The 57342-nt window shown below is 55.5% G+C and carries 54 protein-coding genes (1 of these 54 only partly in view); 15 read left to right on the forward strand and 39 right to left on the reverse strand.

Features of this window, described 5'->3' with window-relative positions:
• A partial coding sequence (locus ACOTZP_RS19960) for a hypothetical protein (RefSeq protein ID WP_421633771.1) occupies positions 1 to 184 on the forward strand: 184 nt, incomplete at its 5' end.
• Here the strand turns inward: ACOTZP_RS19960 and ACOTZP_RS19965 are convergent.
• The 4 genes from ACOTZP_RS19965 to soxR form a co-directional block, all read right to left on the reverse strand.
• Entirely contained in the window at positions 178 to 1824 is a 1647-nt protein-coding gene (locus ACOTZP_RS19965) for a Na+/H+ antiporter (RefSeq protein WP_022646758.1), read from the reverse strand. The two genes, ACOTZP_RS19960 and ACOTZP_RS19965, sit on opposite strands and share 7 nt — an antisense overlap.
• Before the next feature lie 153 nt (positions 1825 to 1977).
• Positions 1978 to 3327, reverse strand: a complete 1350-nt coding sequence (ghxP, locus tag ACOTZP_RS19970) for a guanine/hypoxanthine transporter GhxP (protein ID WP_022646757.1) — start codon at positions 3325 to 3327, stop codon at positions 1978 to 1980.
• Between the two features lie 297 nt (positions 3328 to 3624).
• Positions 3625 to 4296, reverse strand: a complete 672-nt coding sequence (locus ACOTZP_RS19975; RefSeq protein WP_022646756.1) for a glutathione S-transferase family protein — start codon at positions 4294 to 4296, stop codon at positions 3625 to 3627.
• A gap of 310 nt (positions 4297 to 4606) precedes the next feature.
• Positions 4607 to 5065 carry a redox-sensitive transcriptional activator SoxR gene (gene soxR, locus ACOTZP_RS19980; protein ID WP_003860275.1) on the reverse strand — a complete coding sequence of 153 codons (459 nt, stop codon included), beginning with the start codon at positions 5063 to 5065 and terminating at the stop codon, positions 4607 to 4609.
• 98 nt (positions 5066 to 5163) lie between these two features.
• On the opposite strand from soxR, the gene soxS reads away from it, so the two are divergent.
• Positions 5164 to 5490, forward strand: a complete 327-nt coding sequence (gene soxS, locus ACOTZP_RS19985) for a superoxide response transcriptional regulator SoxS (RefSeq protein ID WP_003860277.1) — start codon at positions 5164 to 5166, stop codon at positions 5488 to 5490.
• A 6-nt stretch (positions 5491 to 5496) separates the two neighbouring features.
• On the opposite strand, the gene ACOTZP_RS19990 is transcribed toward soxS, so the two are convergent.
• Together ACOTZP_RS19990 and ACOTZP_RS19995 are read right to left on the reverse strand one after the other, a co-directional pair.
• Complete coding sequence (locus ACOTZP_RS19990) at positions 5497 to 7062, reverse strand: EAL domain-containing protein (protein WP_023299098.1); 1566 nt, start codon at positions 7060 to 7062, stop codon at positions 5497 to 5499.
• Positions 7063 to 7327: 265 nt separating this feature from the next.
• Entirely contained in the window at positions 7328 to 8728 is a 1401-nt protein-coding gene (locus ACOTZP_RS19995) for a sensor domain-containing diguanylate cyclase (RefSeq protein ID WP_271075339.1), read from the reverse strand.
• Positions 8729 to 9168: 440 nt separating this feature from the next.
• Here ACOTZP_RS19995 and ACOTZP_RS20000 point away from each other — a divergent pair, with 440 nt between their 5' ends.
• Positions 9169 to 9450, forward strand: a complete 282-nt coding sequence (locus ACOTZP_RS20000; protein WP_022646751.1) for a YjcB family protein — start codon at positions 9169 to 9171, stop codon at positions 9448 to 9450.
• Positions 9451 to 9510: 60 nt separating this feature from the next.
• On the opposite strand, the gene ssb1 is transcribed toward ACOTZP_RS20000, so the two are convergent.
• Positions 9511 to 10035 carry a single-stranded DNA-binding protein SSB1 gene (ssb1, locus tag ACOTZP_RS20005; RefSeq protein WP_003860284.1) on the reverse strand — a complete coding sequence of 175 codons (525 nt, stop codon included), beginning with the start codon at positions 10033 to 10035 and terminating at the stop codon, positions 9511 to 9513.
• Positions 10036 to 10286: 251 nt separating this feature from the next.
• Here ssb1 and uvrA point away from each other — a divergent pair, with 251 nt between their 5' ends.
• Positions 10287 to 13109 carry an excinuclease ABC subunit UvrA gene (uvrA, locus tag ACOTZP_RS20010; protein ID WP_271075338.1) on the forward strand — a complete coding sequence of 941 codons (2823 nt, stop codon included), beginning with the start codon at positions 10287 to 10289 and terminating at the stop codon, positions 13107 to 13109.
• Between the two features lie 3 nt (positions 13110 to 13112).
• On the opposite strand, the gene ACOTZP_RS20015 is transcribed toward uvrA, so the two are convergent.
• From ACOTZP_RS20015 to dnaB, 8 genes are all read right to left on the reverse strand, one after another.
• Entirely contained in the window at positions 13113 to 13466 is a 354-nt protein-coding gene (locus tag ACOTZP_RS20015; RefSeq protein ID WP_006810472.1) for an MmcQ/YjbR family DNA-binding protein, read from the reverse strand.
• A gap of 2 nt (positions 13467 to 13468) precedes the next feature.
• A complete protein-coding gene (locus ACOTZP_RS20020; RefSeq protein WP_023299095.1) occupies positions 13469 to 13885 on the reverse strand; it encodes a secondary thiamine-phosphate synthase enzyme YjbQ in 417 nt (138 codons plus the stop codon).
• A gap of 112 nt (positions 13886 to 13997) precedes the next feature.
• Complete coding sequence (gene aphA, locus ACOTZP_RS20025; RefSeq protein ID WP_063147065.1) at positions 13998 to 14711, reverse strand: acid phosphatase AphA; 714 nt, start codon at positions 14709 to 14711, stop codon at positions 13998 to 14000.
• A 268-nt stretch (positions 14712 to 14979) separates the two neighbouring features.
• A complete protein-coding gene (tyrB, locus tag ACOTZP_RS20030) occupies positions 14980 to 16173 on the reverse strand; it encodes an aromatic amino acid transaminase (protein ID WP_421633772.1) in 1194 nt (397 codons plus the stop codon).
• 71 nt (positions 16174 to 16244) lie between these two features.
• Positions 16245 to 17258 carry an AAA family ATPase gene (locus ACOTZP_RS20035; RefSeq protein WP_332976597.1) on the reverse strand — a complete coding sequence of 338 codons (1014 nt, stop codon included), beginning with the start codon at positions 17256 to 17258 and terminating at the stop codon, positions 16245 to 16247.
• Complete coding sequence (gene pnuC / locus ACOTZP_RS20040; RefSeq protein ID WP_032627030.1) at positions 17255 to 17812, reverse strand: nicotinamide riboside transporter PnuC; 558 nt, start codon at positions 17810 to 17812, stop codon at positions 17255 to 17257. Before pnuC ends, ACOTZP_RS20035 begins: the two co-directional genes overlap by 4 nt.
• Before the next feature lie 21 nt (positions 17813 to 17833).
• Positions 17834 to 18913, reverse strand: a complete 1080-nt coding sequence (gene alr / locus ACOTZP_RS20045; RefSeq protein ID WP_032627027.1) for an alanine racemase — start codon at positions 18911 to 18913, stop codon at positions 17834 to 17836.
• A gap of 16 nt (positions 18914 to 18929) precedes the next feature.
• Positions 18930 to 20342 (reverse strand): replicative DNA helicase, encoded by a 1413-nt coding sequence (gene dnaB / locus ACOTZP_RS20050; RefSeq protein WP_003860298.1) that lies wholly within the window; start codon positions 20340 to 20342, stop codon positions 18930 to 18932.
• Positions 20343 to 20408: 66 nt separating this feature from the next.
• On the opposite strand from dnaB, the gene ACOTZP_RS20055 reads away from it, so the two are divergent.
• Positions 20409 to 21392 (forward strand): quinone oxidoreductase, encoded by a 984-nt coding sequence (locus tag ACOTZP_RS20055; protein WP_022646744.1) that lies wholly within the window; start codon positions 20409 to 20411, stop codon positions 21390 to 21392.
• A 185-nt stretch (positions 21393 to 21577) separates the two neighbouring features.
• Here the strand turns inward: ACOTZP_RS20055 and pspG are convergent, their stop codons facing one another.
• Both pspG and dusA read right to left on the reverse strand, forming a co-directional pair.
• Positions 21578 to 21820, reverse strand: coding sequence for an envelope stress response protein PspG (gene pspG, locus ACOTZP_RS20060; RefSeq protein WP_017382623.1), 243 nt, complete (start codon positions 21818 to 21820; stop codon positions 21578 to 21580).
• Between the two features lie 136 nt (positions 21821 to 21956).
• Positions 21957 to 22952, reverse strand: a complete 996-nt coding sequence (dusA, locus tag ACOTZP_RS20065; protein ID WP_003860304.1) for a tRNA dihydrouridine(20/20a) synthase DusA — start codon at positions 22950 to 22952, stop codon at positions 21957 to 21959.
• Positions 22953 to 23099: 147 nt separating this feature from the next.
• Here dusA and ACOTZP_RS20070 point away from each other — a divergent pair, with 147 nt between their 5' ends.
• Both ACOTZP_RS20070 and ACOTZP_RS20075 read left to right on the forward strand, forming a co-directional pair.
• Positions 23100 to 23363: a type II toxin-antitoxin system HicA family toxin gene (locus tag ACOTZP_RS20070; protein ID WP_071993645.1), complete on the forward strand. Its 264-nt coding sequence runs from the start codon at positions 23100 to 23102 to the stop codon at positions 23361 to 23363.
• Positions 23360 to 23695 (forward strand): type II toxin-antitoxin system HicB family antitoxin, encoded by a 336-nt coding sequence (locus ACOTZP_RS20075; protein WP_197092504.1) that lies wholly within the window; start codon positions 23360 to 23362, stop codon positions 23693 to 23695. Before ACOTZP_RS20070 ends, ACOTZP_RS20075 begins: the two co-directional genes overlap by 4 nt.
• Positions 23696 to 23727: 32 nt before the next feature.
• Here ACOTZP_RS20075 and traF read toward each other — a convergent pair whose 3' ends face one another.
• Complete coding sequence (traF, locus tag ACOTZP_RS20080) at positions 23728 to 25014, reverse strand: conjugal transfer protein TraF (RefSeq protein WP_227414713.1); 1287 nt, start codon at positions 25012 to 25014, stop codon at positions 23728 to 23730.
• Positions 25015 to 25206: 192 nt separating this feature from the next.
• Positions 25207 to 25695 carry a cupin domain-containing protein gene (locus ACOTZP_RS20085; protein ID WP_271075340.1) on the reverse strand — a complete coding sequence of 163 codons (489 nt, stop codon included), beginning with the start codon at positions 25693 to 25695 and terminating at the stop codon, positions 25207 to 25209.
• Positions 25696 to 25812: 117 nt separating this feature from the next.
• Between ACOTZP_RS20085 and zur the strand changes: the two genes are divergently transcribed.
• On the forward strand, positions 25813 to 26325 hold the full coding sequence (zur, locus tag ACOTZP_RS20090) for a zinc uptake transcriptional repressor Zur (RefSeq protein ID WP_271075336.1): 513 nt from the start codon (positions 25813 to 25815) through the stop codon (positions 26323 to 26325).
• 47 nt (positions 26326 to 26372) lie between these two features.
• On the opposite strand, the gene ACOTZP_RS20095 is transcribed toward zur, so the two are convergent.
• The 4 genes from ACOTZP_RS20095 to ACOTZP_RS20110 form a co-directional block, all read right to left on the reverse strand.
• Entirely contained in the window at positions 26373 to 26582 is a 210-nt protein-coding gene (locus ACOTZP_RS20095) for a CsbD family protein (RefSeq protein WP_003860314.1), read from the reverse strand.
• A gap of 119 nt (positions 26583 to 26701) precedes the next feature.
• Positions 26702 to 28039, reverse strand: coding sequence for an MATE family efflux transporter DinF (gene dinF, locus ACOTZP_RS20100; RefSeq protein WP_022646740.1), 1338 nt, complete (start codon positions 28037 to 28039; stop codon positions 26702 to 26704).
• A 63-nt stretch (positions 28040 to 28102) separates the two neighbouring features.
• A complete protein-coding gene (gene lexA, locus ACOTZP_RS20105; RefSeq protein WP_003860318.1) occupies positions 28103 to 28711 on the reverse strand; it encodes a transcriptional repressor LexA in 609 nt (202 codons plus the stop codon).
• A 108-nt stretch (positions 28712 to 28819) separates the two neighbouring features.
• A complete protein-coding gene (locus ACOTZP_RS20110) occupies positions 28820 to 29188 on the reverse strand; it encodes a diacylglycerol kinase (RefSeq protein WP_271075335.1) in 369 nt (122 codons plus the stop codon).
• A gap of 154 nt (positions 29189 to 29342) precedes the next feature.
• Here ACOTZP_RS20110 and plsB point away from each other — a divergent pair, with 154 nt between their 5' ends.
• On the forward strand, positions 29343 to 31763 hold the full coding sequence (plsB, locus tag ACOTZP_RS20115; protein WP_271075334.1) for a glycerol-3-phosphate 1-O-acyltransferase PlsB: 2421 nt from the start codon (positions 29343 to 29345) through the stop codon (positions 31761 to 31763).
• An 89-nt stretch (positions 31764 to 31852) separates the two neighbouring features.
• Here plsB and ubiA read toward each other — a convergent pair whose 3' ends face one another.
• The 5 genes from ubiA to malK all read right to left on the reverse strand — a co-directional run bounded on the left by ubiA (position 31853) and on the right by malK (position 36962).
• Entirely contained in the window at positions 31853 to 32722 is an 870-nt protein-coding gene (gene ubiA / locus ACOTZP_RS20120) for a 4-hydroxybenzoate octaprenyltransferase (protein WP_421633773.1), read from the reverse strand.
• Between the two features lie 12 nt (positions 32723 to 32734).
• Entirely contained in the window at positions 32735 to 33232 is a 498-nt protein-coding gene (ubiC, locus tag ACOTZP_RS20125; RefSeq protein WP_022646736.1) for a chorismate lyase, read from the reverse strand.
• Between the two features lie 172 nt (positions 33233 to 33404).
• Positions 33405 to 34331 carry a maltose operon protein MalM gene (gene malM / locus ACOTZP_RS20130; protein ID WP_271075333.1) on the reverse strand — a complete coding sequence of 309 codons (927 nt, stop codon included), beginning with the start codon at positions 34329 to 34331 and terminating at the stop codon, positions 33405 to 33407.
• A gap of 111 nt (positions 34332 to 34442) precedes the next feature.
• A complete protein-coding gene (locus ACOTZP_RS20135) occupies positions 34443 to 35810 on the reverse strand; it encodes a maltoporin (RefSeq protein WP_032621777.1) in 1368 nt (455 codons plus the stop codon).
• A gap of 42 nt (positions 35811 to 35852) precedes the next feature.
• A complete protein-coding gene (gene malK, locus ACOTZP_RS20140; RefSeq protein WP_003860329.1) occupies positions 35853 to 36962 on the reverse strand; it encodes a maltose/maltodextrin ABC transporter ATP-binding protein MalK in 1110 nt (369 codons plus the stop codon).
• Positions 36963 to 37333: 371 nt separating this feature from the next.
• On the opposite strand from malK, the gene malE reads away from it, so the two are divergent.
• From malE to malG, 3 genes are all read left to right on the forward strand, one after another.
• A complete protein-coding gene (malE, locus tag ACOTZP_RS20145; protein ID WP_271075332.1) occupies positions 37334 to 38524 on the forward strand; it encodes a maltose/maltodextrin ABC transporter substrate-binding protein MalE in 1191 nt (396 codons plus the stop codon).
• 121 nt (positions 38525 to 38645) lie between these two features.
• Positions 38646 to 40190: a maltose ABC transporter permease MalF gene (gene malF, locus ACOTZP_RS20150; RefSeq protein ID WP_271075331.1), complete on the forward strand. Its 1545-nt coding sequence runs from the start codon at positions 38646 to 38648 to the stop codon at positions 40188 to 40190.
• Positions 40191 to 40204: 14 nt separating this feature from the next.
• Positions 40205 to 41095, forward strand: coding sequence for a maltose ABC transporter permease MalG (malG, locus tag ACOTZP_RS20155; RefSeq protein WP_003860332.1), 891 nt, complete (start codon positions 40205 to 40207; stop codon positions 41093 to 41095).
• 96 nt (positions 41096 to 41191) lie between these two features.
• Here malG and psiE read toward each other — a convergent pair whose 3' ends face one another.
• The 6 genes from psiE to pgi all read right to left on the reverse strand — a co-directional run bounded on the left by psiE (position 41192) and on the right by pgi (position 47571).
• Positions 41192 to 41602, reverse strand: a complete 411-nt coding sequence (gene psiE, locus ACOTZP_RS20160; protein WP_000202963.1) for a phosphate-starvation-inducible protein PsiE — start codon at positions 41600 to 41602, stop codon at positions 41192 to 41194.
• A 178-nt stretch (positions 41603 to 41780) separates the two neighbouring features.
• Positions 41781 to 43877 carry a YjbH domain-containing protein gene (locus ACOTZP_RS20165; protein ID WP_023299084.1) on the reverse strand — a complete coding sequence of 699 codons (2097 nt, stop codon included), beginning with the start codon at positions 43875 to 43877 and terminating at the stop codon, positions 41781 to 41783.
• Complete coding sequence (locus ACOTZP_RS20170; RefSeq protein ID WP_271075330.1) at positions 43877 to 44614, reverse strand: capsule biosynthesis GfcC D2 domain-containing protein; 738 nt, start codon at positions 44612 to 44614, stop codon at positions 43877 to 43879. The genes ACOTZP_RS20165 and ACOTZP_RS20170 overlap by 1 nt, the downstream gene beginning before the upstream one ends.
• Positions 44611 to 45249 carry a YjbF family lipoprotein gene (locus ACOTZP_RS20175; protein ID WP_271075329.1) on the reverse strand — a complete coding sequence of 213 codons (639 nt, stop codon included), beginning with the start codon at positions 45247 to 45249 and terminating at the stop codon, positions 44611 to 44613. Before ACOTZP_RS20175 ends, ACOTZP_RS20170 begins: the two co-directional genes overlap by 4 nt.
• 63 nt (positions 45250 to 45312) lie before the next feature.
• A complete protein-coding gene (gene yjbE, locus ACOTZP_RS20180) occupies positions 45313 to 45555 on the reverse strand; it encodes an exopolysaccharide production protein YjbE (RefSeq protein ID WP_003860341.1) in 243 nt (80 codons plus the stop codon).
• 366 nt (positions 45556 to 45921) lie between these two features.
• Positions 45922 to 47571, reverse strand: coding sequence for a glucose-6-phosphate isomerase (pgi, locus tag ACOTZP_RS20185; RefSeq protein ID WP_271075328.1), 1650 nt, complete (start codon positions 47569 to 47571; stop codon positions 45922 to 45924).
• Between the two features lie 374 nt (positions 47572 to 47945).
• Between pgi and lysC the strand changes: the two genes are divergently transcribed.
• The 3 genes from lysC to ACOTZP_RS20200 all read left to right on the forward strand — a co-directional run bounded on the left by lysC (position 47946) and on the right by ACOTZP_RS20200 (position 50656).
• Complete coding sequence (gene lysC, locus ACOTZP_RS20190; RefSeq protein WP_165716249.1) at positions 47946 to 49295, forward strand: lysine-sensitive aspartokinase 3; 1350 nt, start codon at positions 47946 to 47948, stop codon at positions 49293 to 49295.
• 93 nt (positions 49296 to 49388) lie between these two features.
• Positions 49389 to 50333 (forward strand): ketopantoate/pantoate/pantothenate transporter PanS, encoded by a 945-nt coding sequence (panS, locus tag ACOTZP_RS20195; protein ID WP_023295757.1) that lies wholly within the window; start codon positions 49389 to 49391, stop codon positions 50331 to 50333.
• A 50-nt stretch (positions 50334 to 50383) separates the two neighbouring features.
• Positions 50384 to 50656 carry a DUF3811 domain-containing protein gene (locus ACOTZP_RS20200; protein ID WP_271075327.1) on the forward strand — a complete coding sequence of 91 codons (273 nt, stop codon included), beginning with the start codon at positions 50384 to 50386 and terminating at the stop codon, positions 50654 to 50656.
• Here ACOTZP_RS20200 and rluF read toward each other — a convergent pair whose 3' ends face one another.
• From rluF to metH, 5 genes are all read right to left on the reverse strand, one after another.
• Positions 50657 to 51529: a 23S rRNA pseudouridine(2604) synthase RluF gene (gene rluF, locus ACOTZP_RS20205; protein ID WP_022646725.1), complete on the reverse strand. Its 873-nt coding sequence runs from the start codon at positions 51527 to 51529 to the stop codon at positions 50657 to 50659.
• Positions 51530 to 51583: 54 nt separating this feature from the next.
• Positions 51584 to 51757: a CcdB family protein gene (locus ACOTZP_RS20210; protein ID WP_022646724.1), complete on the reverse strand. Its 174-nt coding sequence runs from the start codon at positions 51755 to 51757 to the stop codon at positions 51584 to 51586.
• A complete protein-coding gene (locus tag ACOTZP_RS20215; RefSeq protein WP_045309060.1) occupies positions 51757 to 52050 on the reverse strand; it encodes a type II toxin-antitoxin system CcdA family antitoxin in 294 nt (97 codons plus the stop codon). Before ACOTZP_RS20215 ends, ACOTZP_RS20210 begins: the two co-directional genes overlap by 1 nt.
• 95 nt (positions 52051 to 52145) lie before the next feature.
• Complete coding sequence (locus ACOTZP_RS20220) at positions 52146 to 53777, reverse strand: Na/Pi cotransporter family protein (protein WP_022646722.1); 1632 nt, start codon at positions 53775 to 53777, stop codon at positions 52146 to 52148.
• 217 nt (positions 53778 to 53994) lie between these two features.
• Positions 53995 to 57342, reverse strand: partial view of a methionine synthase gene (gene metH / locus ACOTZP_RS20225; protein ID WP_155019650.1) — the 3' portion only. It continues 336 nt past the right edge of the window; only the last 3348 of its 3684 coding nucleotides appear in the window; the start codon falls outside the window, past its right edge; its stop codon occupies positions 53995 to 53997.

Genomic DNA, 57342 nt, shown 5'->3' on the forward strand with positions numbered 1-57342 from the left:
CAAACGCCTCAGCGATTTACAGCCGGACCAGGGCATCGCTGACAGCCCTCAGTCATTTAGAAAGCAACTTTATTGCTTCTGCATAAAAAAATTACTGGGGATCCCTCTCCCTGTGGGAGAGGGAACCGATCGAGCACGTAGGCCCGGTAAGCGCAGCGCCACCGGGCAATTACAGCGCTACTGATTCTCTATCAACAACGCTTCCAGCAGATCCAGATCGTGCAGCAGCTTTTGCAGCGTCTCGTTGCTGATCTGCCGCGTCGCGCGCAGGTGATACAGCTCGGCACGCTCGGAGCGCAGCGCCGCCAGGCGGAAACGGCGCTCGAGGTTCTCTTCCTGCAACGAACTTTCCACGTCGTTACGTCCGTCAGCACGGCGACGCAAATTACCGATCACGCGTGAACTGACTTCCTTCAGCAGCTGGTTATCAATGTTCTCTTCGGCATCGGCGGCCAGACGCTCCTCCATCTTCTCGATGGCGACAATCGCCACTTCCGCCGTCGCCGCACGGGCAATCCGCTCTTCCTTATGCTGCTGCGAGGTGTCACCCGCATCAATATGCTGCAGCAGAATCGGCAGCATAATTACGCCGACAAACAGGGAGAAGAGGATCACGCCCGCCGCCAGGAACACCAGCTCGTAGCGCGCCGGGAAGACGTCGCCCGTCGGCAGAAGCAGAGGAATGGAGAGCACACCAGCAAGGGTAATCGCCCCGCGAACGCCCGCGAAAGAGGCAATCAGCAGCTCGCGCGTGGTCCAGGAGCCGAACTCCATCGGCTTTTTGGTCAGGAAGCGAACGCTGAACTTCTTCATCGTCCACAGCCAGCCGAAACGCACCAGCATTAGCGAAAGGTAGATGAGTACGATATCGGTAAACAGCATCCAGACTTCAACGTTTGGATCCGCTTCGGCCGCGATCAGCGAAGATTCCATAATGCCCGGCAGTTGCAGGCCCAACAGCAGGAACACCATGCCGTTAAAGACAAACTCGAGCATCGCCCAGGTACTGTTCGCGCGCAGACGCATCGCCAGCGGCGCCCGGCGCATCACGCCGGAACGGGTGATGGTCATCCCCGCGGCTACCGCCGCCAGAATGCCCGACACGCCGATATGTTCGGCAATCAGGTAAGAGGCGAACGGCAGCAGGAACAGCAGGACGATCTGCGTCGCCGGTTCATCGCCGCCCCAGCGGCTGAGGAAGCGCAGCGAACGACCGTACAGCCAGCTTACAACAAAGCCTGCGAGGATACCGCCAATCGCCACCTTGAAGAATTCGAGGGTTGCACCGCCGACGGTAAAGACCATGGTGCCCATGGCTACCGCCACGGCAAACTTCAGGGCGACCAGGCCGGAAGCGTCGTTCATCAGCGCCTCGCCCTGCAAAATGCCCATGATTTTCTTAGGAATGCGCCCTTCGCCCACAATGCCGGACAGCGCCACGGCGTCGGTCGGCGACAGCACGGCAGCCAGCGCAAAGGCGGGTATAAGCGGGATCCCCGGTACGGCCCAGTAGATCAGGAAACCAATCCCGACCACGGTAACGACCACCAGCGCCAGCGCCAGACCGAAGATCTCTCGCCCGTGCTCAAGAAATTCGCGCGTCGGCGTTTTCCAGCCATCGGCAAACAGCAGCGGCGGGATAAACAGCACGAGGAACAGTTCCGGATCGAACTCCACGTGCAGACCGAACGTCGGCCACGCCAGCAGCGCGCCGATAGCTATTTGCATTAAAGGCAGGGGGACCTGGAAGGGCAGTACGCGTGTAACCACCCCGGATAATGAGACCACAAGGGTCATGATGAGTATTGTGAAGAAAATTTCCATGCGTTCCCTGTTTGCTGTGTTTCTTTTTAAGCCAAACCTGAGGCGTCGTGCCTCTTATTCTATCCTCTCCAGAGTAACGTAAAAGACAACGGGATGAGTCCTGAAAATAAAAACGGGCGGCCTGAGCCACCCGTTTTCGCATCAATGGATAACTTAAATTGCCCAGCCGCCCGCGTAGAACGCCACCAGCGCAACGGCGATGACAACGGTACCGATGTTCAGCTTGCGCCACTCACCGGAGACCAGACGCCCAATCACCAGCGAGGCGAAACCGATCATAATGCCGGTCACGATGTTACAGGTCAGCACGATAAAGACCGCGGTGATCAGACCGGACATGGCATCAACAAAGTCAGCAAAGTCGATTTTCGCCACGTTGCTCAGCATCAGCAGGCCGACGTACATCAGCGCAGGTGCGGTCGCGTAAGCTGGCACCAGATAAGAGAGCGGAGAGAGGAACAGGATCAGCAGGAACAGTACGCCAACGGTAATAGCCGTCAGGCCGGTTTTGCCGCCTGCCGCCGTACCCGCTGCGGACTCAATGTACACTGCCGCTGGCGCTGCACCCACCAGGCCAGAGAAAACGCTGCTCAGGGAGTCGGTGGTCAGCGCTTTGCCGCCGTCAATGATCTGGCCGTCTTTGTCCAGCAGGTTAGCCTGCCCCGCCACCGCGCGGATGGTCCCGGTGGCGTCAAACACCGCGGTCATTACCAGCGCCAGCACGCTTGGCAGGATCACCGGGTTCAGCGCGCCCACAATATCCAGGCTGCCAATCAGGGAGTTACCGTTGTCATCGCTCAGCGACGGCATGGCGAAAATCCCGGAGAAATGAACGGACGGGTCGAAGATCAGACCGACGATGGACACGCCGATAATGGTCAGCAGAATGCCGCCCGGCACTTTCAGTTTTTCCAGGCCAATGATCACCGCCAGACCCACCAGCGACATAATTACCGGGAAGCTCGCGAAGTTACCCAGCGCAACCGGCAGGCCGTCCAGCGGGTTCTTGATGACCAGACCCACGCCGTTGGCGGCAATCAGCAGCAGGAACAGGCCGATGCCGATACCGGTGCCGTGCGCCACGCCCTGCGGCAGGTTGCGCAATATCCAGCTACGGATGCCGGTAGCAGAGATCACGGTGAACAGAACACCCATCAGGAACACCGCGCCGAGCGCTACGGGGACGCTGATATGCTGGCCCAGCACCAGGCTGAAGGCGGTAAACGCGGTCAGGGAGATGGCGCACCCGATCGCCAGCGGCAGGTTCGCCCACAGGCCCATCACAATCGAACCCACACCCGCAACCAGGCAGGTGGCAACGAAGACCGCCGCTGGCGGGAAACCGGCTTTGCCGAGCATGCCCGGCACCACGATGACGGAGTACACCATCGCCAGAAACGTGGTCAGACCGGCAACAACTTCCTGGCGCACGGTGCTGCCGCGAGCAGAAATTTTAAACATGGCGTCAAGTGAACCGCCGGTACGCGCAGATGGCGTAGACATAGAAAACATCCCCTGAAAATTTTTATTGAAAGTCCGTAAGCGTGGTGGAGACTCCACTGCCAGCGAAACGTCAAATCCTTGTGCTGCGTTTGCGACGAAAGGGGCGTCACAAAAAAAGCAAACGTTTAGCTCCGCGCTTACAAAACGGGTGGTCAAATGTAGGCAAACGATTATCTAGCCTAATACCCGCCCTTTTCAACTGAACTTTCTCGTTTTTCGCTAAAATTGCCTCATGACGATGAAGAATTAAGCAGAGGATGCGCAAACGTTATCGTCCATGCGCAATTTCGTTACATTTCATCCCCCGCCGGGTATCGTCAGCGGGCCGCCTTTCGCAAGCGTTGTCTGCCAGCCCGGACGTGCCTCCACTCTCTGTTTCCACGCCGCTATGTGGTCGAGATTGTCGATGCCGCCTCTCGCCAGCAGGGCGAAGAGGGGAAAACTCATCTGGATGTCCGCCATGGTCAGCGTGTCGCCGGCAAACCAGCTGTTTTCGGCAAGATGATCGTTAATAAAGCGCGCATGCGTTTCCAGCTGGCGGTTGAGATACGCTTTTTGCACCCCCTGCCCCAGCGCCTTACCCAGCGTGCGCAGGCCAAACGGGACGGGGGGTTTGCCGAGGCTGTTAAATACCAGCTTCATTAACAGCAGCGGCATCAAAGATCCTTCGGCGTAATGCAGCCAGAAGCGATACTGCACTTTATGAGCGGGATCTAACGGTTTGAATCGTGACGCCGAATCGTACGTTTCCTGAAGATATTCCAGAATCGCGCCTGATTCAGCCAGAACCAGTCCGTTATCTTCCAGTACCGGGGATTTTCCCAGCGGATGCACTTTTTTGAGCGCGTCTGGTGCGAGCATGGTTTTTTCGCGCTGGTAGCGCACAATCTCATATGTCAGACCCAGTTCTTCCAGCGCCCAGAGGACGCGATGGGAACGAGACTGGTTAAGGTGGTGGACCGTTAGCATGATGTTCTCCGGTGATTCATACTTTTTAACTATAGAAAACTGAACAACTTCACGAAAAAAATTCGGCTAAAATCTCATCATCTCCGGTGGCAAAAACGGCGGCCGGGCATAGAATTAAAGTGTCAGTACAAACCGGAACCTCCTCCACAAGCTCGACACGAGGAGTACTGATGTCGGGGGAAACCCTCCCGTGAGCCAGCGGGATAGAGAGAAAGACAAAGACCGGAAAAAACTAAAGCGCCCTTAGTGGCGCTTTAGTTCTTTATGCTTGTTGCCGGATGGCGGCTGCGCCTTACCCGGCACACACCTCTCAATCCTCCTCCAGCAACCGCGCCCCTGTTCCCTGCTCGCCCAGCCTGTCACCCGGGTTACGCAGCGGACAATCGCTACGTGATAAACACCCGCAACCAATGCAGCCATCCAGTTCATCGCGCAGGGCCACCAGCGTGTGAATACGACGATCCAGTTCTTCTCGCCACTGGGACGACAGCTGCTTCCACTCTTTCGCGCTCAGCGAGTGTCCTTCCGGCAATACGCCGAACGCGTCGCCGATGGTAGCCAGGGGGATGCCGATACGTTGCGCAATTTTGATAATCGCCACGTAGCGGAGCACATCGCGAGTATAGCGCCGCTGGTTTCCGGCGTTACGGATACTTTTTATTAACCCTTTGCTTTCATAGAAGTGGAGCGCCGACACCGCCACGCCGCTTCGTTTCGCCACTTCACCGGGGGTTAACAGCGCTTTGATGCGCGGTAATCTCTTTTCCATAAAACCTCTTTACCTCAAGTTTACTTGAGGAATTATACTCCCCCGCAGAGAAAACGACGAATCAACCAGGACAGATGTCTCCACAGAGGGGTAACCTTATGTCGCATCAGCAAATTATTCAGACGCTTATTGAATGGATTGATGAACATATCGACCAGCCGTTGAACATTGATGTGGTCGCTAAGAAGTCGGGCTATTCGAAATGGTATTTACAGAGAATGTTCCGCACCGTAATGCATCAAACGCTGGGTGACTACATTCGCCAGCGCAGGCTCCTGCTGGCGGCTCAGGCGTTACGCTCAACGCAGCGGCCCATTTTTGATATCGCAATGGATCTGGGCTATGTGTCGCAGCAGACCTTTTCCCGCGTCTTCCGCCGCGAGTTTGACCGTACGCCGAGCGACTACCGCCATCAGCTCAATTAATGCGTGTTAACGCAAGGGTTGCTGCTGCCAGGCCATAAATGCCTGGGGCGGCATCGCTTTCGCGAAGTGCCATCCCTGACAATACTGCACGCCACGCTTCAGCAGCCAGCTCACCTGCTCCCCCGTCTCGACCCCTTCCGCAATGGTTTTCAGCCGCAGGCTTTGCGCCATCTCAATGATGTGCTCGGCAATCAGGTGGCTGGTGCTGTTGGTGGTTAAGGTATCGATAAAAGATTTGTCGATTTTCAGGATATCGACGTTCAGCGAATAGAGGTTATGCAGGTTAGAGTAGCCGGTTCCGAAATCATCAATCGCCACTTCATACCCCGCCTGGCGAAACGCCTGAATGACCGGCGTGGTTTTCGGCACGTCAATAAACCCCCGCTCCGTCACCTCAATTTTTATTTGCTGCGCGCGAACCGAGTAAAAGCGGGCTTTGTCGGAGATCAGTGCAATAAGACGCGAAGAGTGAAAATCCGACGCCGACAGGTTAATCGAGACATACAGATCGGGGTGAGCGGCAAGAAAATGGCCCAGATCGGTGAACACCTCCTCCACGACGTAATCCGTAATGCGCTCAATCATCCCCTCTTTTTCGGCCAGGGGAATAAATTCCGCCGGGCTCATAACCTGACCGTTGAATCCTGGCCAGCGCAACAACGCCTCTGCTCCCACGCACTGGTTATTTTTTATATCAATAATGGGCTGATAATGGACGCACAGCTGGCGTTTATTCAGCGCCCGGTGCAGAAGTCGGCCAGGCGAATTGAATTCACGGTGTGTTCGCGACCACACCAGCAAAATAATAATGCTGCAAATCATCCCCAGCGGTAGCGTCAGAGTAGCCTGATGATAAAGCGTTTTATAAAAACGGGCATTGGAGGTTGAAACGATGGCCGCAATGGGCCTCTGCTCTGATTTTACGATCGTATAAAAACGGTCATCTTTCTGAAAAGTCGTTTCCTGATGTCGGAGCATCGAATGCAATAAAGAAATATTGGCTTTCTGACTCACAGAAAAGAATGCATTGCTGACGGTGTCATACACTCCCCACGACAGGGAACGATCGTCTGACATCACCTCACTGTACGAAAGCGGGTTGACCACTGCGACATAATTTCCGCGCTGCATATATATCATTTTATAACCATTAAAAAATGGCGTATCGCGAAAATAATAGATAGCAACGTCGGGTTTACGTGTGTAATTGGCAGCGGGGATGATGTAAGGATGATCCGGCGTAAAAAGGGTCGAGCAGAGAAAGTCCTGGCCTTCAGCATAAATTAAATCGGCAACAAAAAGGCGACCGCGGGAAACGTTCAACATATATTGACGATGCTCCGGCGTACACACTTTACCCTGATATTTTTCCGCGTCTTCCCGGGCCATATCAACCTGTTGAATAACCCGTTCAGTTTTGTTTAAAGCAAGTTCAGCAAACGTGCGCAGCTGAGCGCTGATTTCCGACACGGCTCTAAGCTGGGCAAACCATAGCGCAAGCATCACCGGCAGCATAACTACCATGATAATCCCGACCGCTTTGAGCATTTTGCGCCGCGCGCTACGATTCATTTCCCGCTCTGTATCCCTGCATGTTGTACGCCTGTAGCAATGAAGACCGGCTGCTTTGATAAACAGGTGATTACGTTGCATGAATCATGGGAAGTTAGCAACTGACTTTTGGTATTAAAAATCCTAAAATTCGTGATGCCGATAATATTTTCCCGTAAGCCAAACTAAAAGTATTCATTTCGTTTCTGATAAGGATAATAATTACCCGCGACAGGTGTGGAAAATTCGTTGGCTGAAATAGCCTGCTCTTTGTTCTTATACTGATTTATAAATAATCAGACGCCAGAACCGTTTTTCCTCTTCCCGTACGCTTGGCGTCATATAATGCCTTATCAGCACGCATCAGTATGGCAGAAGTATCCCGTTGCCCCTGACAGACTTCAACCACCCCGGCGCTGAAAGAGAGTACCAGCGTTTTATCGCCCACACGCAGCGGTTTTGAGATCAGCGCGGCACGCAGCCGGGAAGAGAGCAACGTAGCGGCCATACCATCCGTACGCGCCAGCAGAAGAACAAACTCTTCGCCCCCTACCCGTCCCAGTGCCGACCCGGCCGGGCTCACTTCGCGAATACGGTCGCAAAAGTGAATCAATGCCGCATCGCCAACCTGATGTCCCCACCGATCGTTGATCTGCTTGAAATAATCGAGGTCGAACATCAGGAGACAGAAATGGCTACTGACATCCTGCGGCGAACTGGCTGCCAGCGCCACTTTGAGCCGTTGTAAAATTGTCGAGCGATTCAGACAGCCCGTCAGATCGTCCGTGGTGGCTTTGACGGTCAGCTGCTGTTCTGCTTTTTTACGTTCGGTGATATCGAGGCCAATATTGAGAATGGAGTTATCCGGTAAAAGGATGTTTGACCAGAGGATGGTTAACGGCGTCCCGTCTTTACGCACCGGGTGCCATTCGTACATATCCTTAAGTGGTGCGAAACGAACCGACTCCTGCACGCGCTGTCGCTCCTCGGGATCCGGGTAAAACAGGGCCAGCGGATCGGGGTGCTCGCCGATTTCAGTCATACTCCAGCCAAAGACTTTTTCGCATTCGGCGTTCCACAATACACACCGGTTATGCCTGTCAAAGGCGTTCATCAATACCGGAGCACGTTCAAATAAAGTTTTATATTGCGTGACGACGCGCTGCATCTCTTGCGCTGTTTTTTCCCGCACGATGATGTCATCAAAATAATCTTTTAGCTTCTCGACCAATACCACCACGATATTTTTCAATATCGGCAGCGAGGTCAGTTTTTCATTAAAAGCCAAAAAGAAATAAACACTGCACTGTCTGCCATGCGCTGAGAGTTTACACAGCACGCCGCTTTGCAGCCGCGCATAGCCCGGGTGCTGAGGGGAAAATACCGCCCGGCCAATATGCTCTTTCCAGTAGATAACGCGCCAGGCGCGGTGATGCCGCTGCAACAGGGTGCTGGCAAGAAAATCCGCCACGTTGAAGGCGTGACACGTCACGTCGCCGGCACAAACCACGCGCGGCCCGTCTGCGGATTCGACACTGACCCACGAGAGATTTGCCCCCAGTGCGCTGTTGATGATTTCCAGCATTTCAACCGGCGAACACTGCGCGTTGAGTTGTGGCATCAGCTTCGCCAGGGCGTGCAGAGCCTGCATGCTGTCGTTAATAATCTCGCGTCTTTTTTCTTTCATTATCTTTTCGCAGGTCATTAATCGAGAGAGCAACCGCAATAACTCATATCTGAATAAAAGAATAAGACCACGAAATCAAAGAGTATGCTGAGTGTTAAAAAAGAATAAAAATCCAAAAAAAACCAAATAATTCAATGTGATGAATTATTTTTGCGGGTACATTTATTGTTCCACACAAGCATAATCCATAGACATACTGCTGTAAACGCTATACAGCGAGGGTGTTTTGCAAAGGTTTTGCTATCTGAATGAATTAAAAATAAAAATTCCGGCTAAGCGCCGATCTGAGCGAGTACGATATATTTTCCCCGGTTATAAACCCACTTTTACCTCATACGATACTGGCGAATAAAACAGCAAATGTGATATAGTTCACACATATTATGTAACGAGAAACATTGTTTCATTCCAGTTCGTCTGTTTTGTCGAGGATGGGTTTTATGGCAACCATTACCACCAGCATGGTGCTCCTGCGCTGGCCGTTGTTGAGCGCGGTTTTGATGTTCCTGGCCAGCACGTTAAACATTCAGTTCCGAAAGTCCGACTACGCAGGTCTTGCTGTGATTAGCACCCTGTTAGGGTTGGGTGCCGCATGCTGGTTCGCGACAGGTTTGCTCGGCATTACGCTGGTGGATATGGCCGCCGTCTGGGAAAACATTAAAGTGGTGATGGTTGAAGCCATGAGCCACACTCCGCCAGACTGGCCGATGGTGATTACCTGATAGCCTGTTATAAAAAACCCAGACATTGTCTGGGTTTTTTGTGTTTCACGCGTCTGGATATCAGAACGGGATATCGTCGTCGAAGTCCATTGGCGGTTCGTTAGACGGTGCCGGAGCAGACTGCTGCTGCGGACGAGACTGCGCGCCGCCGCTGAACTGATTGCCGCCCTGAGGCTGTTGAGGCTGACCCCAACCGCCCTGCTGCTGGCCGCCACCTGCCGGTGCGCCACCGCCCTGACGACCACCCAGCATCTGCATGGTGCCGCCTACGTTGACCACCACTTCCGTGGTGTATTTTTCCTGACCGGATTGATCGGTCCATTTGCGGGTACGCAGCTGGCCTTCGATATAGACCTGAGAACCCTTACGCAGATACTCACCGGCCACTTCAGCCAGTTTGCCAAACAGCACAACGCGGTGCCATTCGGTCTGCTCTTTCATTTCACCGGTCGCTTTATCACGCCAGGATTCGGAAGTAGCCAGCGTAATGTTGGCAACTGCGCCACCACTCGGCATGTAGCGTACTTCCGGGTCCTGGCCCAGATTACCGACGAGAATCACCTTGTTTACGCCTCTGCTGGCCATGTTCGTGTCTCCTGAATACGTTTCTTAATAGTGTAAACGCGCGAGTGTACCATTACCATGCGACACTTTGATAGTTGCGTAGCATGTTCCAGAGTTCTCTCGCGGACTCGACATTGTTACACAGTGAATCAGAAAATGCATTCCAATACTGTATATTCAAACAGGTCATTTTGTGTCATAATTAGCCGTTTCTGACAGCCGTTTGTCCTTCAAACAAATCAGGCAATCCGTGTTCCAACCGGGAAAGGTGAATGGATAAGATCGAAGTTCGGGGCGCCCGCACCCACAATCTCAAGAATATCAACCTCATAATCCCTCGCGACAAACTCATCGTCGTGACCGGGCTTTCGGGGTCTGGCAAATCCTCACTGGCTTTCGACACTTTGTATGCCGAAGGACAGCGTCGTTACGTTGAATCGCTCTCGGCGTACGCGCGTCAGTTCCTGTCGCTGATGGAAAAACCGGATGTCGACCACATTGAAGGGTTGTCTCCTGCTATCTCCATTGAGCAGAAATCCACATCGCATAACCCGCGTTCTACGGTCGGTACCATTACCGAAATCCATGACTACCTGCGTCTGCTGTATGCGCGCGTGGGCGAGCCGCGTTGTCCGGATCATGACGTTCCGCTGGCGGCCCAGACCGTCAGCCAGATGGTGGATAACGTGCTGTCTCAGCCGGAAGGCAAACGCCTGATGCTGCTGGCGCCAATCATTAAAGAGCGTAAGGGTGAACACACCAAAACGCTGGAAAACCTGGCAAGCCAGGGCTATATCCGCGCCCGTATCGATGGCGAAGTGTGTGACCTGTCCGATCCGCCAAAGCTGGAGCTGCAAAAGAAACACACCATCGAAGTGGTGATTGACCGCTTTAAGGTACGTGAAGATCTGGCGACGCGTCTGGCGGAATCCTTTGAAACGGCGCTGGAACTGTCGGGCGGCACGGCGGTGGTGTCAGACATGGACGATGCGAAAGCGGAAGAGCTGCTCTTCTCCGCCAACTTCGCCTGCCCGATTTGCGGCTACAGCATGCGCGAGCTGGAACCGCGCCTGTTCTCGTTCAACAACCCAGCGGGCGCGTGCCCGACCTGTGACGGCCTCGGCGTTCAGCAATATTTCGACCCGGACCGCGTGATCCAGAACCCGGAGCTGTCGCTGGCGGGTGGCGCCATTCGAGGCTGGGATAAGCGTAATTTTTATTACTTCCAGATGCTGAAATCGCTGGCAGAGCACTATAAGTTCGACGTTGAAGCCCCGTGGGCCAGCCTGAGCGCGAACGTACATAAAGTGATCCTGTTCGGTTCCGGCAAAGAGAACATCGAGTTCAAGTACATGAACGATCGCGGTGACACTTCCGTGCGTCGCCACCCGTTCGAAGGGGTGCTGCACAACATGGAGCGCCGCTACAAAGAGACCGAATCCAGCGCGGTGCGTGAGGAGCTGGCGAAGTTCATCAGCAACCGCTCCTGCGCCACCTGCGAGGGTACACGTCTGCGTCGCGAAGCGCGTCACGTGTTTGTTGAAAACACGGCGCTGCCGACCATCTCAGACATGAGCATCGGTCACGCAATGGACTTCTTCAACAACCTGAAGCTCTCCGGCCAGCGCGCGAAAATCGCCGAAAAAGTGCTGAAAGAGATCGGCGATCGCCTCAAGTTCCTCGTGAACGTCGGCCTGAACTACCTGACGCTTTCCCGATCGGCTGAAACGCTCTCCGGCGGTGAAGCCCAGCGTATCCGCCTGGCGAGCCAGATTGGCGCGGGCTTAGTCGGCGTGATGTACGTGCTGGATGAGCCGTCTATCGGCCTGCACCAGCGCGACAACGAACGCCTGCTCGGCACGCTGGTTCACCTGCGTAACCTTGGCAACACGGTGATTGTGGTTGAGCACGACGAAGACGCCATTCGCGCCGCAGACCACGTGATCGACATCGGCCCAGGCGCTGGCGTGCACGGCGGACAGGTGGTGGCAGAAGGGACGCTGAAAGACATTATGGCGGTGCCCGAGTCGCTGACCGGCCAGTACATGAGCGGCAAGCGCAAAATTGAAGTGCCAAAACAGCGCATGGCGGCGAACCCGGAAAAAGTGCTGAAGCTAACCGGGGCGCGCGGCAACAACCTGAAAGACGTGACCCTGACGCTGCCTGTCGGGCTGTTTACCTGCATTACCGGCGTGTCCGGTTCCGGTAAATCGACGCTGATCAACGATACGCTGTTCCCGATTGCGCAGACGGCGCTGAACGGCGCGACGCTGGCCGAGCCTGCACCGTACCGCGACATTCAGGGGCTGGAGCATTTCGACAAGGTTATCGATATCGATCAGAGCCCGATTGGCCGCACCCCACGTTCCAACCCGGCGACCTATACTGGCGTCTTTACGCCCGTCCGTGAACTCTTCGCGGGTGTACCGGAAGCGCGTTCGCGCGGCTACACGCCAGGACGTTTCAGCTTTAACGTGCGCGGCGGCCGCTGTGAAGCGTGCCAGGGCGACGGCGTAATCAAGGTTGAGATGCACTTCCTGCCGGATATCTACGTGCCGTGCGACCAGTGTAAAGGCAAGCGCTATAACCGCGAAACGCTGGAGATTAAGTACAAAGGCAAGACCATCCACGAAGTGCTGGATATGACTATCGAAGAGGCGCGCGAGTTCTTTGACGCCGTCCCTGCGCTGGCGCGTAAGCTGCAAACCCTGATGGATGTTGGTCTGACCTATATCCGTCTGGGGCAGTCAGCGACAACGCTGTCCGGTGGTGAAGCGCAGCGCGTGAAGCTGGCGCGTGAGCTGTCCAAACGCGGAACCGGTCAGACGCTGTATATTCTGGACGAGCCGACCACCGGCCTGCATTTTGCGGATATCCAGCAGCTGCTGGACGTGCTGCACCAGCTGCGCGATCAGGGCAACACCATCGTGGTGATTGAGCACAACCTGGACGTGATTAAAACCGCGGACTGGATTGTCGATCTCGGCCCGGAAGGCGGCAGCGGCGGCGGTGAAATCCTCGTCTCCGGTACGCCAGAGACCGTTGCAGAGTGCGAAGCCTCGCACACCGCGCGCTTCCTCAAACCGTTGCTGTAATCGTTACACGGAGAGCTGCTGTCGGATCGTTTCCGGCAGCAGTTCTACCGCCTGTTGATACGACGCATCTACCAGGTAGTAAATTTGCGAATCTGGCAGCGAGCCGTCGAGAAACACCGTACTCCAGTGTGCTTTATTCAGATGCTTGCTTGGCCTGACATCATCGTGCTGCTGGCGCAGTAAGTCGGCCAGTTCAGGACTGGTTTTCAGCGATGCCGCAGGACGTCCCTCAACCTCTTTTACCATCGCGAACAACACATCACCCACTTTGATCTGCGTGGCTTTCCAGTCGCTGTGAACGCTCTGTTCTGCGCCCGGCTTGCTCATGCAGTACTGAAGTATCTCCGAAATTGTCATCTTTATTCCCCTTGTAGCGTTGCGATAATTTTACGCGAACCACCGTGAATGCGATGTTCTCCCAGCCAGATCCCCTGCCACGTTCCCAGCAGCAGCCGTCCGTTGTGGACCGGCAGCATCAACGAGACCCCCAGCAAAGAGGATTTGATGTGCGAAGGCATATCATCCGCCCCCTCGTAATCATGGTCATACGGGGCGTTATCCGGGACGGTTTTCAGAAAATGCCGCTCCATGTCAGACCGGACGGTGGGATCGCAATTTTCATTGAGCGTGAGAGAAGCAGACGTGTGTTGAAGCAGCAGATGCAGCAAACCCGTTTTGACGCGCGGCAGGTCGCGGATTTGCCCGATGACTTCGTCCGTCACCAGGTGAAATCCGCGTGGTTTTGCGCTTAAGGTCAGGGTCTGTTGATACCACATGTGCTGCTCCGTGTTGAAAGATGAATCTTTCTAAGTGTGCAGCAAGAAAGCGAAAGGTAAAACCCGCGCGGCGAGATTTGCTTAAAAAAGCATTCACCCCGCCGTAAATGCATCAGTATTCGGAGTTAACGATCACCTCTTCACCAAATTTTCCGGCCATTGGCAGCGGTCGGTAGGTGGAGTTCGAGGCGCGTAACACCCGGATGCCTCTTGCTCCCACGTCGTGCGCCGCGGTGATGTCGTTATCTGAATCACCGTAGAACACCTTGATATTTTTCTTTTCCAGCCACTGGGTTTTGGTGTTTTGCCCTTCCTGGTCCCCGGCAAAAATGACCGGATTCATGCTGGCCGCCGGGATCAGAAAATCATCCTGTAGCGTTTTCGAGACGGTTTCGGTTTTGGTCTGGCTACGTCCGGTCACGAAGTAAATGCTGTCGCCGCGCTTTACGTGCATGGCGATCAGCGCGCGGGCAACCTCTTTCGGGATACTGAACTCATCCCAGCCGTTGTTCATCTTTTCCCAGAATTCCGGGTTTTTCAGATAGGCTTCGCTGTCCGGGGAGTACGTTATTTTGCCGCGCCAGAAACCGGGGCTGGAGAAGAGAACGGTATCGTCAATATCGAAGCCCACGGCCATCGGCGGGCGACCCGTCAGGCTGTTTTCGATTTGTGCCACTGAAACCCAGTGAATGGGGGCCTGTTCGGCAAGAATGGCGGCGGTGGTGCCGGTGTAAAGCGGCGTGGGTGCAGAAGCCCGCGCAACAACGGTACTATTAAGCGAGAACAATAAGCAGGCGGCGCTGAGCGCCAGTGTGATCTTGCGCATGTTTTCCCCTGAATATTCAGTTTGTTATCTTTTTATTTTGAGCGAATGGTCAAAAACTATCCGACCATAACCCCAGCGGGAGGGGAAGAAAAGGAGTTTTTGCTTATGAAGCTGAATAAAAAGAAGACGATCACAAAGCGCAGAAGAAACGTGTAGACCCGGTAAGCGAAGCGCCGCCGGACAATGACTGGCACCGGCGCGAACAAAAAAAGCCGGGTGGCGGCTGCGCCTTACCCGGACTACATATAGCATGCAAGTAAGTGAATACTTACATTACGGATGCAAACGCCTGCGCCACGCGCTGGACGTTGCCAGCATTCAGCCCCGCCACGCACATACGGCCGCTGGCGATCAGGTAGACGCCGAACTCTTCCCGCAGGCGATCGACCTGCGCCGCGCTCAGTCCGGTATAGCTGAACATCCCGCGCTGCTTGAGAAGATAATCAAAGTTATGTCCAGGCACGGCTTCTTTCAGAACGTTAACCAGCTCCTGACGCATCGACAGGATGCGCTTACGCATGCCTTCCACTTCCGCAAGCCAGGTGGCTTTCAGCTGATCATCGCCCAGTACGGTCGCGACCACCTGCGCACCAAAGTTCGGCGGGCTGGAGTAAATACGGCGGACCGTCGCTTTCAGCTGACCGAGTACGCGTCCCGCGGCTTCGGCGTCTTCACACACCACGGACAGACCGCCGACGCGCTCGCCGTAGAGGGAGAAGATTTTTGAGAAAGAGTTGCTGACCAGCGCAGGCAGACCCGCGCTGGCAATCGCGCGAATGGCGTAGGCGTCCTCCTCCATGCCCGCCCCAAAGCCCTGATAGGCAATGTCGAGGAACGGGATCAGGTTACGCGCCTTCAGTACCTCGATCACCGCATCCCACTGGGCATTGGTGAGGTCCGCACCGGTCGGGTTATGGCAGCACGGATGCAGCAATACGATACTGCGCTCCGGCAGGGTGTTCAGTTTTTCCAGCAGCGCATCAACGCGTACGCCGTTGGTTTCGCTGTCGAACCATGGATAGGTCGCAACCTTAAAGCCCGCGCCTTCAAAGATGGCCACGTGGTTTTCCCACGTCGGGTCGCTGACCCACACGCCGGAATCCGGGAAGTACTTTTTCAGGAAATCTGCGCCTACCTTCAGCGCACCCGAGCCACCCAGCGTCTGGATAGTCGCCACGCGCTTTTGCGCGAGCACCGCGTGATCCGCACCAAACAGCAGCGGCGCAATGGTATTACGGTAGGTATTTAACCCTTCCATCGGCAGATAAAGCGAAGCACCGTGCGGGGTTGCGTTCAGATGCGCTTCGGCTTCGGCAACGGCTTTCAGTTGAGGAATGATGCCGTCCTCGTTGTAATAAAGACCGATGCTGAGGTTCACTTTGTCGCTGCGAGGATCTTCTTTGAAACGCTCCATCAAGGAGAGGATAGGGTCGCCGGCGTAGGCGTCTACTTTCTGAAACACGCGATGTTCTCCGGATTATTATGAGGCAGGATTTTCAACAATAAACCGGAAGCAGGAGAAGGTCGAGAAGGTTATGAAAACCGTTTCTGGATATGCCCACGAATTTGTTCGATACGTTCAGACGTCGACCCTGTGACTCGTAAATACGGGATATTTCGGCGCGCCAGTTCAGCGATATACCACGACTGCTGCCTGCGGCGAAACGCCGCGCCTTGCCTGGTACCGTCCTGTACAAAGGGAAATTCATCGCCGCACAGTACAACCAGCGAGTAGTCCCGCCCGGCTAAGTCGTACAGCGCCTGAGGCGCCGAGCCATACTGGTAGAGGGTATAAAACAGCGTGGTTAAGGGCGACGTATCACAAATCAGATAAGGCGCCGTGCTGGCTGCGTCCTCACGCCGCACCTGCTCGCGCGCAATATGCAGGAGATTGTCGCATTCCAGTACTCCGTTCTTTTCTTCCCAGTATTCGCGCCCGAACTCAGCGACATAGGGCGCGTTAAGCGCTGCTGCCAACGCCCGGGAAAGCGTGCTTTTGCCCGTCGACTCGCCGCCCAATAAGCAAATTCGAAAGACAAAACTCCGGTAAACCTCCGCCGAGAGCATCTCGCGGTAGCGATGAACATCAGAGCGAATAAGCGTTCCTGAGGGCGCATCAGGGCCCTCCGGGCGCTGAAGCCGCACGTGCGTGACCGGTTTGCCAAAACGCTGGCTTAATACGCGGGCAAAGCCATCGCCGTAATCCTCCGCAGTGAATACGGCGTCCGGTCGGCAGTGAAAGAAGCGTTCGCATAGGGTAGCCACGTAGTGTCGGTGGCGATCGGCATCTGCGTCGTTGGGCGGCGGCGGTTCAATATCATGGCCCGCCGCGATCTCTGGCGAAAACACCAGGTGACGACACCGCGGGAAACGCGTCTGTAGCCACTGAAGGCGCTTTTCGGGTTCGCACCCCGGCATTTCCGGTAGCGAATAGCTGATGATAAACACCGTCTCGCACCGGGCAAGCGCAGCGTTGATAAGCAATTCATGTCCTGCGTGTAAGGGCGCGAACTTGCCGACAATCAGACCCTCTGCGTAAGGTTTCATCGCGCGCGGATCTCCTTACGCCATTGATATAAACCGTGCCAGGCGTTAAACCAGAACACCAGATACAGAACCGCGGTCAAATGCAGGCCCCTCATCGCATACAGCGGCACGGCAAGGGTATTGACGGCAAGCCAGACGTACCAGTTCTCCAGGCGTCGGCCCATAAGCATGAACTGCGCCAGGATGCTGAAAGTTAAAATGATGGAGTCCAGCCAGGGCGCCCAGGCGTTGGTATACCGATGCAATAAAAGCCCGTACAGCGCCGCTACTGCCACGGCACAGGCCAGCAGAAGGAGAAAATGTCTGGGGTGGGTTCGCCGCACCGGCAATACCTCTCCGCGGTTTCCTTTCAGCCAGTGCACCCAACCCGTTATGCTCGTGATAATGAAAAAGAGCTGTAGGGTAACATCGGCATAGAGCTGCACTGAATAGAAGACCCAGGCGTATAGCCCGCTGCCGAGAATACCGATCCACCACGTGTTGATATTGTTTCTGGCCGCCAGCCAGACAGAGAGCGCATAGGCCAGACAAGCAGCCATTTCAGATGGTGACATATCCCTTCCCGGATACTGTGATTAGTCGACGTATTTCATCGCTACCCTTGAGGTTAGGCGCGTGATAAGTTCGTAAGCACTCACTTTTGTTATTTCAGCAATACGCTCTACCGGCAGGCCTTCGCCCCACATCACCGCATCGTCACCCGCTTTATCCTGCGCGTCGGGTCCCAGATCGACACAAATCATGTCCATCGCCACACGGCCGACAATCTTCACTTCGCGACCATTGACCAGTACCGGCGTACCCGTTGGCGCGGCGCGCGGATAGCCGTCGCCGTAGCCCATCGCTACCACGCCAAGCCGCGTGTCGCGCTCACTCGTCCAGGTGCCGCCGTAACCTACCGGCTCGCCTGCTTTGTGCTCACGCACGGCAATCAGCTTTGAAACCAGCGACATCACCGGCTTAAAGCCGAAGTCCGGTCCCCAGGGTTTGTTCTCAAGCGGGGAAACGCCATACAGGATAATCCCCGGACGCGCCCAGTCGAAGTGCGACTGCGGCCACAGCAGAAGGCCGCCGGACGCCGCAATGGAGCGCATCCCCGGTTTGCCTTCGCAGAAGGTGGTGAAGATATCAAGCTGCTGTTCCGTTGCGCCGCATTCAGGCTCATCGGCGCGGGCAAAGTGGCTGACGATATTCACCGGCTGACGCACGTTCTTGCACTGGCACAACCGCTGATAAAACGCTTCGGCATTCTCCGGGCGCACGCCCAGGCGGTGCATGCCCGTGTCGAGCTTCATCCACACGGTGACCGGCTCGCTCAGTTCGGCCGTTTCCAGCGCGGCCAGCTGTTCTTCGTTATGCACCGCCGTGTGCAGGTGCTGATCGGCAATGGTCGGCAGGTCCGAGGCTTCAAAAAAGCCTTCGAGGAGCAGAATCGGTTGCGTAATTCCACCTGCGCGCAGGCGGAGAGCTTCTTCGAGACGGGCGACGCCAAAAGCGTCGGCATCGGGGAGCGTTCGCGCGGTCTCAAGAAGACCGTGTCCGTAAGCGTTCGCTTTCACGACTGCAACGAGCTTACTGGCGGGCGCCAGTTCTCGCAGACGTTGCAGGTTGTGTCGCAGAGCGCGGCGGTTAATCACAACAGTTGCCGCTTGCATTTGAATTCCTTAGAAATTACTCATCATCATATTGAGGACCGGCATAGTTGTCGAAACGCGACCACTGGCCGTTAAAGGTCAGACGTACCGTACCGATGGGGCCGTTACGTTGCTTACCAATAATAATTTCGGCGATCCCTTTCAGATCGCTGTTCTCGTGATAAACCTCATCACGGTAGATGAACATGATTAAGTCGGCATCCTGCTCGATGGAGCCGGATTCACGCAGGTCGGAGTTGACCGGGCGCTTGTCTGCACGTTGTTCCAGAGAACGGTTTAGCTGCGACAGCGCCACCACCGGCACGTGCAGCTCTTTGGCTAACGCTTTGAGCGAGCGGGAAATTTCGGCAATCTCCAGCGTACGGTTGTCGGAAAGCGACGGAACGCGCATCAGCTGAAGGTAGTCGATCATGATGAGACCGATACCACCGTGTTCACGGGCGATACGGCGCGCGCGGGAGCGCACTTCCGTCGGCGTCAGGCCGGAGGAGTCATCAATATAGATGTTCCGTTTTTCCAGCAAAATCCCCATGGTGCCGGAGATCCGCGCCCAGTCCTCATCGTCGAGCTGACCGGTACGGATGCGGGTCTGATCCACACGCGACAGGGATGCCAGAGAACGCATCATGATCTGTTCTGAGGGCATCTCAAGACTGAAGATAAGAACCGGTTTATCCTGCAACATCGCCGCGTTTTCGACGAGGTTCATCGCAAATGTCGTTTTACCCATCGACGGACGCGCCGCGACGATAATCAAATCCGATGGCTGAAGACCTGCCGTTTTCTTGTTGAGATCGTCATAACCGGTGTTCACCCCCGTCACGCCATCGTGCGGCTGCTGGAAAAGCTGCTCAATACGCGCAACGGTGGCGTCGAGCACATCGGCGATGTTTTTCGGGCCTTCGTCTTTGTTCGCACGGCTTTCGGCGATTTTAAAGACGCGGGACTCGGCAAGATCAAGTAGATCTTCGCTGGTGCGCCCCTGGGGATCGAAACCGGCCTCGGCGATCTCATTCGCCACCGAGATCATCTCGCGGACAACGGCACGTTCACGGACGATATCAGCGTAAGCGCTGATGTTCGCGGCACTTGGCGTGTTTTTTGACAGTTCTGCCAGATAGGCAAACCCGCCGACACTGTCGAGCTGTCCCAGACGCTCCAGCGATTCTGCGAGTGTAATCAGGTCGATCGGGCTGCCCGACTCCTGCAAACGCGCCATTTCAGTAAAGATGTGGCGGTGCGGGCGGGTATAGAAGTCTTCCGCAACAACGCGCTCGGCGACGTCGTCCCAGCGTTCGTTATCCAGCATTAAACCGCCCAACACCGACTGTTCCGCTTCAATCGAGTGCGGCGGGACTTTTAACCCGGCGACCTGATAATCACGTTCACGGGGTTCAGTCTGTTTGTTGAAGGGTTTGTTTCCTGCCATAGTGAATGGAGTTACCGAGATAAAGAGTGGGTCGAAAGATTACCATAATTTTCTAACGGAGGGAGCATGGCAACACGCATTGAGTTCCAGAAACATGGCGGGCCAGACGTACTGCAAGCCGTGGAGTTTACCCCCACGGCACCTGGCGAGAACGAAATCCAGGTTGAAAACAAAGCGATCGGCATTAACTACATCGATACCTATATTCGCGGCGGTCTCTATCCGCCTCCGTCGATGCCGAGCGGACTGGGCACCGAGGCGGCCGGTATCGTCAGCAAAGTGGGCAGCGCGGTTAAGCACATTAAGGAAGGCGATCGCGTGGTGTACGCGCAGTCGGCGCTGGGCGCTTACAGCTCCATCCATAACGTTCCGGCCGAGAAAGCGGCGCTTCTGCCAAATGCGATCGGCTTCGAGCAGGCTGCCGCCTCATTCCTGAAAGGGCTGACGGTCTATTATCTGCTGCGCAAAACCTACGAAATTAAGCCTGACGAGCAATTCCTGTTTCACGCAGCCGCAGGTGGCGTAGGGCTGATTGCCTGCCAGTGGGCGAAAGCCCTGGGGGCGAAGCTGATCGGCACCACAGGCAGCGCGCAAAAAGCGCAGCGCGCGCTGGACGCGGGCGCATGGCAGGTGATCAACTACCGGGAAGAGAGCATCGTTGAGCGGCTGAAAGAGATCACTGGTGGCAAAAAGGTACGCGTGGTGTATGACTCGGTGGGGAAAGACACCTGGGAATCTTCGCTGGACTGCCTGCAACGTCGCGGGCTGATGGTGAGCTTCGGTAACGCCTCCGGGGCTGTCACCGGCGTGAACCTGGGCATTCTGAATCAGAAAGGGTCGCTGTATGTCACCCGCCCTTCCCTGCAAGGTTACATCACTAATCGGGAAGAACTTGAGGAAGCCAGCAACGAGCTGTTCTCGCTGATCGCCAGCGGGGTGATCAAAGTGGATGTGGCAGAAGCGCAGAAATATCCGCTGACCGATGCGCAACGTGCGCATGAGGTGCTGGAGAGCCGGGCAACCCAGGGCTCAAGTCTGTTAATTCCCTGAGCCATAAAAAGAAATTGGGCTTCCCATGGGAAGCCCTTTCTTTTTTTTAGTTCGGCTGTATGTAGGGTACAGCTCGATGAATTCTTTAGCGGCAGCCATAGTGACAGATTCGATAAGTAAATCCTATTCTGTTCTAAAGGTTGCTGCCGGAAAAGTTGCAGGTATGTGACGTACCCCTCAATACCTTAGTAACGGAAGCGGTTATTACGCTGATAAGTCGGCAGTTTTGGTGATTTAATCGCCCGTATGGCCCATACCACCGCAATCGCCAGAAGTAACCACGGCAAGAGTTTAATCGTCAGGGCAAATAATCCGCCGACAAACATCACCACCGTGGCCACAACGAGCGCGGCCAGAATACCGAGCAGCGACACGCCCGTGACCATCAGCATGATAAAGAAGCCAATCACAAAAAGTAGTTCCAGCATGGTGCTCTCCCACGAGTTCCCGAATGATGCTGCGATCATTACAAGAATCATGCCAAAAATAAGTTGTTGTTCTGAAAGCAAAACGCCCCGCAATGTGTTGCAGGGCGTGGCGTATTTGACCATCTTTTAGCGAAATTTAACGTTTATCCGCAACCAGACGCAGCGCGTGTTCCAGTACCTCAATATCCGCACCGGCTTTATGCGCGTTCTCGCTGAGATAACGACGCCACTGACGCGCACCAGGAATGCCCTGGAACAGGCCAAGCATATGGCGGGTAATGTGGCCCAGATACGTACCATGACTCAGCTCGCGCTCAATGTACGGATACATGGCGCGCACTACGGCCACGGGATCGGTGTCAGCACCCTCAACGCCAAAGATTTCCCGGTCAACCGTCGCCAGAATGCCCGGATTCTGATACGCCTCGCGTCCGACCATCACGCCATCCATATGTTCGAGGTGCGCTTTGGCCTCGTCCAGCGACTTAATACCGCCATTGATCGACATGGTCAGGTGTGGGAAGTCGCGTTTCAGCTGGTACACGCGCGGGTAGTCCAGCGGCGGGATCTCGCGGTTTTCTTTCGGGCTGAGGCCTGAGAGCCAAGCTTTACGGGCGTGGATGATAAACATCTCGCATTCACCCTTCCCTGATACCGTGTTGATGAAATCACACAGAAACTCATAGCTATCCTGGTCGTCTATGCCGATACGGGTTTTGACCGTGACCGGGATAGAGACGACGTCGCGCATCGCTTTGATGCAGTCCGCCACCAGGTGCGCATTTCCCATCAGACACGCGCCGAACATGCCGTTTTGCACACGGTCGGACGGACAACCGACGTTGAGGTTAATCTCGTCATAGCCGCGTTCTTCGGCCAGCTTCGCGCACTGCGCCAGCGCAGCCGGATCGCTGCCACCGAGTTGCAGCGCAACCGGATGCTCCTCTTCGCTGTACGCCAGATAGTCGCCTTTGCCGTGAATAATTGCGCCGGTAGTGACCATTTCGGTGTATAGCAGCGTATGGCGGGAGAGCTGACGCAGGAAATAGCGGCAATGTCTGTCCGTCCAGTCGAGCATTGGCGCAATGGAAAAACGGTGTGCAGGGAAAGCGGTCTGAAATTCTGACGACATGGCGAACTTTTAAGCATCTGGTGGAAAAGGGGCGCTACTATAGCACAGGCTCAAAAAGGATACGATCCGGCTTGATATGATATCAAAAAGTGATATCATTTATTTCTACTTGGCGGAGAGAAAAAATCAAAATGGAATCGATTAAAAATGAAAACATTGAACGCCCGCCATCAAAAAACATTGCAGTTGATTTTCTCCATGCCAACGCCCAGTTCTCTGGAATGGCGCAAGATTGAAGCGCTTTTTATCGCATTAGGCGCGAAGGCCTCAGAAGGTAACGGCTCAAGGGTAAGATTTGAAATCAATGGGGTTGTGGCCTCGTTTCATCGTCCTCATCCGGATAAAGAAGCGAAGGTTTATCAGGTTCGCGACGCAATGGCTTTTCTCATCGCAACAGGGGTTTCTCCATGATTAACACCATGACTTATAAAGGCTATGCCGCAAAAATTGATTACAGCGACGAAGATCTATGCTTCGTTGGGCATGTTGCTGGCATAAGAGATGTTATCGGTTTTCATGCAGATAACGTCGCAGCCCTCCGTAAAGCGTTTGAAGAAGCGGTCGATGATTATCTTGCCTACTGCACAGAACAAGGTCGAGAACCTCTGCGTCCGGCAAGCGGGAAAATCAGCCTGCGCATCGCGCCCGAGATACATTCCGCAATTAACATCGCAGCCGAAGTTTCAGGTAAAAGCGTAAATCAATGGATCAGCGATACGCTGACCAAAGCGGCACACGGATAAGCTAAGGGCACCATTAATGGTGCCCTTTTTATTTAGAACGTCATGCTCAACTGTGCCCCTGCGCCCCAGGTCTCGTCTTCGCCATAAAGCCCCATCAGGTCAACGTGGACGGAGTTGAACGGCGCGAAACCGACACCGCCGGTAAAGACGTTGCTGTCGTTCCCTTTCATATCCGCACGATAACCGGCGCGTACTGCCAGCCAGCTCAGCGGCGTGACTTCGGCACCGACGCCAACGTACTGGGAGGTGTCTTCGCTTTTAAAGCCCTTGGTTTCGGTCAGATCGCCATCTGCGGTCAGCGTGACCAGATCATTGTGCCAGGCGGCCCCGGCAGTGACCAGCGGACGGATCTGATAGGTGTCTTTATAACTCACCACCTCTCCCGTGCGCCCGTTGCGAATGCGGATATCTTTGGTATCGATATCGCGCGACATCAGGTTTTGCCCGCTCACGCCGACCGTCCAGTTTTCACCGAAATCAGCAGCAATACCGGCATCGACGTTGAAGCCAGTGTCGTCGGTACGGTAGCGGCTGTCGTTCCACTTATTACTGTCGTAATCGTAGATTGAGGTAGTGTAGTTATAGAGCCAGGTTTTTTGCAGCTTCGGCGTGACGCCAACGGAAACCGGAACGCCGCCAAGATCGAACTGACGGGCTACCGCAATACCGTAGTCGGACACAATCGCCGCCCGACCAGACGCCGTAGAGTTAAGGTTTTTGGTGATCTGATCGGAACCGTTTAGCGCGGCATCCAGCGCCACACCGGCAGCCACCGCATCGCTTCGTTGTATACCGCGCAGATAATCAATGTCCTGCTGATCGATTGAAGAGCTGACGCGGCCATGTGCATAGCCTTTGGCCATAAAGGCCACGGAAAGGACATCGTTAGGGATACTGACGGCAATCCCCGCCCCTGCGGTGGCGTGTGCGGTTTTGCCTTTCAGGTAGTCCAGCTCATCAGCGAGATCTTTCGCTGCGCCCTGGAACTGATTGATCGAACCTAATGGATTCGTGATGATATCAATGGGGGTCAGACTATCAACCACGTCCTTGTAATGATTGATTTTATCGTTAATGGTATCAATCTCGTCCTGAAGATTGTCTTCATCGGTCACTTGCACGCCAACGGACGGCAAAATGACCGTCACATCATCCTCGGGCTTAGATTTTGCCAGTAACGCGGGGTTGATTAACGCCCCGCTGCCATAGCTCCCTGCCGCGACACCCGTTCCGCCCATTGCGTCGCTACGCGCTTCCGTCCAGGTATTGGCTGCTCCCGCCTGATTTGCCATAAAAAAGGAGACAGCAATGCTAACCATCGAAAATTTAAAATGTTTTTTCACAGTGTGCTCGTCAATAGTTTGTTATTAGTTAACCCTGTCTGTTATCACCCAAACAGGAACGAACTATTGCTGTGAATAAGTACAAAAAGACCCGCTATTTCCCTAAGTTAAATTCCATCCCGGCCTGTTCTAATGTGTGACGACCATCAATATTTATAGAAGAGGAAATTATTTTCGCCCAGGTTTTCCATCGTGCGGGCCAAAAAACTGAGGCGGATGGTCTACCCAGTGGTCTTCGCGCGTCACGGCATACACCGGATTGAGGGGATAGTAGATGCGGTTATGTTTTTTATTAACCTCACCCACCACCAGTAAGCGCACCTCTTCATCGGAGTTGTTGATAAAGGTATGGCACACGCCCGTGCCGGCAGGAAATCCCACGCTGTCTCCGGGTTCAAGCTTCCACAGATAACCATTGATCCAGGCCTCAGGGTAACCCTCCAGAACGTAAACAAACTCCTCTTCGTCGCTTTCCGCATGCGGATAAGAAGTACGGCGTCCGGGCGGCAGCCGTTCATGGTGAATACCAATGCGGCCGAGACCCAGCTTGCGGGCCAGCGGCGCGCCAATAGAAAACCGTTCATTGCTGTCCGGGTACGTTGCGTCATCGGCGCCTTCCACGTCCCGCCAGTGCCGAATACAGTCAGGTCTTTTCATCATGCGATCTCCCGATTTGCGATGCGTCAGGTATAGCACAGCCTGGCGGATCTCGGTGTTTTTAGCAGAACATGATAAAGTGAGGGTTTTCACCCCTTACCACATCCGAGGTGCCCGATGGACAAGTTCACAAAAGAGCTGTTAGCGCAAGCTGAAAAGCTCTGTGCGCAACGCAATGTGCGCCTGACCCCGCAGCGCCTTGAGGTACTGCGTCTGATGAGCCTGCAACAGGGTGCCATCAGCGCTTACGATCTGCTCGACCTGCTGCGTGAAAGCGAGCCGCAGGCAAAACCGCCGACCGTCTATCGGGCGCTGGATTTTCTGCTGGAGCAAGGGTTTGTGCATAAAGTGGAATCAACAAACAGCTATGTGCTGTGCCATCTTTTTGACCAGCCTACTCACACGTCCGCCATGTTTATCTGCGATCGCTGTGGCGTGGTGAAGGAAGAGTGTGCGGAAGGTGTGGAAGATATTATGCATACGCTGGCAGCCAGAATGGGCTTTGCGCTGCGTCATAACGTGATCGAAGCCCACGGCTTATGTTCTGCCTGCGTGGAGGTGGAGTCATGCCGTCATCAGGATGCCTGTCAGCACGATCACTCTATCCTGGTGAAGAAAAAGCCGCGTTAAGGCCCAAGAAAAAGGCGGCTCAGAGCCGCCTTTAGGGATAGTGCCGGTTACCAGCGGTAGTCGTTACGGGTTTCCCAGTCTTTGACTTCGTTTTCCGCCTGATCTTTTTCGTAACCGTAGCGCTCCTGGATTTTACCTACCAGCTGATCGCGCTTACCTTCAATGACGGTCATATCGTCATCTGTCAGCTTACCCCACTGTTCTTTCGCTTTACCTTTGAATTGCTTCCAGTTGCCGCCGATTTCGTCTTTATTCATAATCGTGTCCTCGTGTTAAGCGTCTATGAGTGTCGTCCGCTTCGTTCTATTCTGCTGGACGTGATTATTATTGTAGTTAAGGATTCGGCATTTATTTTTATATTCGGAATCTTTAACCGTTACGATATATCGTGCGGGGCTGGAAACCAGGTATTGTTTCGCCAGTGACGACGCCAGATAACGGCCAGCGAAAGGCCACGCAGTGAGAGAAACACCGCCAGCGCGAGCCACAGACCATGATTGCCGAGATACGGCAAGGTCAGCAGCGTCAGGCCGAACCCCGCCGCAGCGACGGCCATGCTGTTGCGCATCTCCGCCCCTCGCGTCGCACCAATAAACATGCCGTCCAGCAAATAGCACCACACGCCCACCACCGGTAATACTACCTGCCAGAGGATGTAGCGATCGGCCAGCTCACGTAGCGCGGGCAACGAGGTGAGAAGCGCGACAATATGCCCACCAAAACAGGCGTAAACCAGAGCAAAGACCAGCGCCACCAGACCCGCCTGACGACAGGCAGCACGCCAGACTTCGCGTAACTGGCCGCTTTCACGCGCGCCATAAGCCTGCCCTGAATGCGCCTCGACGGCGTAAGCAAAACCATCCAGCGCGTAAGCGGTAAAGGTCAGTAACGTCATGAGCACTGCGTTGACGGCGACGATCTCAGGCCCAAGACGGGCACCAAAAACGGTTAATGCGCCGAAGCAGAGTTGCAGCAGGAGCGAACGGAGCATGATGTCGCGATTAAGCGCCAGCAGCTTACGCATATTGCCGCGCCAGGCCGATTTCAGCAGATCCAGGGTGATACCGCGCATCGCCAGCACGCGCCAGACCATCCCCAAACCGATCAGCAGCGTCCCGTACTCGGCAATTGCCGTAGCCAGCGCCGCGCCCCGGACGTTCATGTGCAGCCCCATTACCAGCCAGAGATCGAGGACAATATTGAGAAGGTTACCCACCACCAGCAGGATCACCGGCGCGCGGGCATACTGCACGCCCAGCAGCCAGCCCAGCAGGACCAGGTTTGCCAGTGAAGCGGGCGCGCTGAGCCAGCGAATTTCGAGGAACCGCCGGGCTTGTTCCAGTACGGCATCGCTGCCGCCTACAATATGGAGCGCAAGATCAATCAGCGGCGTACGCAACAGAACGATTAACGCGCCAGCACCGAACGCCAGAATGAGCGGCTGAACCAGCGCACGCGCCAGACGCAGGGGATCTTTTGCACCATACGCCTGGGCCGTAAGGCCTGTCGTACTCATGCGCAGAAAAAGTAGCAGCATAAAGAGGAAGCTGGTCGCCGTTGCGCCAATCGCGACGCCGCCCAGGTAAATCGGCGAATCCAGATGCCCGATTACCGCCGTATCCACCAGCCCCAGCAGAGGAACGGTAATATTGGAAAAAATCATCGGTAGCGCAAGACGCCACAACGCCTTATCGGCAGAAGTTAGCAATGCCATGGAAATTACCGGAATCAGAAAACAGGCCAGGCTGTAGAGGAACTACAGCCTGTCAGGAAGAGATTACAGCCATTCACCGTTGCGGATAACGCCGACAGCCAGCCCTTCAATAGAGAAGCTCTGCTCGCGGAGATCCACCACAATCGGGGAGAATTCATTGTTTTCAGGCAGAAGCTGCACGGTATTGCCTTGTTTTTTCAGGCGCTTAACCGTCACTTCATCATCAATGCGCGCCACCACGACTTGTCCGTTACGCACGTCCTGGGTTTTGTGTACCGCCAGCAGATCGCCATCAAGAATACCGATATCTTTCATGGACATTCCGCTAACGCGCAGCAGGAAATCGGCGCTCGGCTTGAACATGCCTGGGTCAACCTGATAGTGCCCTTCGATGTGCTGCTGCGCCAGCAGAGGTTCACCTGCGGCTACGCGACCCACCAGCGGAATACCGCTCTCTTCTTCCACCAGCAGACGGATGCCGCGTGAGGCGCCGGAAACAATCTCAATCACGCCCTTACGCGCAAGCGCCTTAAGGTGCTCTTCGGCAGCATTAGGAGAACGGAAGCCCAGACGCTGCGCAATTTCTGCACGCGTGGGTGGCATACCCGTCTGGCCGATATGATCCCGAATGAGATCAAACACCTCTTGCTGCCTGGTCGTTAACGCTTTCATACCGCCCCCTGGGTGTATATACAGTTATGCTGTGAGTATATACAGTCAAAGGCGATTTTGGAACCAAAAACTGCACAAAAAACCAGGGACTTAATTATTCCTCGAGGCTCATCGGAAATGCGACCAAAGTAGCGTGACCCAGGTGATCACCGCCGTGATAATCGACAGCAGTACGGCAGCGGAACCCATGTCTTTCGCCCGGCCAGACAGTTCATGGAATTCCGACCCGATTCGGTCAACAACGGCCTCAATAGCGCTATTCAGAATTTCCACTATCATCACCAGAAGGACAGATCCGATGAGCAGTACGCGGGTGATAGCATCAACATCAAGGAAGCAGGCGATGACAACGGCAACGATTGCGGCAACCGCTTCCTGGCGGAAAGCGGCTTCATTAACCCATGCGGCGCGGAAACCTTTCCATGAATAACCGGCAGCTTTAATGATTCGAGTTAACCCAGTGGTATTATTGGCCATTAAAAGAACCTTTTATGATAAATAGCGTCAGTAACTAAAGCCGCAGCGCGTTTTGCTGCGACCTGAAGTATGACGGGTAACAACAGAAATTTTGCGCGCTTTCTGTTATCCTTGCGCCGCAATTGCATTATTAACCAGAGGCTTTACATCGTTTATGTCCGGCTGGCCACGAATTTACTACAAATTACTTAATTTACCATTAAGCGTACTGGTAAAAAGTAAGTCTATCCCAGCAGAACCTGCGCTGGAATTAGGGCTCGATACGTCGCGCCCTATTATGTACGTTTTGCCTTATAACTCGAAGGCAGACCTGCTAACGCTTCGCGCTCAATGTCTGGCGCACGATTTACCTGACCCGCTTGAACCGCTGGAAGTCGACGGTACGCTGCTGCCGCGCTACGTGTTCATCCATGGCGGACCGCGCGTGTTCACCTATTACACGCCGAAAGAAGAGTCCATTAAGCTGTTCCATGATTACCTCGATCTGCACCGCAGCAACCCCGATCTGGACGTGCAGATGGTGCCGGTGTCGGTGATGTTTGGCCGTCGTCCGGGGCGTGAAAAAGGGGAAGAGAACCCGCCGCTGCGTATGCTCAACGGCATTCAGAAATTCTTCGCCGTCTCATGGCTGGGACGCGACAGCTTTGTTCGCTTCTCGCCTTCCGTTTCACTGCGCCGCATGGCGGATGAACACGGTACTGACAAAATCATTGCGCAAAAGCTGGCGCGCGTTGCGCGTATGCACTTTGCACGTCAGCGTCTGGCGGCCGTTGGGCCACGTCTCCCGGCGCGTCAGGATCTGTTTAACAAGCTGCTGGCTTCCAAAGCGATTGCCCGTGCCGTAGAAGACGAAGCGCGCAGCAAGAAGATTTCGCACGAGAAAGCGCAGCAGAACGCAATCGCGCTGATGGAAGAGATCGCCGCGAACTTCTCCTACGAGATGATTCGTCTCTCTGACCGTATTCTCGGTTTCACGTGGAACCGCCTCTATCAGGGGATTAACGTCCACAACGCCGAGCGCGTGCGTCAGTTAGCGCACGACGGCCACGAGATTGTCTATGTGCCCTGCCACCGCAGCCACATGGACTACCTGCTGCTCTCTTACGTGCTCTATCACCAGGGCCTGGTGCCGCCGCATATTGCTGCCGGTATCAACCTGAACTTCTGGCCAGCTGGTCCGATTTTCCGCCGTCTGGGTGCGTTCTTCATTCGTCGTACCTTCAAGGGTAACAAGCTCTACTCCACCGTTTTCAGGGAGTATCTGGGCGAGCTGTTCAGCCGCGGTTATTCCGTGGAGTACTTTGTTGAAGGCGGTCGCTCCCGTACCGGTCGTCTGCTCGATCCGAAGACCGGCACGCTGTCGATGACCATTCAGGCCATGCTGCGTGGCGGTACGCGTCCTATCACGCTGGTGCCTATTTACATCGGTTATGAACACGTGATGGAAGTGGGCACCTACGCGAAAGAGCTGCGCGGTGCGACCAAAGAGAAAGAGAGTCTGCCGCAGATGCTGCGTGGTCTGAGTAAATTGCGCAATCTCGGCCAGGGCTACGTGAACTTTGGCGAGCCCCTGCCGCTGATGACGTATCTGAACCATCATGTTCCGGAGTGGCGCGAGTCTATTGATCCTATCGAAGCGGTACGTCCGGCCTGGCTGACGCCAACGGTCAACGGCATTGCATCCGAGCTGATGGTACGCATCAACAATGCTGGTGCGGCAAACGCCATGAACCTGTGTTGTACCGCGCTTCTGGCCTCTCGCCAGCGTTCACTGACTCGCGAGCAGCTGACCGAGCAGATTGATTGCTATCTGGATATCATGCGCAACGTGCCGTATTCCGTGGATTCGACCGTGCCGTCTGCCACCGCCAGCGAACTGATCGATCACGCGTTGCAGATGAACAAGTTCGAAGTCGAGAAAGATACGATTGGTGACATCATCATTCTGCCGCGCGAGCAGGCCGTGCTGATGACCTACTACCGTAATAACATCACGCACATGCTGATGCTGCCGTCACTGATGGCAGCCATTATTACCCAGCACCGCCGTATTTCGCGTCAGGAGCTGCTGCGCCATATTCAGGCCATCTATCCGATGCTGAAAGCGGAGCTGTTCCTGCGCTGGAGTAAGGATGAGCTGGCGGCAGAGCTCGATAAAATGTCCGCAGAGATGCGTCGTCAGGGGCTGATTACCATCCATGATGACGAACTGCATATCAATCCGTCACGTTCCCGAACCTTGCAGCTCCTGGCTTCCGGTGCGCGTGAGACGTTGCAGCGCTACGCCATTACCTTCTGGTTATTGAGTGCTAACCCGTCAATCAACCGCGGTACGCTGGAAAAAGAGAGTCGGACGCTGGCCCAGCGCCTGTCCGTTCTGCATGGCATTAACGCCCCGGAATTCTTCGACAAAGCGGTATTCAGCTCCCTGGTGCTGACGCTGCGCGACGAAGGTTACATTAGCGATACGGGCGATGCCGAGCCGGAAGAGACGATGAAGGTTTACCAGATGCTGGCAGAGCTGATTACTGCGGATGTGCGTTTAACGATTGAGAGTTCGACGCAGGGCGAGTGATGTTAAAGCCGGGTGGCGCTAACGCTTACCCGGCCTACATGTTCTGCTAAATCGTAGGCCGGGTAAGGCGAAGCCGCCACCCGGTTTTTTTATGACCAGTAACTCATCGCCAGCCCCATAAACAGCACCAGCCCGACGTAGTTATTATTCAGAAACGCTTTAAAGCAGGCTTCACGCTCGCGCTTCACGAGCAGCTTCTGCTGATACGCAAACAGCAGACCCGCCACCAGCACGGACCAGTAAAACTCCCAGTTCAGCCCGTTCAGGCGACCAATCGCCACCATCAACGCCAGCACCGCCACCTGCAATATGCCGATGATCAGTTTGTCGTGACGGCCAAACAAGATCGCCGTCGATTTGATGCCAATCTTGAGATCGTCATCGCGATCGACCATCGCGTATTGGGTATCGTACGCAACGGCCCAGAGAATATTCGCTAGGAACATCAGCCAGCAGCTGAGCGGAACGGACTCGCTGACCGCGGCAAACGCCATGGGAATCGACCAGCCAAATGCCGCACCCAATACCACCTGCGGCAGATGGGTGTATCGCTTCATAAATGGATAGACCCAGGCCAGCGCCAGAGCAGCGACGGACAGCAGAATGGTCATGGTGTTAAGGGTTAACACCAGCATGAAAGAGAGAAGCACCAGCACCACAAACAGGATGCGCGCCTCTTTCCCGGTCACCTGACCGCTCGGCAAAGGACGATTCGCGGTGCGCTTAACATGTCCATCAAATTTCCGGTCAGCATAGTCGTTGACCACACAGCCCGCAGCGCGCATCAGCCAGACACCCGCCACAAACACCGCCAGGATCCACAGCGGCGGTACGCCCGGCGTGGCAACCCACAGCGCCCATAAGGTCGGCCACAGCAGCAGCAGCGCGCCAATGGGTTTATCAGTACGCATCAGGCGGTGATAGGCCAGCAGCTTATTCTGCGTCAGACTCCACTCCATTTTTTCTCCCTCTTAGTACAACGGCGATGCAGGCAAAAAGAGTTCCGTCAGTATTAACGGCTTGCCACTCAAACGAAGGCGGGAACGGCGCCCCCACAAATCGGCATCACAACCAATTTCAATAAAATCACGGGTCAGTTCAGACGAGGTGAACAGATAGCGCCCCAGCGGCGTTTTGCCGAGGCGTTGTAGTGCAAGCTCCGGCCCGGAAAGTGTAGACTCAGGAACCACCGTTCGCCCGGCAAGCCACGGCTCGCCATCCGCACAGAGTAAAATTTCACGCAGCCAGTAGCGTTCTTCCTGCGGCAGCAGCGGCAGCTCGCTGGCAATCTCCGCAGGCGAGACAAACCCTTCCTGAATCATCGTCACCGTGACCGTTTTACCCTGTTGCTCAAAACGTTTTGTCATGGAATCTTCCAGCAGCAGCCAGTCCAGCTGTTCCGGGTCAAGCGCAGGGATGTGGTCGAAATAGCGTAGCGCACGCAGCTGCGTTAGCGCGGGGTGTGACATGCCAGACTCTCCGATACATAACGTAAAAGCATTGTATCGCAGATTGGCAAAATGAGGACGGACAAACAGAATTTAACGATCACTATCGCAACAAAGGTGCAACTTAGCCAAAAAAAGTGCGCCCGCGAAGGCGCACCAAACGACTAACAAAATCAGCACTGTGGGGAGACGGTTACCCCTTGCCTTTTACACTGCTGATAAAGGTGGAACGGGCAGTGGTTGAACCTAAACGCTCGGCTTCATCAAGCAGTTTCAGCGCTTTATCGACATCGCCGTTTTTAACTGCCTGCTTGATGGCGTTGTTAAAGTAAGTTTCAGTATCGTTAAGCACCGGCTCGGCTTTTTTCGCCGGGGCCGGGGCTGCGGCTGGTGCGGCATACACAGGCGCGGCAGTATTACCCACCGTTACCGGACCCGGGCCAGATGAGCCAAACAGTGGGCCTACGAGTACGCTGGAGCTGCTGTTGGTTTTCACCTTCAGCTTAAGCAGGCCGTCGGTGGTATGGCGCGCAATCGGATCGGGAATATCGGGAATGGCGTTACCAACCCCTTTGGCATAGGCTTTTGCCGGATCGAGCAGAGTGGTGGTTTGCTGCAAATCTTTTTCAGTGGTGAAGACCAGTACGTAGAGCTTTTGCTGCCCGAGCGCCGGGGTCAGACGCATTACCCCTTCCAGGCGGTCCGCGCTCATTACACCCGGCTCTTGATAGGTAAAATAGCTGCTGGGGAAATAGGCGGAAGGCGTCATGTTCTGATCGAGGATCAGAACGTTCGGCGCAAAAACGCTGGTCTGTTTGTTAACTTCACTGGATAAAGTCAACGTTAGCTCACCGATATTAGCCGGTACGCTATAGGCGGCTACCGGCCCGGTAATGCCAGCCACATTGAGCTGTTGGCCACCCGTCGCAAGCTGTGTGCTCTGCGTTTTGGACTGATCCACCGGCGTCCAGGTTAATTGCTGTAGAGCGGCTGTCGGAATGGCAGGCGCTGCGCTGGTATTCTGCGGGACATAATTGACGTCAGCGAGCGTAACGCCAGGCACACAGGCCAGCAGACCCGCTGACAGGCACAGCGCGACGAGATTTTTCTTCATTTTCATTGTTATCACCTCAGAAAGCGTAAGCACTGCGGTGGCCAGGCAATAGCGCGCAGTACCTCAGGAATTGAGGGGCTTTCGCCCCCCAGATTACATCGTCAGATCAGGATGCGGTTACCACCAGATTTCCATCTGGGCGCCGAAGGAGAACTCATCGTCATCGCCGCGGCTGGTAGAGAATCGACCGTTACCGGTGGAGTCAGAGATCGCGTAACGGGTGGCATCGCCGTTACCGTTCTTCGCGTAGCCCCATTTCTCATCCCACTTCGCGTAGGTTGCGAAGACACGGATGGCCGGACGAGACCAGATGCTGTCGCCAGCCTGCCACTGTTGCGCCAGGGTGATTTTGTACTGGCTGTTGCGATCGCCGGTTTCCTGGGATTTGACGTTGTCGTAGCCCACTTCCAGCAGGGTGCTCATGATTGGCGTCCATTTGTACATCGGACGTACACCCACGGTCCACCAGTCACTCCCCTGGTTATCATCCATGTCGAGTTTCTGGTACATACCGACATACATCAGGTCCCACTTGTCGGCCAGGGTGATTGCACCGTGGTCCAGGATGCGCCAGAGGCTGCCGTTGTTGTTAATCACATCGTTGGCGTAATTGGTCGTCGTGCCATCAGGATTCGTGATGGTAAAGCTGGAAGAACCATAGGAACCCTGGCTCAGACCTTTACCCTGCGTGGTCATTGAGTCCATCGCATACTGCAGCACAAACTTGTTATAGCCTTTCAGCATGCTCTGGGTATGTTCAGCGGTGAACATCCAGCCATCTTTCGACGCGCCGTCGGCAAGATCATAGCCGTCGGTCGTGTTCGCGCGGCCATAATCCACACCCAGTTCCAGCACGCCGTCCGGGTTAGTTTCCAGGCCCGCTAAACGCACGTCAAATACGTCGTTCGCGGTATCTTTGGTACGGTCATAGATGTTCTGGCTGCTGAAGGCATAAGAACCGCCAGCTTCCTGGGAACGCGTCGCTGCCAGAGACAGTTTACCGAAGCCCAGATCGATGTTTTCAATACCGGCACCAGGACCAGAGATATCCCAGTAGTAGAAGTCGATCATGTGTACGTCATGACGCTGATAGAAGCGCTTACCGGCCCAGATGGTAGAGCCAGGCAGCCATTCAATCAGGTTTTTACCCTGCACGTTAGCTTCACGGAACGCCGGATCGGTACCTTCCCAGTCATTCTGCTGTGCCACGGAGTACGCTACGTTGGTGTCGAAATAGAAGCTCTTGTCGCCTTCTTTCCACACTTCCTGGCCCAGTTTCAGTTCGGCGTAGGTTTCACATTCGTTACCGAGACGGTATTTACTTTGTGCGCCTGTTGCCTGGAAACATTGTTGTTCACCGCCACTACCCGTCCAGCCGATACCAGAACGAGCATAACCATGGAAATCCACTGCCAGTGCCTGAGCAGACATTACGCCCGCTGCGACGGCAACTGCCAAAGGAAGTTTGCGCAGAGTAATCATTATTCTATCTCCTGAGATCATTGCTTTTCTTTGTAATTGGAATGCTTAAACGCCTGGCTCTTTGTGCAACCGACGACATGCAGTGCCATCCTCACGGAACAGATGGCAGCGCTCTGGCGGCAAACCGATAGCGAATGTGGCACCCTCTTCTACCAACACCACGTCATTCTGGCGGTAGACCAGGTTCTGACGGATGGCGGGGATCTGGATATGAATCTGTGTTTCGTGACCAAGCTGTTCGACGACCTGAACTTCACCTTCCAGCGTCACATCAGCGATGTGGCTCGGCAGTAAATGCTCAGGGCGGATACCGAGGGACATATTGGCCCCCACCTGTACGTTGGCGCTGTCGACCGGCAGCCAGACTTGCTGACGGTTTGGCAGCTCCACCTGTACCTGTTCGATTGCCGTCGCGGTCACTTTTACGGGCAGGAAGTTCATCTTTGGCGAGCCAATGAAGCCCGCAACAAAGCGGTCTGCCGGGTAGTGATACAGCTCCAGCGGTTTGCCCACCTGCGCCACGCGACCGGCGTCCAGTACCACGATTTTGTCGGCCAGCGTCATCGCTTCGACCTGATCGTGGGTGACGTAAATCATCGTGCGTCCAAGACGCTTATGCAGACGGGAGATTTCGATACGCATCTGGACGCGCAGGGCGGCATCCAGGTTAGAGAGAGGTTCATCGAGCAGGAACACGCGCGGCTCGGCCACCAGCGTACGGCCGATCGCCACACGCTGACGCTGACCACCGGAGAGCGCCTTCGGTTTACGCTCCAGCAGATGTGCCAGCTGGAGCACTTCCGCCACCTGGGTGACGCGCTGGTTAATGGTCTCTTTTTTCGCGCCGGCCAGCTTCAGGCCAAAGGACATGTTCTCGGCAACGGAAAGATGCGGATAAAGCGCATAAGACTGGAACACCATGCCCACGCCGCGTTCAGCTGGCGGGATGTCGTTCATTCGGGTATCACCAATAAATAAATCGCCACTGGTGATGGTTTCAAGACCGGCAATCATACGCAGCAGAGTAGATTTACCACAGCCTGATGGACCAACGAACACCACAAACTCACCTTCGTGGATGTCCAGATTGATGTCTTTTGACACCACAACGTCGCCCCAGGCTTTCGTTACATTACGCAGCTGTACGCTCGCCATGCCCTTCTCCCTTCGTTACAACCTGTCACCGACAGAAACATTCAAGATAAGTTCACTATGCGTGTTCCATTACTTTCGTGAATCCTCCACCCCCCGGCTTTTTTATGGGGGAGGAGGCGGGAGGATGAGAGAGCAGGCTCTGCGACCGCAGCGGAGGGGCTGAGGCGAAAATCGTGAAGCGGCCTGCAAAATTCAGTGGGTTTTTATGTGCGCCAGCACTCATAACTTAAATTTATGTTACAGGGATCACACAAACAGGGGGTGGGGCGTAGGGACTGGGAGGATGGAAAGAGGATGTCAAATAAGGAGACTGAGTCACGTTGAACCACCTTATGTATCCACGAGCACATCACCAATAAAGGATGGCAGATATGAAGATCAAGACTGGCGCACGCGTTTTCGCATTGTCCGCCCTCGCAGCAATGATGATTTCCGCACCGGCTCTCGCCAAAATTGAAGAAGGTAAGCTGGTTATCTGGATTAACGGCGACAAGGGCTATAACGGTCTGGCCGAAGTGGGCAAAAAATTCGAGAAAGACACCGGTATCAAAGTCACCGTAGAACACCCGGATAAACTGGAAGAGAAGTTCCCTCAGGTTGCGGCAACCGGCGATGGTCCGGACATTATCTTCTGGGCGCATGACCGTTTCGGTGGCTACGCGCAGTCTGGCCTGCTGGCAGAAGTTACGCCAGACAAAGCCTTCCAGGACAAACTGTTCCCGTTCACCTGGGACGCCGTTCGCTATAACGGCAAGCTGATCGCTTACCCAATCGCGGTTGAAGCCCTGTCACTGATTTACAACAAAGACCTGGTGCCAAATCCACCGAAAACCTGGGAAGAGATCCCTGCTCTGGATAAAGAGCTGAAGGCGAAAGGTAAATCCGCTCTGATGTTCAACCTGCAAGAGCCGTACTTTACCTGGCCGCTGATTGCTGCCGACGGCGGCTACGCGTTCAAGTTTGAAAACGGCAAATATGACGTGAAAGACGTGGGCGTGGACAACGCGGGCGCGAAAAAAGGCCTGACCTTCCTGGTTGACCTGATTAAGAACAAACACATGAACGCGGATACCGACTACTCCATCGCGGAAGCGGCGTTCAACAAAGGCGAAACCGCGATGACCATCAACGGTCCGTGGGCCTGGACCAACATCGACAAGAGCAAAGTCAACTACGGCGTGACCCTGCTGCCAACCTTCTACGGCAAGCCGTCTAAACCGTTTGTTGGCGTGCTGAGCGCGGGTATCAACGCCGCCAGCCCGAACAAAGAGCTGGCGAAAGAGTTCCTCGAAAACTACCTGCTGACCGATCAGGGTCTGGATGAAGTGAACAAGGACAAACCGCTGGGCGCCGTTGCGCTGAAATCCTTCCAGGATCAGTTAGCGAAAGATCCACGCATTGCGGCCACCATGGATAACGCCCAGAAAGGCGAAATCATGCCGAACATCCCACAGATGGCTGCGTTCTGGTACGCCACCCGTACCGCCGTCATCAACGCGGCAAGCGGTCGCCAGACTGTTGATGCCGCGCTGAAAGATGCTCAGGGTCGTATTACTAAGTAAGTCTGAAAAACGGCGGGTGGCGCGTGCGCTTACCCGCCCTACGACTACGGCACGATCCGTAGGTCAGGTAAGCGCAGCGCCACCTGACGATAAGTTTCCACCGTTGTAGAGGAAGAACCCCATGGATGTCATTAAAAAGAAACGCTGGTGGCAAAGCGACGCACTGAAGTGGTCAGTGATAGGTCTGCTGTGTCTGCTGGTGGGTTACCTTGTTGTTTTAATGTACGTGCAAGGGGAATACCTTTTTGCCATCATGACGCTGATTTTAAGCTCGGTTGGCCTGTATATTTTCGCCAACCGTAAAGCGTATGCCTGGCGCTATGTCTACCCCGGTGTTGCCGGGATGGGGCTGTTTGTCCTCTTTCCGCTGATCTGCACCATCGCGATTGCCTTTACCAACTACAGCAGCACCAACCAGCTCGCGCAGGAGCGTGCCACCCAGGTGCTTCTGGATCGTTCTTATCAGGCGGGTAAAACCTTTAACTTCGGCCTGTATCCTGCGGGAGATGAGTGGAAGTTAGCGCTCACTGACGGTGAGAGCGGCAAAAACTATCTTTCCGAAGCGTTCAAATTTGGCGGCGAGCAGAAGCTGGTCTTAAAAGAAGCCGCGGCCCTGCCGGAAGGTGAACGTGCCAACCTGCGTATCATCACTCAAAATCGCCAGGCGCTGACCCAGCTCACCGCCGTGCTGCCCGATGACAGCAAAGTAACCATGAGCTCGCTGCGCCAGTTTTCCGGCACGCAGCCGCTTTATACTCTGGCGGATGACGGCACGCTGACCAACAACCAGAGCGGCGTAAAATACCGCCCGAACAACGATATCGGTTTCTATCAGTCGGTGAATGCCGACGGCAGCTGGGGCGACGACAAGCTCAGCCCGGGCTATACCGTTACCATCGGCTGGGATAACTTTACCCGCGTGTTTACCGACGAAGGCATCCAGAAACCGTTCTTCGCCATCTTCGTCTGGACGGTAGTCTTCTCCATCCTGACCGTGATCCTGACCGTGGCCGTGGGCATGGTGCTGGCCTGTCTGGTCCAGTGGGAGTCCCTGAAAGGGAAAGCGATTTACCGCGTGCTGCTGATTCTGCCGTACGCCGTGCCATCGTTCATCTCGATTCTGATTTTCAAAGGGTTGTTTAACCAGAGCTTCGGTGAAATCAACATGATGCTGAGCGCGCTGTTCGGCATCAAACCGGCCTGGTTCAGCGACCCGACCACCGCTCGCTCGATGATTATCATCGTGAACACCTGGCTCGGTTATCCGTACATGATGATCCTGTGCATGGGGCTGCTGAAGGCCATCCCGGACGACCTGTACGAAGCCTCGGCGATGGACGGCGCGGGTCCGTTCCAGAACTTCTTCAAAATTACCCTGCCGCTGCTCATTAAGCCGCTGACGCCGCTGATGATTGCCAGCTTCGCCTTTAACTTTAACAACTTTGTGCTGATTCAGCTGTTGACCAACGGTGGACCGGACCGTCTCGGCACCACCACGCCGGCAGGCTATACCGACCTGCTCGTGAGCTACACCTACCGTATCGCCTTCGAAGGCGGCGGCGGTCAGGACTTCGGTCTGGCGGCGGCGATTGCCACCCTGATCTTCCTGCTGGTGGGCGCCCTGGCGATCGTGAACCTGAAAGCTACACGTATGAAATTTGACTAAGGAGGGCACTGAACATGGCAATGGTACAACCCAAATCTCAGAAACTGCGCCTCCTCGCGACGCACTTAGGCCTGCTGATTTTCATCGCGGCGATCATGTTCCCGCTGCTGATGGTTATCGCCATCTCCCTGCGTTCGGGGAACTTCGCCACCGGGAGCCTGATCCCGGATGAAATCTCCTGGGAGCACTGGAAACTCGCGCTGGGCTTCAGTGTGGAACACGCGGATGGCCGCGTCACTCCCCCGCCGTTCCCGGTGCTGCTGTGGCTATGGAACTCGGTAAAAGTGGCGACCATCACTGCCATCGGCATCGTGACGCTCTCCACCACTTGTGCTTACGCCTTCGCCCGTATGCGTTTTCCTGGCAAAGCGACCCTGCTGAAAGGGATGCTGATTTTCCAGATGTTCCCGGCGGTGCTGTCACTGGTGGCGTTGTATGCCCTGTTTGATCGTCTGGGCCAGTACGTGCCGTTTATCGGCCTGAACACCCACGGCGGCGTGATCTTCGCCTATCTTGGCGGCATCGCCCTGCATGTGTGGACCATCAAGGGCTATTTCGAAACCATCGATGGTTCACTGGAAGAAGCCGCCGCGCTGGATGGCGCCACCCCGTGGCAGGCGTTCCGTCTGGTGCTGCTGCCGCTGTCGGTGCCGATTCTGGCGGTGGTGTTCATCCTGTCGTTTATCGCGGCGATCACCGAAGTACCGGTCGCCTCTCTGTTACTGCGCGATGTGAACAGCTACACCCTGGCCGTCGGTATGCAGCAATACCTCAACCCGCAAAACTACCTGTGGGGCGACTTTGCCGCGGCGGCCGTACTCTCTGCCATCCCGATTACCGTGGTGTTCCTGCTGGCCCAGCGCTGGCTGGTCAACGGCCTGACGGCGGGCGGTGTGAAAGGTTAAGTTTCATCTGTTATGCCACTGCAACCCTCAACTTTAGACGTATTGTATTGAACCAACTTGTGACTGTTGTTAGGCGCTCTTCGGAGCGCCCTTTTTTTATTCGCGTTTCAGCCGCTTTGAGTTGCACAGCCAGAGGGTGATTACCAGCAGCAGGATCGCTGCCGAGTAGATCAGCACGTCGAGCGGGGATTTATGATCGACGATGATCAGCCGCACAATGGCGGTGATGCCAATATAGACAAAATAGCGCAGCGGGAAGTGAAAGCCGGACTGAAAGTACTTCACAATCAGGGCGATAAATTCAAAGTAGAGAAAGTAGACCACCAGGCCTTCCACCAGCGCGTATTTGCTGGTTTGCTCAGGTGCGAACAGCACATCCGCCAGATGCACCGTCTCTTTACCCAGAAACACGACCAGGATCAGGCCAAGGCTCAGCAGACCGAGGTTCAGCACGGTCTGGAGTATCGTTGAGATAAACTCAACGCGCGGACGAGTCAGGGATGTCATACAGCACCTCATTCTCCAGGGCGAGGTTCCTGTATAACGCAAAAATGTGACGGGGATCTATATTTTTTGTTTATGTTTTGTCCAGATGAACATTCCTGCCGGGCGGCACTGCGTTTGCCCGGCCTACAAAAACACTCTCGTAGGCCCGGTAAGCGCAGCGCCAGCGGGCAAATAAGCATCAGCGGAAGTTAATGTTCTTATCGCTGGTCATATCATACAGCTGGAACTTACGTCCAAGCTGCTGACCGCCGTCGCGCGTCAGCGGCGTCCAGCCCACTGCCGCACGGCTGCGGGTTGGGCCTGATGAGAACAGATCCAGCGGAATCGACACGTACACCCCTTTGGTGAAGTCCCCTTCCCCGTACTCGTCTGGCGAAACGTTGGTGATGGTGGCATAACCGCCTACCACAACGCCGCTGTCGAAGTGTTTGGAGATATCCAGCGTGCCGCCCTTATCGCCCGCCAGGTACTGCCCGACGCTGGCTTTCACCAGCACATCCTGTGCGAACGACGGCGTCCAGTAGGCGGTCAGGTGGCCGGTTTTGACGCTGTAGTCGGTGAACTTCATCATGTCCTGCGCGCTGCGCCAGTCACGCTGTTTCACGTAGTTGGCATCAATCCCAAACGCCCAGTTGCTGTCGACGGGACGATAAAGCACCTCCGCCCCCGCGCCGCCGAACATGGTTTCCAGATAGCCACCGTAAACCTGGCCGTAGAAGCCGTTACCGAAGTACTGGAAGTAGTTGGCCTGCAGGTTATTCACGTAGATATCGTTCTGCACATATTCGCGAACGCGGGTACGCACGCGCGGCAGTTTTGAATCATTCGGCGGGTTGGTGTAGTTAAATTTGTCGTAGTTGTTGGCAAGGTTGCCGAACAGACTACCGGTGGTCAACAGGTGGTCGGTCACCCACAGATCCGCCGTCGCCATCGCGCCCAGCTGATACATGTAGAAGTTTTCCGGCCCACCCACGGACTGGTTCAGCACCGGATCGATATGGAAATCGAAGCGGGATTTATCGATATACCAGCCCTGCTCGGTGCTCTCTGGCACCACCGGCTCAACGCGTTTTTGCACCAGCTCGGTTTCATGTCCCAGCGGTTCGCCTTCAAGATGACGCTTAAGGCTGGCAACATCGGTTTCAGTGGTGACCTGCGGCAGGTTGAGACGGTTCTCCGTCACGCGGATCGTGCGGATCCCCTCCGGCAGATCGTTCATGACGATCCGGTTGGCGCGCTCGATCCCTTCGCGGGAGTCGCGGTATTTTACCTGCTCGCCGGTGACGTACAGCGTATCGCCTTTGGTCTGGATCTTCGGATCCGCCAGGCCTGCGTTATATTTCAGCAGCGTCAGCTGGTTCGCTACCACGGAGTGCTGAATGATCGCATCCTGCGGCTCCGGCTGGTATTTGGGCCGCGGGTTATCATTGTAGCGCGGCCGCATGTCGTTAAAGTTGGTGCGCAGCGTAAAGCCAAACATCAGGGTATTACCGCGCTCATAGCTGAGGTTAACGTCGGCCCAGTCGGTGACGCGGTAAATGGCGCCGACGTTAAACTTGCTCTTCTGCTCAATCTTGCCGGCAAAATCTTCGCTGTAGTTATTGCCTTCGTACTCCAGCTTCAGGCGCAGCGGCTGCCATGGCGTTTGATACTCTACGCCTCCAAACAACGAGGCCGGGCCGTGGAACATCTGGTCGCCGTTGATGGAACCCGCTTTTTTATAGCTGTTATCGCGGTAGCAGTATTTGTCGCTGTAGGTACAGAACGGGTTGGTTACGTTGCCGCTGGTGCCGAGGTAGCCCCAGCCAAGACCCAGCGAGAAATCAAACGGTCCCCAGGCTTTGCTGGCAACGATGTATTCCGCATCAAACAGGCCGGTCCCGCCAATGTCTTTCGCCCCGACGGAGACCTGCGGCATCCAGTAGCTCTCTTCCCACAGGCGCAGCTTCACGTCGAAGGCTTTGTCTTTATAGGTCTGATCGCCGGAGAAGGCGTCCACGCTGCTGTACTGTTTTGTACGCACGTCGGTGTAGCGCAGCGTAGTCTCCAGCCAGGGGAACAGCTGCACGGACGCAGAGTAGTAACGGTACTGATCGTTATCGCGATAGTTAAGGCTGATTTCCCCCTCGCGGGCCATACGCGCGGTCGGGGTTTGCAGTAAGCCCACGCCGCCAAAATCGGACTGCGACGGGCCGATGGGTGCCGGATACGTTTCTGCATGACAGGCGGCACTCACGCACAGTGCAAGCATGCTGTAGAGATAGGTTTTTTTCATTATTCCGGTATCCGCTGTATCAGGGAGCGAAGGATATCGGCATTAAGCCCGTCATACGCTTTCGTCCAGAAATGGTCGGCAAAACCGACAAAAATGATGCTGCCTGGCATAGGTTCGATATGGCGTTTATTCCAGTAAGCCACCGGCGCTTTTTGCGTATGCCCGTCCGGATAGACCACCCAGGCATAGCTGTTATCCGCACCGCTGAGCAAGCTTTGCTCGTCGAGATAGCTCACGACGTCCCGGCCCGGCGTAAACGACTTTTTGCCAGGGCTGCTGATAAGCCCCATCACGGTGACGGTGGAAGACTGAGCCGGCAGCCACAGGGTATAGTCTCCTTCCAGCGACGGATTGCCGTTTTCGGCGACGCGCACCTCATCCGGATCGAGATTCACCTTCTGGCGACCCGTCACCTTAACCGCCTGAAGCTGCTGACGCAGGCTAGTAATGGCCGCGGCATCGTCAGCATCTTCCTGTTGTGCCAGCCCGCTCAGTCGGGCGAGCAGCGCCTGATGTTTTTGTTCCGCTAAAATCGTCGCCTGACGCTCGCTGATAACCGCCCCGGTCCACCAGCTTTTCGCCAGCCTCGGCTGCCCCACCAGATCGAGCAGATGCCCGGCATTGGTTAAGGTTTTAGGTTTTTCGCTGTCCGGGGTGTAGACCTGTACCGTTCCCGCAGACCACGCCAGCGGCGAGGCCAGGCTGGCGAGAAGCGCAACGTGAATGAACATTTTCATGATTTCGCCGCCTTGATCAGGGTGGTCTTCACCGGGAAGAAACCGGCACCGAGATACTGTAAGGACTGGCGGATTTGCCCCTCTTCGTCCACCCAGAAGCGGTTATGCCAGGTGGCCTGATCGGTTGTCACCTCTTCATCCAGCACGCGCACCTGCGTTTCGTCGCTGCCCACTTTGACGCTGTCCGTACCATCCCAGCGGAAGGTGGAGCGGGCCGTGGCGTAGCGCACCTGTTTGTGCTCGGTCCAGCCCATTGTGCGCGTCCAGCTTGCGCCATCGACGATCTGATTCGGCTTGATGAGCGGATCTTCAGCCAGGTTGTTTACCTCAAGCAGGTTGTCGCCGCCGAGCAACGTTTTCACGAAGCGGGAATGCTGAGTCACGATGGTGGCCTGATCCTGCGTCACCCATTTCTGCTGCCCGTTTTCATCGAAAGCGAGCACCACAAACAGTTGCGGACCATCGTTTAGCTGCATGTACTGGCTGGCATACGGCATGTTCTGAAGTTCGTCATCGGTCAGATGCACGCCCGGCGTGCCGAACATGCTGTCCCACAGTGAGTGGCCCAGCCCTTTGGTGGTAGCTGAGCACGCCTGCAACAGCAGGCAAATCAGGATGATTGCAGGTCGCTTCACGACTCTTCTCCGAAGGGGCGAAATAACCACACCGAAGTGTGGTTATGATTAAAACACCCGGTATTACTGGGTGCTGGTCGTCGTAGTGGTCGTGGTTCCGGTATTGGAGCCATCACCGCCACCGGTTGCCGCCAGCGCGACACCCACGGCTGAACTTACGGCGCTGGTGCTGGCTGCGGTAGAACTCCCCGCAGACGCAGACGTCGCTGCCGACCCTGCTGCTTCCCCGACCTGGACCGGAGCTGCATAGACAGACGTCGCCGCAAGCGCAGATATGGCAAAAATGCCATACAGTACTTTCTTCATAACAATTTCCCTTCAATGAATGAATGGAGATTCGCCCGAAAAGAAATTCAGGCGGATTCGAGTATACACAACTAAAGCAGTGGGTTTACCGTGGGGGTAAATAGGGATGAGGTTTTCAGACTAATGGTTAAAAATGAAAAGAAAAAAGAATTATTGAAATAGATAACCATTCATTATCAAACAGTTATAATATAACCCCATTAAAGTATCACTCCGTATTTTCTTAAAATAACCCTCAGCAATTAACGGGGTAACCGTGTTTTTCGGATTAAACTCAGATTCAGAATTTGAGATATCTAACAGACATCAGGAATTATCCGATAAAAAAATGCCGGCATATCGCCGGCATTGTTCATGACATATTTATTACGCACGCCATGCTTTATAACGGTTAATCAGACCATTGGTGGAGCTGTCGTGGCTGTCGATTGCTTTATCGTCACCCAGCTCTGGCAGAATGCGGTTTGCCAGCTGTTTGCCCAGCTCAACGCCCCACTGGTCAAAGGTAAAGATGTTCAGAATAGCGCCCTGAGTGAAGATCTTGTGCTCGTAGAGGGCAATCAGCGCGCCCAGGCTGAACGGCGTAATTTCACGCAGCAGAATGGAGTTAGTTGGACGGTTGCCTTCGAACACTTTGAACGGCACAACGTGTTCCAGGTTTGCCGGATCTTTACCCTGGTCACGGTACTCCTGCTCAACCACCTCGCGGGATTTACCGAACGCCAGCGCTTCGGTCTGGGCGAAGAAGTTAGACAGCAGCTTCGGATGGTGGTCGGAAAGCGGGTTGTGCGTAATCGCCGGGGCGATGAAATCGCACGGTACCATTTTGGTGCCCTGATGGATCAGCTGGTAGAACGCGTGCTGACCGTTGGTGCCCGGCTCGCCCCAGATGATTGGGCCAGTCTGATAATCCACCGCGTTACCGTTACGGTCAACGTACTTGCCGTTGGATTCCATGTTGCCCTGCTGGAAGTAGGCCGCAAAGCGATGCATATACTGGTCGTACGGCAGAATCGCTTCGGTTTCAGCGCCGAAGAAGTTGTTGTACCAGATCCCGATCAGCGCCAGCAGCACCGGCAGGTTTTTCTCAGGCGCGGTGGTGGAGAAGTGTTTGTCCATCGCGTGCGCGCCGGAGAGCAGCTCAACGAAGTTGTCGAAGCCGACGGACAGGATGATGGACAGACCGATTGCAGACCACAGTGAGTAGCGGCCACCCACCCAGTCCCAGAATTCAAACATGTTCGCAGTATCAATACCGAACTCACCCACCGCTTTACCGTTGGTGGACAGCGCCGCGAAGTGTTTCGCCACGTGCTTTTCGTCGCCCGCGGTTTTCAGGAACCAGTCGCGCGCGCTGTGGGCGTTGGTCATGGTTTCCTGAGTGGTGAAGGTTTTAGACGCCACCAGGAACAGCGTGGTTTCCGGGTTCACCTTTTTCAGCACTTCAGCGATGTGAGTCCCATCGACGTTGGACACGAAGTGCATGTTGAGATGGTTTTTGTACGGGCGCAGCGCCTCGGTCACCATGAACGGGCCGAGGTCAGAGCCGCCGATACCGATGTTTACGACGTCGGTGATCGCTTTGCCGGTGTAGCCTTTCCACTGACCTGAGATGATCGCTTCAGAGAAGGTTTTCATCTTTTCCAGCACCGCGTTCACTTCCGGCATCACATCTTTGCCGTCAACGATAATTGGAGTATTGCTACGGTTGCGCAGCGCCACGTGCAGCACGGCACGGTCTTCGGTGCGGTTGATCTTCTCACCGGAGAACATGGATTTGATGGCATCTGCCAGCTCAGTCTCTTTCGCCAGATCTTGCAGCTTCGCCAGCGTCTCTTCGGTGATACGGTTCTTGGAGAAATCCACCAGCATCAGGTCATCGAAGGTGGCGGAAAACTTGCTGAAACGATCGGCATCTTTCGCGAACAGATCCGCGATAGTGACGTCTTTCATTTCATCAAAATGTTTCTGTAGTGCCTGCCATGCAGCGGTCTGCGTTGGGTTGATGTTTTTCATAGCAATACTCTTCTGATTTGAGAATTGTGACTGCGGTCGATTGTAGCGCCTGCAAATAAAAATTGTGATGGTTTTTATGCCATTGCCCTGGTCTGCATCAAACGCAGGTGAAAAGACCCGAAAAGTATAGCTGCTGTCGCGCCCTTCCGGCGTGGCGAAATGTTGGTCAAAAAGGGGTAAAAAGGAGCATAAAATATGGGCCTGTTATAAGTCCTGTTTCTGAGGGGTACCCCCCCATGAAAAATCCGCATAATCCCAACATTGACAGGACCTCCCCCGCATTTTATTTATAGGGCCGTATTTTGCGCCTGCACCTGTTCTCGCTTCATTCTTGTGCCAAGGTCGCTCTATTCATTCCCTGACACGAGGTTGTTATGACGAGTTTTGTGGTCGCCAAGTTTGGCGGCACCAGTGTGGCAGACTACGCTGCCATGAACCGCAGCGCCGATGTGGTGCTGGCCGATCCGAATACCCGCCTGGTGGTGCTCTCCGCCTCAGCCGGCGTGACGAACCTGCTGGTTTCTTTGTCTGAAGGACTGGAAGCGACCGAGCGTTTCGTGAAGCTGGATGCACTGCGCAAAATTCAGTTCGACATCCTTGAGCGTCTGCAAAACCCGAACGTCATTCGTGAGGAAGTGGAACGCCTGCTGGAAAATATCACTACCCTGGCAGAAGCCGCTTCACTGGCAACCTCTACCGCCCTAACCGATGAACTGGTCAGCCACGGCGAACTGATGTCCACCCTGCTGTTCGTTGAGATCATGCGCGAGCGCAATATTCAGGCGCAGTGGTTCGACGTGCGTAAAGTAATGCGCACCAGCGACCGCTTTGGCCGCGCCGAGCCGGACGTTGAAGCTTTGGCAGAGCTCACTAACCAGCAGCTTGCCCCGCGTCTGGATGAAGGCATAGTGATCACCCAGGGCTTTATCGGCAGCGAAGCCAAAGGGCGCACAACCACGCTGGGCCGTGGCGGCAGCGACTATACCGCCGCCCTGCTGGGTGAAGCCCTGCATGCAACCCGCGTGGATATCTGGACGGACGTGCCGGGCATTTACACCACCGACCCGCGCGTGGTCTCTGCGGCAAAACGCATTGACGTGATCGCCTTTGAAGAAGCGGCTGAAATGGCCACCTTCGGCGCGAAAGTGCTGCATCCGGCCACGCTGCTGCCCGCCGTGCGCAGCGACATTCCGGTCTTCGTTGGCTCCAGTAAAGATCCAAAGGCGGGCGGGACGCTGGTCTGCAAGAAAACCGAGAACCCGCCGCTGTTCCGCGCGCTGGCCCTGCGTCGTAAGCAGACGCTGGTTACCCTGCACAGCCATAATATGCTGCATTCCCGCGGCTTCCTGGCAGAAGTGTTTGGCATCCTGGCGCGCCACAATATCTCTGTAGATTTGATTACCACTTCCGAAGTGAGTATTGCGCTGACGCTGGACACCACCGGTTCAACCTCAACGGGTGATACCCTGCTGACGCAGTCGCTGCTGATTGAGCTTTCCGAGTTGTGCCGTGTGGAAGTGGAAGAAGACCTGGCGCTGGTGGCCATCATCGGCAACAAGCTGTCGCGCGCCTGTGGCGTGGGTAAAGAGGTGTTCGGCGTGCTCGACCCGTTCAATATCCGCATGATCTGCTACGGTGCATCCAGCTACAACCTCTGCTTCCTGGTCCCTGCCGATCAGGCCGAACAGGTCGTGCAGAAACTTCATCAGAATTTATTTGAATAAAATTCGTTAGCACGATAAACATTATCCATAAGCCGGGCACAGACCCGGCTTTTTTATAACAAAACAACACGACAATACTGCAAGGAATTCACTATGCTCTCCGCTATCACCCGGCTGTTCCCGTTATGGGCGCTGCTGCTCTCCGTACTCGCGTATTACACTCCCACCACGTTCACGGGCATTGGTCCGTGGGTCACCACGCTACTGATGCTGATTATGTTCGGCATGGGCGTGCATCTAAAAATTGACGATTTCAAACGCGTGCTGTCTCGCCCGGCACCGGTTGCCGCAGGGATTTTCCTGCACTACCTGGTGATGCCGCTCGCGGCCTGGCTGCTGGCGATGGCCTTTAAGATGCCGCCCGACCTTTCCGCCGGGATGGTGCTGGTGGGGAGCGTCGCCAGCGGCACGGCATCTAACGTCATGATCTATCTGGCGAAAGGCGACGTGGCGCTCTCCGTCACTATCTCTTCCGTTTCCACGCTGGTGGGCGTGATTGCCACGCCGCTGTTAACCCGCCTGTACGTGGACGCGCATATCCAGGTGGATGTGATGGGCATGCTGCTCAGCATTCTGCAAATCGTGGTGATCCCGATTGCGCTGGGACTGGTGATCCACCATCTCTTCCCGCGGGTGGTGAAAGCGGTTGAGCCGTATCTGCCCGCGTTTTCGATGGTCTGCATACTTGCCATTATCAGCGCCGTGGTAGCCGGTTCCGCATCGCACATTGCTTCAGTGGGCTTTGTAGTGATCGTCGCGGTTGTGCTGCATAACACCATTGGTCTGCTGGGCGGATACTGGGGTGGAAAGCTGTTTGGTTTCGACGAATCCACCTGCCGCACGCTGGCGATCGAAGTGGGGATGCAGAACTCTGGCCTGGCGGCGGCGCTGGGTAAAATTTACTTCTCACCGCTGGCGGCGCTACCGGGAGCGCTGTTCTCCGTCTGGCACAACCTGTCCGGTTCGCTGTTAGCAGGGTACTGGTCCGGTAAGCCGATTGATGACCAACCGAAAAAAGATGCGGTGAAACAGGGTTAATTGAGCCGGCTTGCTTTACACTGAAGCCTCCCCATCAGGAGGCTTCAGCAATGGCTACACCACGTTTGACCCAGAAAGACATGACCGAAGCCGAGCAGCGCGAACTTAAAACGCTTCTCGACCGCGCCCGCATCTCGCATGGCCGCACGCTGACGAACGCCGAAACCAATCAGGTTAAAAAAGAGTACATCGATAAGCTGATGGCGCAACGTGATGCCGCGGCGAAAAAAGCCCGCAAGCTGAAAAAAGAGCAGGCGTATAAACCCGACGCAGAGGCGACTTTTTCCTGGTCCGCCAGCACATCAACCCGTGGAAGGCGCTAATCAGCGCCCTTTCTTTTTGCGCCCCGGCTGGGTAAAGCGTTTTCCGTTGCCCGGCTTGCCTCGCCCTTTCTCTTCCGCCTGCGGTGCCTTCACCACCGGACGCTTAATCGCCTGCGTTTTCGGTTTGGCTTTAGCTTTCGGCTTCGCTTCGGACGAGGAGTTCTCGATAAGTTTGAACAGCTCGATCAGCTCGTCATCCGTTAAGTCACGCCACTCGCCCAGCGGGATGCCAGACAGGCTGACGTTCATGATGCGCGTGCGTTCCAGCTTCGTCACTTCATAACCGAAGTACTCGCACATGCGGCGGATCTGGCGGTTCAGGCCCTGAACCAGCGTGATGCGGAACGCGAACGGTGCTTCTTTTTTGACTTTACACTTCTTCGTCACGGTGCCCAGAATCGGCACGCCAGCGCCCATTCCGCGGATAAACTCGTCCGTCACCGGCTTGTTCACCGTCACGATGTACTCTTTCTCGTGGTCGTTACCGGCACGCAGAATTTTGTTGACCAGATCGCCGTGGTTGGTGAGGAAAATCAGCCCCTGAGAGTCTTTATCCAGACGGCCAATCGGGAAAATGCGGCTGCTGTGGTTCACGAAATCCACAATGTTGTCCCGCTCGCCATCTTCCGTGGTGCTGACAATCCCAACCGGTTTGTTCAACGCGATAAACACCAGGTCTTCGGCATCACGCGGTTCGATGACCTGACCATTCACTTTCACCACATCGCCAGGTACCACCTGATCGCCAATGGTGGCGCGTTTGCCGTTAAGAAACACGTTACCCTGTTCAATGTAACGGTCAGCCTCGCGACGTGAGCAGATCCCGCTCTCGCTAATGTATTTGTTTAATCGGGTTGATTGAGTTGGCAGCATAGTTTCTCCTGTGAAGGGCGAAATATACCTTACCTTGCGCCTGACAAAAAAGTCCTAGTAACCGCTGATCAGAAAATCGAGTGCATCCCGCAATGAAGCACTGCTGTTAGTAAGATCGGCAACGCGTTCACCTAACTCTTTTAGCGATATGCCTGCCATCATGTGCATCATCACCACGCAGGGTTTTCCCGCGACCTCAACGGCGGGAGCGACCAGTACATGCTTCATCAGAACGACCTCTGAAAGTCACTAAAGGAGCCGTTTTCATCAACCCACTGGTTAATGGCGTCAATAGAAGCTTTATTTTCTTCAAGCCACTCTGCGCGCCGATGTTCACGAAATAGCTCCTGCAAAGCCGCCGTTAGCACGGCAGAAAGGTTAAGTTTAAGCCTTCGCGCCTCTTCAAGGATGTCCGGCGACAGGGAAACATTCACTGATTTTTTAATACTATTAGCACCGCGCATGAGAACCCCCATTGGAATGCGCATGAACTGGCGAAGTGTAGCGTAATAAATGAGCACTTCCTATTCCCTTAAAAATGTAAGGGTTGAAGAATAAATTGCTCTTTATGGGGAGTCACGCCTCACAAAACCCTTTTGCGAGGCGCTTTCAGAGATTAATACTCATCCCGCTCATCGTCTTCATCCGGCTGCTCCATCACGCTGTATGCCACCGCACAGAACAACGAGTTAAGACGCTTCATATCTCCCAGCAGCCCCAGGTGGAGCGAGCTGGTTTCGATACTCTGCACGTTCTGCTGGTGCAGACGCTCAACGTGGGCGTGCGAGTAGCGCCGGTTGAGGATGCGGAAACGGTGCTTGTTGCGGCGCAGGCGGCGCGCGCTCGGCACGTCGCTGGAGAAGAAGACCGACATCGCCAGCTTCAGGTTGCTGACCAGCTGTTCGTGCAGCGCTTCCAGCTCCTTCAGCCCTTCGACAGAAAACGCCCGACGTGCGGCCAGGGATTTGTCTGCGATTTCACTGCCCATACGCTCGACAATATCCGAAGCCTGCTCCAGGTTAAGCGACATTTCAATGATTTCCGCCCAGCGGCGCGACTCCTCTTCCGCCAGCTCGTCCTGCGGGATCCGCGCCAGATAGAGCTTGATGGCGGTATACAGCACGTTGATATCGTCCGCCAGCCTGCGCAGCTCTTTTTCTTCGCGCGGCTCGCCGTGCATCACCTTTTGCAACCCTTCCAGCATGGTTTCCATCGCGTCACCCATGCGCAGCGTTTCGCGGGCGGCATTCGCGATGGCCAGCGCGGGCGTGTCCAGCACCGAGGTGTCCAGATGCTTCGGTTTAAGGCGCGCGTCCAGCTCCGGTTCATCACGAATTAGCCGCTCGCAGAAGCGGGCCATCGGCGCGGCAAACGGCACCATCGCCAGACAGCGTACCAGGTTGTAGAAGACGTGAAAGTAGATCACCAGCTCCGCTTTCGGCAGAGAGAGGTTGTCCATCAGGTTCGCCAGCGGGTGCACAAACGGCAGAATGATCAGGCTACCCACCAGCTTGAAGAGCAAACTCCCCAGCGCCACCCGGCGGGCGGCAGCATTGGCTGCGCTGTTGTTAAGCATCGCCAGCAGGCCAGAGCCAAGATTCGCACCGATGACCAGGCATAGCGCCACCGGGAAAGAGATCGCGCCCGCAGCGGTTAGCGTGGCCGTCAGCAACACGGCCGCCAGGCTGGAGTAGCTGACAATGGCAAACACCGCGCCGATCAGCGCATCCAGCATAATATCGCCGGTTAACGAGGCGAAAATGACCTGCACACCGTTGGCCTGGGTGATCGGCGTGACAGCCTGCACAATCAGCTCCAGCGCTAGCAGGATCAGCCCGAGGCCAATACCGACGCGGCCAAGCTGCCCGGCACGGCTTTGCTTACGGCCGAGGAAGAAAATGACGCCGATAAAAATCAGCAGCGGCGACAGCCAGGAGAGATCGAAGGTCAGGATACGTGCCATCAGCGCGGTACCGACGTCGGCACCAAGGACAATCACCAGCGCCGGGGCGAGCGCCACCAGATCCTGCGCCACGAACGAGGTGACGAGCATAGTGGTGGCGTTGCTGCTTTGCACCAGCGCCGTGACGCCAATACCCGCACAGAAGGCGAGCGGCTTCTTCTCAACGCTGCCGCTGAGAACGGTACGTAAACGTGCGCCAAACACGCGCATCACGCCGGTACGAACGATATGGGTGCCCCATACCAGCAGTGCGACTGCGGAGAGCAGGTGTAACAACGTCAACACAGTGGGTTTTCCTCCTTATCGTTATCTGTTTTCCTGAGGCTTGTTGCGCGTTATCTTGCCGGATGGCGGCTACGCCTTATCCGGCCTACGCGCAGGCCCGGTCAGCGCAGCGCCGCCGGGCAATGTAGTAAGAACCTTCTTCCAGTATAAGGGTTTAAACGTAAGAAAGAGACAAGGCACCATAGCGGTGCCCTGTTTGTTGTAAGGAAAAGTGACGTTAGTCTGCGTCGTAGCCTAAATTCGGCGCCAGCCAGCGTTCCACCTCTGACACGCTCATGCCTTTTCGCAGGGCGTAGTCTTCAATCTGATCCCGCTGAAGCTGTGCCACGGCGAAGTACTTGCTGTCCGGGTGGCTGAAATACCAGCCGGAAACGGACGCGCCCGGCCACATGGCGAACGACTCGGTAAGTTTCATGCCGGTATGCGCTTCCACGTCGAGCAGTTTCCAGATAGTGCCCTTCTCGGTGTGTTCCGGGCAGGCCGGATACCCCGGCGCCGGACGAATGCCCTGGTAGTTTTCGCGGATCAGCTCCTCGTTGCTGAGATTCTCATTCGCCGCGTAGCCCCAGTGCACCTTACGTACGCGCTCATGCAGATACTCGGCAAAGGCTTCCGCCAGGCGATCGGCAATCGCTTTCACCATGATTTTGTTGTAATCATCGTGCTGTGCGTCGTACGCGTCCGCCAGCGCGTCTTCTTCCAGACCACCGGTTACGGCAAAGGCGCCGATATAGTCGGCTTTACCGGAGAGTTTCGGTGCGACGAAATCCGCCAGGCAGTAGTTGGCAAAGCCCACTTTCTCGGTTTGCTGGCGCAGATGGTGGCTCACGGCCAGCACATGGGTGCGGGTTTCATCGCGGTAGATTTCTATGTCGTCGCCCACGCGGTTCGCCGGGAACAGCCCCACCACGCCGCGCGGGTTGAGGGCTTTCTCTGCGCTCAGTCTGTCGAGCATATCGTTGGCATCTTTAAACAGGCGTTTCGCCTCTTCGCCTACTACCTCATCTTCAAGAATGCGCGGATATTTGCCCGCCAGCGACCAGGTCATGAAGAACGGCGTCCAGTCGATGTAGTTACGCAGCGTTTCGATGCTGGCCGTCACCTCCTGCACGCCCAGACGGTGCGCGACCGGCGGCGTATAGCTGGACCAGTCGAACGCCAGATCGTTATCGCGCGCCGCCTGAAGCGAAACCGGCGGCGTGCGCGGTTTCTTACGTCCATGCTGAATGCGGACGGTTTCATACTCTTTGCGGGTGCGGGCGACAAAGTCATCGCGCTGGGTGTCAGACAGCAGCGCGGAGACCACGCCCACGGTGCGCGAGGCGTTTTGGACATACACCGTCGGCCCACTGTAGTTCTGCTCGATTTTCACTGCGGTGTGGGCTTTCGAGGTGGTTGCCCCGCCAATCAGCAGTGGAATAGTGAAGCCCTGGCGCTCCATCTCTTTTGCCACGTTGACCATTTCGTCCAGCGACGGCGTAATCAGCCCGGAAAGACCAATCAGATCCGCATTCACTTCGCGAGCGGTCCTGAGGATTTTATCCGCCGGGACCATCACGCCAAGATCGATAATTTCGTAGTTATTGCATTGCAGTACCACGCCGACAATGTTTTTGCCGATGTCGTGTACGTCGCCCTTCACGGTGGCAATGACCATCTTACCGTTACTGGAGCCCTTCTCTTTGCTGGCTTCGATAAACGGCTCAAGATAAGCCACGGCCTGCTTCATGACGCGGGCGGATTTCACTACCTGCGGCAGGAACATTTTGCCCTCGCCGAACAGATCGCCGACCACGTTCATGCCGTCCATCAGCGGCCCTTCGATCACTTCAATCGGACGGGCTGCCTGCTGACGCGCTTCCTCGGTATCCTGCTCAATGAACTCAGTAATGCCTTTTACCAGCGAGTATTCCAGACGCTTTCTCACATCCCAGGAACGCCATTCGGCCTGCTGAACGTTGGCTGATTCGTCAGCTTTACTGCCGCGGTATTTTTCCGCCAGATCCAGCATGCGTTCAGTGGCGTCGTCACGACGGTTAAGGATCACGTCTTCTACTGCGTCGCGTAGTTCTGCGGGCAGGTCGTCGTAAATCGCCAGCTGTCCGGCGTTAACGATCCCCATGTCCATCCCGTTGCGGATGGCATAGTAGAGGAACACGGCGTGGATGGCCTCACGCACCGGGTCGTTGCCGCGGAACGAGAACGAGACGTTCGACACGCCGCCGGAAATTAGCGCATGCGGTAGCTCGCGTTTGATGTCTTCACACGCGCCGATAAAGTCCTGGGCGTAGTTGTTGTGCTCTTCAATGCCGGTTGCGACAGCAAAGATGTTCGGGTCGAAAATAATGTCTTCCGGCGGGAAGCCCACCTCTTCGGTCAGAATTTTGTACGCGCGGCGGCAAATCTCAATTTTGCGCTCGCGGGTATCGGCCTGGCCCACTTCATCGAAGGCCATCACCACCACGGCGGCCCCGTAGCGACGCACCAGCTTCGCGTGGTGGATAAAGGTATCGACGCCCTCTTTCATTGAGATGGAGTTAACGATGCCTTTGCCCTGAATGCACTTCAGCCCCTTTTCGATGACGTCCCATTTGGAGGAGTCAATCATGATCGGCACGCGGGCGATGTCCGGCTCACCGGCAATCAGGTTGAGGAAACGCACCATCGCCGCTTCGGCGTCGAGCATCCCCTCGTCCATGTTGATATCGATAATCTGCGCGCCGCTCTCCACCTGCTGGCGGGCAACGTCCAGCGCTTCGCTGTACTTCTCTTCTTTGATCAGGCGCTTGAATTTAGCGGAACCGGTCACGTTGGTACGTTCACCCACGTTCACAAACAGGCTGTCGTCGCCGATGGTCAACGGCTCAAGGCCGGAAAGACGGCAGGCTACCGGAAGCTCGGGTAACTTGCGCGGTGCAAGCCCGGCGACGGCGCGGCTCATGGCGGCGATATGCTCCGGCGTGGTGCCGCAGCAGCCGCCGACGATGTTGAGGAAGCCAGATTCGGCCCACTCGCGGATTTGCGCCGCCATGGTGTCGGCATCCAGATCGTACTCACCGAACGCGTTCGGCAGACCGGCGTTCGGGTGGGCGGTGACGTAGCACTCTGCGATGCGCGAAAGCTCCTGCACGTACTGGCGCAGCTCGTCCGGCCCCAGCGCGCAGTTCAGGCCGAAGGAGAGCGCTTCGGCATGGCGCAGAGAGTTATAAAACGCTTCGGTTGTCTGGCCGGAAAGCGTGCGCCCCGAGGCATCGGTGATGGTGCCGGAAATCATGATCGGCAGGTCAACGCCCAGCGCCTCGAACTCCTCTTTCACCGCGTAAATTGCGGCTTTGGCGTTGAGAGTGTCGAATACGGTTTCAATCAGGATCAGGTCGGAACCGCCTTCCACCAGCGCTTTAGTGGACTCACGATACGCGGCCACCAGTTGGTCAAAGGTGATATTGCGGAAGGCTGGATCGTTCACGTCCGGAGAAATCGACGCGGTGCGGTTGGTCGGGCCCAGCACCCCGGCAACATAGCGCGGCTTGTCCGGCGTGCGGGCCGTCCACTCGTCGGCGCAGGC

Source organism: Enterobacter cloacae complex sp. SYL001, from assembly GCF_049237025.1.
GTDB classification, from domain to species: Bacteria; Pseudomonadota; Gammaproteobacteria; order Enterobacterales; family Enterobacteriaceae; genus Enterobacter; species Enterobacter intestinihominis.

What these genes read in the sequence shown, in the direction of transcription:
- ACOTZP_RS19965 (WP_022646758.1), bottom strand. Translation starts at nt 1,824, where the DNA reads ATGGAAATTTTCTTCACAATACTCATCATGACCCTTGTGGTCTCATTA.
- ghxP (WP_022646757.1), bottom strand. Translation starts at nt 3,327, where the DNA reads ATGTCTACGCCATCTGCGCGTACCGGCGGTTCACTTGACGCCATGTTT.
- ACOTZP_RS19975 (WP_022646756.1), bottom strand. Translation starts at nt 4,296, where the DNA reads ATGCTAACGGTCCACCACCTTAACCAGTCTCGTTCCCATCGCGTCCTC.
- soxR (WP_003860275.1), bottom strand. Translation starts at nt 5,065, where the DNA reads ATGGAAAAGAGATTACCGCGCATCAAAGCGCTGTTAACCCCCGGTGAA.
- soxS (WP_003860277.1), top strand. Translation starts at nt 5,164, where the DNA reads ATGTCGCATCAGCAAATTATTCAGACGCTTATTGAATGGATTGATGAA.
- ACOTZP_RS19990 (WP_023299098.1), bottom strand. Translation starts at nt 7,062, where the DNA reads ATGAATCGTAGCGCGCGGCGCAAAATGCTCAAAGCGGTCGGGATTATC.
- ACOTZP_RS19995 (WP_271075339.1), bottom strand. Translation starts at nt 8,728, where the DNA reads ATGAAAGAAAAAAGACGCGAGATTATTAACGACAGCATGCAGGCTCTG.
- ACOTZP_RS20000 (WP_022646751.1), top strand. Translation starts at nt 9,169, where the DNA reads ATGGCAACCATTACCACCAGCATGGTGCTCCTGCGCTGGCCGTTGTTG.
- ssb1 (WP_003860284.1), bottom strand. Translation starts at nt 10,035, where the DNA reads ATGGCCAGCAGAGGCGTAAACAAGGTGATTCTCGTCGGTAATCTGGGC.
- uvrA (WP_271075338.1), top strand. Translation starts at nt 10,287, where the DNA reads ATGGATAAGATCGAAGTTCGGGGCGCCCGCACCCACAATCTCAAGAAT.
- ACOTZP_RS20015 (WP_006810472.1), bottom strand. Translation starts at nt 13,466, where the DNA reads ATGACAATTTCGGAGATACTTCAGTACTGCATGAGCAAGCCGGGCGCA.
- ACOTZP_RS20020 (WP_023299095.1), bottom strand. Translation starts at nt 13,885, where the DNA reads ATGTGGTATCAACAGACCCTGACCTTAAGCGCAAAACCACGCGGATTT.
- aphA (WP_063147065.1), bottom strand. Translation starts at nt 14,711, where the DNA reads ATGCGCAAGATCACACTGGCGCTCAGCGCCGCCTGCTTATTGTTCTCG.
- ACOTZP_RS20035 (WP_332976597.1), bottom strand. Translation starts at nt 17,258, where the DNA reads ATGAAACCTTACGCAGAGGGTCTGATTGTCGGCAAGTTCGCGCCCTTA.
- pnuC (WP_032627030.1), bottom strand. Translation starts at nt 17,812, where the DNA reads ATGTCACCATCTGAAATGGCTGCTTGTCTGGCCTATGCGCTCTCTGTC.
- alr (WP_032627027.1), bottom strand. Translation starts at nt 18,913, where the DNA reads ATGCAAGCGGCAACTGTTGTGATTAACCGCCGCGCTCTGCGACACAAC.
- dnaB (WP_003860298.1), bottom strand. Translation starts at nt 20,342, where the DNA reads ATGGCAGGAAACAAACCCTTCAACAAACAGACTGAACCCCGTGAACGT.
- ACOTZP_RS20055 (WP_022646744.1), top strand. Translation starts at nt 20,409, where the DNA reads ATGGCAACACGCATTGAGTTCCAGAAACATGGCGGGCCAGACGTACTG.
- pspG (WP_017382623.1), bottom strand. Translation starts at nt 21,820, where the DNA reads ATGCTGGAACTACTTTTTGTGATTGGCTTCTTTATCATGCTGATGGTC.
- dusA (WP_003860304.1), bottom strand. Translation starts at nt 22,952, where the DNA reads ATGTCGTCAGAATTTCAGACCGCTTTCCCTGCACACCGTTTTTCCATT.
- ACOTZP_RS20070 (WP_071993645.1), top strand. Translation starts at nt 23,100, where the DNA reads ATGAAAACATTGAACGCCCGCCATCAAAAAACATTGCAGTTGATTTTC.
- ACOTZP_RS20075 (WP_197092504.1), top strand. Translation starts at nt 23,360, where the DNA reads ATGATTAACACCATGACTTATAAAGGCTATGCCGCAAAAATTGATTAC.
- traF (WP_227414713.1), bottom strand. Translation starts at nt 25,014, where the DNA reads ATGGTTAGCATTGCTGTCTCCTTTTTTATGGCAAATCAGGCGGGAGCA.
- ACOTZP_RS20085 (WP_271075340.1), bottom strand. Translation starts at nt 25,695, where the DNA reads ATGAAAAGACCTGACTGTATTCGGCACTGGCGGGACGTGGAAGGCGCC.
- zur (WP_271075336.1), top strand. Translation starts at nt 25,813, where the DNA reads ATGGACAAGTTCACAAAAGAGCTGTTAGCGCAAGCTGAAAAGCTCTGT.
- ACOTZP_RS20095 (WP_003860314.1), bottom strand. Translation starts at nt 26,582, where the DNA reads ATGAATAAAGACGAAATCGGCGGCAACTGGAAGCAATTCAAAGGTAAA.
- dinF (WP_022646740.1), bottom strand. Translation starts at nt 28,039, where the DNA reads ATGGCATTGCTAACTTCTGCCGATAAGGCGTTGTGGCGTCTTGCGCTA.
- lexA (WP_003860318.1), bottom strand. Translation starts at nt 28,711, where the DNA reads ATGAAAGCGTTAACGACCAGGCAGCAAGAGGTGTTTGATCTCATTCGG.
- ACOTZP_RS20110 (WP_271075335.1), bottom strand. Translation starts at nt 29,188, where the DNA reads ATGGCCAATAATACCACTGGGTTAACTCGAATCATTAAAGCTGCCGGT.
- plsB (WP_271075334.1), top strand. Translation starts at nt 29,343, where the DNA reads ATGTCCGGCTGGCCACGAATTTACTACAAATTACTTAATTTACCATTA.
- ubiA (WP_421633773.1), bottom strand. Translation starts at nt 32,722, where the DNA reads ATGGAGTGGAGTCTGACGCAGAATAAGCTGCTGGCCTATCACCGCCTG.
- ubiC (WP_022646736.1), bottom strand. Translation starts at nt 33,232, where the DNA reads ATGTCACACCCCGCGCTAACGCAGCTGCGTGCGCTACGCTATTTCGAC.
- malM (WP_271075333.1), bottom strand. Translation starts at nt 34,331, where the DNA reads ATGAAAATGAAGAAAAATCTCGTCGCGCTGTGCCTGTCAGCGGGTCTG.
- malK (WP_003860329.1), bottom strand. Translation starts at nt 36,962, where the DNA reads ATGGCGAGCGTACAGCTGCGTAATGTAACGAAAGCCTGGGGCGACGTT.
- malE (WP_271075332.1), top strand. Translation starts at nt 37,334, where the DNA reads ATGAAGATCAAGACTGGCGCACGCGTTTTCGCATTGTCCGCCCTCGCA.
- malF (WP_271075331.1), top strand. Translation starts at nt 38,646, where the DNA reads ATGGATGTCATTAAAAAGAAACGCTGGTGGCAAAGCGACGCACTGAAG.
- malG (WP_003860332.1), top strand. Translation starts at nt 40,205, where the DNA reads ATGGCAATGGTACAACCCAAATCTCAGAAACTGCGCCTCCTCGCGACG.
- psiE (WP_000202963.1), bottom strand. Translation starts at nt 41,602, where the DNA reads ATGACATCCCTGACTCGTCCGCGCGTTGAGTTTATCTCAACGATACTC.
- ACOTZP_RS20165 (WP_023299084.1), bottom strand. Translation starts at nt 43,877, where the DNA reads ATGAAAAAAACCTATCTCTACAGCATGCTTGCACTGTGCGTGAGTGCC.
- ACOTZP_RS20170 (WP_271075330.1), bottom strand. Translation starts at nt 44,614, where the DNA reads ATGAAAATGTTCATTCACGTTGCGCTTCTCGCCAGCCTGGCCTCGCCG.
- yjbE (WP_003860341.1), bottom strand. Translation starts at nt 45,555, where the DNA reads ATGAAGAAAGTACTGTATGGCATTTTTGCCATATCTGCGCTTGCGGCG.
- pgi (WP_271075328.1), bottom strand. Translation starts at nt 47,571, where the DNA reads ATGAAAAACATCAACCCAACGCAGACCGCTGCATGGCAGGCACTACAG.
- lysC (WP_165716249.1), top strand. Translation starts at nt 47,946, where the DNA reads ATGACGAGTTTTGTGGTCGCCAAGTTTGGCGGCACCAGTGTGGCAGAC.
- panS (WP_023295757.1), top strand. Translation starts at nt 49,389, where the DNA reads ATGCTCTCCGCTATCACCCGGCTGTTCCCGTTATGGGCGCTGCTGCTC.
- ACOTZP_RS20200 (WP_271075327.1), top strand. Translation starts at nt 50,384, where the DNA reads ATGGCTACACCACGTTTGACCCAGAAAGACATGACCGAAGCCGAGCAG.
- rluF (WP_022646725.1), bottom strand. Translation starts at nt 51,529, where the DNA reads ATGCTGCCAACTCAATCAACCCGATTAAACAAATACATTAGCGAGAGC.
- ACOTZP_RS20210 (WP_022646724.1), bottom strand. Translation starts at nt 51,757, where the DNA reads ATGAAGCATGTACTGGTCGCTCCCGCCGTTGAGGTCGCGGGAAAACCC.